The 55,352-nt window shown below is 61.0% G+C and carries 60 protein-coding genes (1 of these 60 running past the window's edge); 19 read left to right on the top strand and 41 right to left on the bottom strand.

The window, feature by feature from the left end; genetic code table 11:
• Positions 1–753, top strand: the end of a protein-coding gene (gene dxs, locus M8Q45_RS00300) for a 1-deoxy-D-xylulose-5-phosphate synthase (protein WP_249873156.1). It extends 1,146 nt beyond the left edge of the window; 753 of the gene's 1,899 nt are visible here — the last part of the coding sequence; its start codon lies off the left edge, out of view; it ends in the stop codon at positions 751–753.
• A gap of 145 nt (positions 754–898) precedes the next feature.
• Positions 899–2,779, top strand: a complete 1,881-nt coding sequence (locus tag M8Q45_RS00295) for a TonB-dependent receptor domain-containing protein (RefSeq protein ID WP_249873155.1) — start codon at positions 899–901, stop codon at positions 2,777–2,779.
• A 136-nt stretch (positions 2,780–2,915) separates the two neighbouring features.
• On the opposite strand, the gene M8Q45_RS00290 is transcribed toward M8Q45_RS00295, so the two are convergent.
• From M8Q45_RS00290 to nrdR, 12 genes are all read right to left on the bottom strand, one after another.
• Positions 2,916–3,701 (bottom strand): cobalamin-binding protein, encoded by a 786-nt coding sequence (locus M8Q45_RS00290; protein ID WP_249873154.1) that lies wholly within the window; start codon positions 3,699–3,701, stop codon positions 2,916–2,918.
• Positions 3,701–4,120 carry a hypothetical protein gene (locus tag M8Q45_RS00285; protein WP_030140453.1) on the bottom strand — a complete coding sequence of 140 codons (420 nt, stop codon included), beginning with the start codon at positions 4,118–4,120 and terminating at the stop codon, positions 3,701–3,703. Before M8Q45_RS00285 ends, M8Q45_RS00290 begins: the two co-directional genes overlap by 1 nt.
• On the bottom strand, positions 4,117–4,734 hold the full coding sequence (ribA, locus tag M8Q45_RS00280; RefSeq protein WP_030140454.1) for a GTP cyclohydrolase II: 618 nt from the start codon (positions 4,732–4,734) through the stop codon (positions 4,117–4,119). The genes M8Q45_RS00285 and ribA overlap by 4 nt, the downstream gene beginning before the upstream one ends.
• 109 nt (positions 4,735–4,843) lie before the next feature.
• The gene (locus tag M8Q45_RS00275) at positions 4,844–5,602 is read right to left on the bottom strand and encodes a substrate-binding periplasmic protein (RefSeq protein ID WP_249873153.1); all 759 of its coding nucleotides are present in this window, start codon (positions 5,600–5,602) and stop codon (positions 4,844–4,846) included.
• Between the two features lie 11 nt (positions 5,603–5,613).
• A complete protein-coding gene (locus M8Q45_RS00270) occupies positions 5,614–6,117 on the bottom strand; it encodes a phosphatidylglycerophosphatase A family protein (protein ID WP_030140455.1) in 504 nt (167 codons plus the stop codon).
• A complete protein-coding gene (thiL, locus tag M8Q45_RS00265; protein ID WP_249873152.1) occupies positions 6,114–7,079 on the bottom strand; it encodes a thiamine-phosphate kinase in 966 nt (321 codons plus the stop codon). The genes M8Q45_RS00270 and thiL overlap by 4 nt, the downstream gene beginning before the upstream one ends.
• 24 nt (positions 7,080–7,103) lie before the next feature.
• The gene (gene nusB / locus M8Q45_RS00260) at positions 7,104–7,604 is read right to left on the bottom strand and encodes a transcription antitermination factor NusB (protein ID WP_057713127.1); all 501 of its coding nucleotides are present in this window, start codon (positions 7,602–7,604) and stop codon (positions 7,104–7,106) included.
• Entirely contained in the window at positions 7,601–8,077 is a 477-nt protein-coding gene (gene ribH / locus M8Q45_RS00255) for a 6,7-dimethyl-8-ribityllumazine synthase (protein WP_030140459.1), read from the bottom strand. Before ribH ends, nusB begins: the two co-directional genes overlap by 4 nt.
• A 1,151-nt stretch (positions 8,078–9,228) precedes the next feature.
• The gene (gene ribBA / locus M8Q45_RS00250) at positions 9,229–10,320 is read right to left on the bottom strand and encodes a bifunctional 3,4-dihydroxy-2-butanone-4-phosphate synthase/GTP cyclohydrolase II (protein ID WP_249873151.1); all 1,092 of its coding nucleotides are present in this window, start codon (positions 10,318–10,320) and stop codon (positions 9,229–9,231) included.
• Positions 10,321–10,336: 16 nt separating this feature from the next.
• Positions 10,337–11,014, bottom strand: a complete 678-nt coding sequence (locus M8Q45_RS00245) for a riboflavin synthase (RefSeq protein ID WP_249873150.1) — start codon at positions 11,012–11,014, stop codon at positions 10,337–10,339.
• A 46-nt stretch (positions 11,015–11,060) separates the two neighbouring features.
• Positions 11,061–12,194, bottom strand: a complete 1,134-nt coding sequence (gene ribD, locus M8Q45_RS00240; protein WP_249873149.1) for a bifunctional diaminohydroxyphosphoribosylaminopyrimidine deaminase/5-amino-6-(5-phosphoribosylamino)uracil reductase RibD — start codon at positions 12,192–12,194, stop codon at positions 11,061–11,063.
• Complete coding sequence (nrdR, locus tag M8Q45_RS00235; RefSeq protein ID WP_013694316.1) at positions 12,191–12,655, bottom strand: transcriptional regulator NrdR; 465 nt, start codon at positions 12,653–12,655, stop codon at positions 12,191–12,193. Before nrdR ends, ribD begins: the two co-directional genes overlap by 4 nt.
• Before the next feature lie 127 nt (positions 12,656–12,782).
• Here nrdR and M8Q45_RS00230 point away from each other — a divergent pair, with 127 nt between their 5' ends.
• The 3 genes from M8Q45_RS00230 to trxA all read left to right on the top strand — a co-directional run bounded on the left by M8Q45_RS00230 (position 12,783) and on the right by trxA (position 14,953).
• A complete protein-coding gene (locus M8Q45_RS00230; RefSeq protein WP_249873148.1) occupies positions 12,783–13,247 on the top strand; it encodes a YbaY family lipoprotein in 465 nt (154 codons plus the stop codon).
• Positions 13,244–13,897 (top strand): class I SAM-dependent methyltransferase, encoded by a 654-nt coding sequence (locus M8Q45_RS00225; protein ID WP_249873147.1) that lies wholly within the window; start codon positions 13,244–13,246, stop codon positions 13,895–13,897. The genes M8Q45_RS00230 and M8Q45_RS00225 overlap by 4 nt, the downstream gene beginning before the upstream one ends.
• A 183-nt stretch (positions 13,898–14,080) precedes the next feature.
• The gene (gene trxA / locus M8Q45_RS00220; RefSeq protein ID WP_249873146.1) at positions 14,081–14,953 is read left to right on the top strand and encodes a thioredoxin; all 873 of its coding nucleotides are present in this window, start codon (positions 14,081–14,083) and stop codon (positions 14,951–14,953) included.
• Positions 14,954–15,128: 175 nt separating this feature from the next.
• Here trxA and M8Q45_RS00215 read toward each other — a convergent pair whose 3' ends face one another.
• Positions 15,129–15,479, bottom strand: a complete 351-nt coding sequence (locus tag M8Q45_RS00215) for a hypothetical protein (RefSeq protein ID WP_249873145.1) — start codon at positions 15,477–15,479, stop codon at positions 15,129–15,131.
• Positions 15,480–15,599: 120 nt separating this feature from the next.
• On the opposite strand from M8Q45_RS00215, the gene M8Q45_RS00210 reads away from it, so the two are divergent.
• From M8Q45_RS00210 to M8Q45_RS00190, 5 genes are all read left to right on the top strand, one after another.
• Positions 15,600–16,190 (top strand): DUF2796 domain-containing protein, encoded by a 591-nt coding sequence (locus tag M8Q45_RS00210; protein WP_249873144.1) that lies wholly within the window; start codon positions 15,600–15,602, stop codon positions 16,188–16,190.
• Between the two features lie 150 nt (positions 16,191–16,340).
• Positions 16,341–17,051 carry an ABC transporter ATP-binding protein gene (locus M8Q45_RS00205; RefSeq protein ID WP_249873143.1) on the top strand — a complete coding sequence of 237 codons (711 nt, stop codon included), beginning with the start codon at positions 16,341–16,343 and terminating at the stop codon, positions 17,049–17,051.
• 1 nt (position 17,052) lies between these two features.
• Positions 17,053–18,318, top strand: coding sequence for an ABC transporter permease (locus M8Q45_RS00200; RefSeq protein WP_249873142.1), 1,266 nt, complete (start codon positions 17,053–17,055; stop codon positions 18,316–18,318).
• 11 nt (positions 18,319–18,329) lie between these two features.
• Complete coding sequence (locus tag M8Q45_RS00195) at positions 18,330–18,848, top strand: DUF3299 domain-containing protein (protein WP_249873141.1); 519 nt, start codon at positions 18,330–18,332, stop codon at positions 18,846–18,848.
• A gap of 269 nt (positions 18,849–19,117) precedes the next feature.
• Positions 19,118–19,816 (top strand): OmpW/AlkL family protein, encoded by a 699-nt coding sequence (locus tag M8Q45_RS00190; protein WP_181288426.1) that lies wholly within the window; start codon positions 19,118–19,120, stop codon positions 19,814–19,816.
• A 222-nt stretch (positions 19,817–20,038) separates the two neighbouring features.
• Here the strand turns inward: M8Q45_RS00190 and pgnE are convergent, their stop codons facing one another.
• Both pgnE and M8Q45_RS00180 read right to left on the bottom strand, forming a co-directional pair.
• Entirely contained in the window at positions 20,039–20,968 is a 930-nt protein-coding gene (gene pgnE / locus M8Q45_RS00185; RefSeq protein ID WP_030140472.1) for a UDP-N-acetylglucosamine epimerase PgnE, read from the bottom strand.
• Complete coding sequence (locus M8Q45_RS00180; RefSeq protein ID WP_249873140.1) at positions 20,961–21,845, bottom strand: sugar nucleotide-binding protein; 885 nt, start codon at positions 21,843–21,845, stop codon at positions 20,961–20,963. Before M8Q45_RS00180 ends, pgnE begins: the two co-directional genes overlap by 8 nt.
• Positions 21,846–22,140: 295 nt before the next feature.
• Here M8Q45_RS00180 and M8Q45_RS00175 point away from each other — a divergent pair, with 295 nt between their 5' ends.
• Positions 22,141–26,454 (top strand): Lhr family helicase, encoded by a 4,314-nt coding sequence (locus M8Q45_RS00175; protein ID WP_249873139.1) that lies wholly within the window; start codon positions 22,141–22,143, stop codon positions 26,452–26,454.
• 126 nt (positions 26,455–26,580) lie between these two features.
• Here M8Q45_RS00175 and M8Q45_RS00170 read toward each other — a convergent pair whose 3' ends face one another.
• The gene (locus M8Q45_RS00170; RefSeq protein ID WP_249873138.1) at positions 26,581–28,668 is read right to left on the bottom strand and encodes a mechanosensitive ion channel family protein; all 2,088 of its coding nucleotides are present in this window, start codon (positions 28,666–28,668) and stop codon (positions 26,581–26,583) included.
• Between the two features lie 349 nt (positions 28,669–29,017).
• Here M8Q45_RS00170 and M8Q45_RS00165 point away from each other — a divergent pair, with 349 nt between their 5' ends.
• The 4 genes from M8Q45_RS00165 to M8Q45_RS00150 are packed head-to-tail and all read left to right on the top strand — an operon-like array spanning position 29,018 to position 33,042.
• Entirely contained in the window at positions 29,018–29,944 is a 927-nt protein-coding gene (locus tag M8Q45_RS00165; protein WP_249873137.1) for a DUF72 domain-containing protein, read from the top strand.
• Complete coding sequence (locus M8Q45_RS00160; protein WP_249873136.1) at positions 29,941–30,759, top strand: endonuclease/exonuclease/phosphatase family protein; 819 nt, start codon at positions 29,941–29,943, stop codon at positions 30,757–30,759. The genes M8Q45_RS00165 and M8Q45_RS00160 overlap by 4 nt, the downstream gene beginning before the upstream one ends.
• Entirely contained in the window at positions 30,756–32,054 is a 1,299-nt protein-coding gene (clsB, locus tag M8Q45_RS00155) for a cardiolipin synthase ClsB (RefSeq protein WP_249873135.1), read from the top strand. Before M8Q45_RS00160 ends, clsB begins: the two co-directional genes overlap by 4 nt.
• Positions 32,041–33,042, top strand: coding sequence for a lysylphosphatidylglycerol synthase domain-containing protein (locus M8Q45_RS00150; RefSeq protein WP_249873134.1), 1,002 nt, complete (start codon positions 32,041–32,043; stop codon positions 33,040–33,042). The genes clsB and M8Q45_RS00150 overlap by 14 nt, the downstream gene beginning before the upstream one ends.
• Positions 33,043–33,176: 134 nt before the next feature.
• Here M8Q45_RS00150 and M8Q45_RS00145 read toward each other — a convergent pair whose 3' ends face one another.
• Together M8Q45_RS00145 and M8Q45_RS00140 are read right to left on the bottom strand one after the other, a co-directional pair.
• The gene (locus tag M8Q45_RS00145; RefSeq protein ID WP_030140481.1) at positions 33,177–33,935 is read right to left on the bottom strand and encodes an alpha/beta hydrolase family protein; all 759 of its coding nucleotides are present in this window, start codon (positions 33,933–33,935) and stop codon (positions 33,177–33,179) included.
• Positions 33,925–35,034: a DUF3182 family protein gene (locus tag M8Q45_RS00140; protein WP_249873133.1), complete on the bottom strand. Its 1,110-nt coding sequence runs from the start codon at positions 35,032–35,034 to the stop codon at positions 33,925–33,927. Before M8Q45_RS00140 ends, M8Q45_RS00145 begins: the two co-directional genes overlap by 11 nt.
• A 609-nt stretch (positions 35,035–35,643) precedes the next feature.
• Between M8Q45_RS00140 and M8Q45_RS00135 the strand changes: the two genes are divergently transcribed.
• Positions 35,644–36,615 (top strand): IS110 family RNA-guided transposase, encoded by a 972-nt coding sequence (locus M8Q45_RS00135; RefSeq protein WP_249873132.1) that lies wholly within the window; start codon positions 35,644–35,646, stop codon positions 36,613–36,615.
• A 90-nt stretch (positions 36,616–36,705) separates the two neighbouring features.
• Here the strand turns inward: M8Q45_RS00135 and M8Q45_RS00130 are convergent, their stop codons facing one another.
• On the bottom strand, positions 36,706–37,701 hold the full coding sequence (locus M8Q45_RS00130; protein WP_249873131.1) for a GlxA family transcriptional regulator: 996 nt from the start codon (positions 37,699–37,701) through the stop codon (positions 36,706–36,708).
• 96 nt (positions 37,702–37,797) lie between these two features.
• On the opposite strand from M8Q45_RS00130, the gene M8Q45_RS00125 reads away from it, so the two are divergent.
• Positions 37,798–38,361, top strand: a complete 564-nt coding sequence (locus tag M8Q45_RS00125; RefSeq protein WP_249873130.1) for a cysteine hydrolase family protein — start codon at positions 37,798–37,800, stop codon at positions 38,359–38,361.
• 211 nt (positions 38,362–38,572) lie between these two features.
• Positions 38,573–39,067 carry a hypothetical protein gene (locus M8Q45_RS00120; protein WP_249873129.1) on the top strand — a complete coding sequence of 165 codons (495 nt, stop codon included), beginning with the start codon at positions 38,573–38,575 and terminating at the stop codon, positions 39,065–39,067.
• Positions 39,068–39,186: 119 nt separating this feature from the next.
• Here M8Q45_RS00120 and M8Q45_RS00115 read toward each other — a convergent pair whose 3' ends face one another.
• Positions 39,187–39,702 (bottom strand): single-stranded DNA-binding protein, encoded by a 516-nt coding sequence (locus M8Q45_RS00115; RefSeq protein ID WP_024778338.1) that lies wholly within the window; start codon positions 39,700–39,702, stop codon positions 39,187–39,189.
• A gap of 9 nt (positions 39,703–39,711) precedes the next feature.
• Positions 39,712–41,109, bottom strand: coding sequence for an MFS transporter (locus M8Q45_RS00110; RefSeq protein ID WP_249873128.1), 1,398 nt, complete (start codon positions 41,107–41,109; stop codon positions 39,712–39,714).
• Between the two features lie 168 nt (positions 41,110–41,277).
• Here M8Q45_RS00110 and uvrA point away from each other — a divergent pair, with 168 nt between their 5' ends.
• Entirely contained in the window at positions 41,278–44,112 is a 2,835-nt protein-coding gene (gene uvrA / locus M8Q45_RS00105; RefSeq protein WP_249873127.1) for an excinuclease ABC subunit UvrA, read from the top strand.
• Between the two features lie 113 nt (positions 44,113–44,225).
• Here uvrA and bfr read toward each other — a convergent pair whose 3' ends face one another.
• The 20 genes from bfr to rpsQ all read right to left on the bottom strand — a co-directional run.
• Complete coding sequence (gene bfr, locus M8Q45_RS00100; RefSeq protein WP_003186005.1) at positions 44,226–44,690, bottom strand: bacterioferritin; 465 nt, start codon at positions 44,688–44,690, stop codon at positions 44,226–44,228.
• Positions 44,691–44,848: 158 nt separating this feature from the next.
• Positions 44,849–46,297 (bottom strand): catalase, encoded by a 1,449-nt coding sequence (locus M8Q45_RS00095; protein ID WP_249873126.1) that lies wholly within the window; start codon positions 46,295–46,297, stop codon positions 44,849–44,851.
• Positions 46,298–46,537: 240 nt separating this feature from the next.
• Positions 46,538–46,924 carry a 50S ribosomal protein L17 gene (gene rplQ / locus M8Q45_RS00090; protein WP_003176402.1) on the bottom strand — a complete coding sequence of 129 codons (387 nt, stop codon included), beginning with the start codon at positions 46,922–46,924 and terminating at the stop codon, positions 46,538–46,540.
• Between the two features lie 42 nt (positions 46,925–46,966).
• Complete coding sequence (locus tag M8Q45_RS00085) at positions 46,967–47,968, bottom strand: DNA-directed RNA polymerase subunit alpha (RefSeq protein WP_003186012.1); 1,002 nt, start codon at positions 47,966–47,968, stop codon at positions 46,967–46,969.
• A gap of 22 nt (positions 47,969–47,990) precedes the next feature.
• The gene (rpsD, locus tag M8Q45_RS00080; RefSeq protein WP_003176404.1) at positions 47,991–48,611 is read right to left on the bottom strand and encodes a 30S ribosomal protein S4; all 621 of its coding nucleotides are present in this window, start codon (positions 48,609–48,611) and stop codon (positions 47,991–47,993) included.
• An 18-nt stretch (positions 48,612–48,629) separates the two neighbouring features.
• Positions 48,630–49,019: a 30S ribosomal protein S11 gene (gene rpsK / locus M8Q45_RS00075; RefSeq protein WP_002555466.1), complete on the bottom strand. Its 390-nt coding sequence runs from the start codon at positions 49,017–49,019 to the stop codon at positions 48,630–48,632.
• A gap of 30 nt (positions 49,020–49,049) precedes the next feature.
• Complete coding sequence (gene rpsM / locus M8Q45_RS00070) at positions 49,050–49,406, bottom strand: 30S ribosomal protein S13 (RefSeq protein WP_003186020.1); 357 nt, start codon at positions 49,404–49,406, stop codon at positions 49,050–49,052.
• A 130-nt stretch (positions 49,407–49,536) separates the two neighbouring features.
• Positions 49,537–49,653, bottom strand: coding sequence for a 50S ribosomal protein L36 (gene rpmJ / locus M8Q45_RS00065; protein ID WP_002555468.1), 117 nt, complete (start codon positions 49,651–49,653; stop codon positions 49,537–49,539).
• A 30-nt stretch (positions 49,654–49,683) separates the two neighbouring features.
• Complete coding sequence (gene secY / locus M8Q45_RS00060; RefSeq protein WP_030140491.1) at positions 49,684–51,012, bottom strand: preprotein translocase subunit SecY; 1,329 nt, start codon at positions 51,010–51,012, stop codon at positions 49,684–49,686.
• Positions 51,013–51,450 (bottom strand): 50S ribosomal protein L15, encoded by a 438-nt coding sequence (gene rplO / locus M8Q45_RS00055; RefSeq protein WP_042729623.1) that lies wholly within the window; start codon positions 51,448–51,450, stop codon positions 51,013–51,015.
• A 3-nt stretch (positions 51,451–51,453) separates the two neighbouring features.
• Positions 51,454–51,630 carry a 50S ribosomal protein L30 gene (rpmD, locus tag M8Q45_RS00050; protein ID WP_003186033.1) on the bottom strand — a complete coding sequence of 59 codons (177 nt, stop codon included), beginning with the start codon at positions 51,628–51,630 and terminating at the stop codon, positions 51,454–51,456.
• Between the two features lie 2 nt (positions 51,631–51,632).
• Positions 51,633–52,133 carry a 30S ribosomal protein S5 gene (rpsE, locus tag M8Q45_RS00045; protein WP_003186035.1) on the bottom strand — a complete coding sequence of 167 codons (501 nt, stop codon included), beginning with the start codon at positions 52,131–52,133 and terminating at the stop codon, positions 51,633–51,635.
• A 3-nt stretch (positions 52,134–52,136) separates the two neighbouring features.
• Positions 52,137–52,487: a 50S ribosomal protein L18 gene (rplR, locus tag M8Q45_RS00040; protein ID WP_003186037.1), complete on the bottom strand. Its 351-nt coding sequence runs from the start codon at positions 52,485–52,487 to the stop codon at positions 52,137–52,139.
• 10 nt (positions 52,488–52,497) lie between these two features.
• Positions 52,498–53,031: a 50S ribosomal protein L6 gene (gene rplF, locus M8Q45_RS00035; RefSeq protein ID WP_003186039.1), complete on the bottom strand. Its 534-nt coding sequence runs from the start codon at positions 53,029–53,031 to the stop codon at positions 52,498–52,500.
• A 12-nt stretch (positions 53,032–53,043) separates the two neighbouring features.
• Complete coding sequence (gene rpsH / locus M8Q45_RS00030) at positions 53,044–53,436, bottom strand: 30S ribosomal protein S8 (protein WP_017848802.1); 393 nt, start codon at positions 53,434–53,436, stop codon at positions 53,044–53,046.
• Between the two features lie 210 nt (positions 53,437–53,646).
• Positions 53,647–53,952: a 30S ribosomal protein S14 gene (gene rpsN / locus M8Q45_RS00025; RefSeq protein ID WP_003186042.1), complete on the bottom strand. Its 306-nt coding sequence runs from the start codon at positions 53,950–53,952 to the stop codon at positions 53,647–53,649.
• 13 nt (positions 53,953–53,965) lie between these two features.
• Positions 53,966–54,505 carry a 50S ribosomal protein L5 gene (rplE, locus tag M8Q45_RS00020; protein WP_030140492.1) on the bottom strand — a complete coding sequence of 180 codons (540 nt, stop codon included), beginning with the start codon at positions 54,503–54,505 and terminating at the stop codon, positions 53,966–53,968.
• Between the two features lie 20 nt (positions 54,506–54,525).
• Positions 54,526–54,840 carry a 50S ribosomal protein L24 gene (rplX, locus tag M8Q45_RS00015; protein ID WP_003186046.1) on the bottom strand — a complete coding sequence of 105 codons (315 nt, stop codon included), beginning with the start codon at positions 54,838–54,840 and terminating at the stop codon, positions 54,526–54,528.
• Between the two features lie 11 nt (positions 54,841–54,851).
• On the bottom strand, positions 54,852–55,220 hold the full coding sequence (gene rplN / locus M8Q45_RS00010) for a 50S ribosomal protein L14 (RefSeq protein WP_002555479.1): 369 nt from the start codon (positions 55,218–55,220) through the stop codon (positions 54,852–54,854).
• 23 nt (positions 55,221–55,243) lie between these two features.
• The coding region (rpsQ, locus tag M8Q45_RS00005; protein ID WP_249877244.1) for a 30S ribosomal protein S17 at positions 55,244–55,352 on the bottom strand (109 nt) is incomplete at its 5' end.

Genomic DNA, 55,352 nt, shown 5'->3' with positions numbered 1-55,352 from the left:
ACCCTCGCCGCCGGCATGGCCTGCGAAGGCGCCAAGCCTGTCGTGGCGATCTACTCGACGTTCCTGCAGCGCGGCTATGACCAACTGGTCCACGACGTAGCCGTGCAGAACCTCGACGTGCTGTTCGCCATCGACCGCGCCGGGCTGGTGGGCGAAGACGGCCCGACCCATGCCGGGAGCTTCGACTTGTCGTACCTGCGTTGCATCCCCGGCATGCTGGTCATGACGCCAAGCGATGAAAACGAACTGCGCAAGATGCTCACCACCGGCCACCTGTTCAACGGCCCGGCGGCGGTGCGCTACCCGCGTGGCACCGGTCCGAACGCCACGATTGAAAGCGAATTGGAGCCGATCGAGATCGGCAAGGGCGTGATCCGTCGCCAGGGCAAGCAAACGGCCCTGCTGGTGTTTGGCGTACAACTGGCCGAGGCGCTGAAAGTCGCCGAGACACTCGATGCCACCGTGGTGGACATGCGTTTCGTCAAACCCCTGGACGAAGCCATGGTCCGCGAGATGGCCGCCAGCCACGAACTGCTGGTAACCGTCGAAGAGAACGCCATCATGGGCGGCGCCGGCTCGGCAGTCAGCGAATGCCTGGCGCGGGAAAACATCCTCAAGCCAGTGCTGCACCTGGGTCTGCCGGATACCTACGTCGAACACGCCAAGCCGGCGCAGATGTTGGCCGAATGCGGGCTGGACGAGGCGGGGATCGAAGCGGCGGTGCGGCTGCGGTTGCAGCTGTTGGGCCTTTAAGACCAACCAACACAAGACCCTGTGGGAGCGAGCTTGCTCGCGATAGCGGACGATCAGCCAACCCATCCATGGCCTGACACACTGCTATCGCGAGCAAGCTCGCTCCCACAAGGATCTGTGTAGATTTGAAATATCCAGAACACCCATGAAACACCGCCTCGCCCTCACCCTCGCCCTGCTACCCATCCCCGACCTGCTGGCCGACACCTTCGAACGCGATCAAGCACTGACGTTGCCCGATATCCTGATCAGCGCCAACCGCCAGGTCGAGGCCCGCAATGACAGCAGCGCCGCCAACACGATCTTCACCCGCGACGACATCGAACGCCTGCAACCGGCCAGCGTCACCGACCTGCTCAGCCGCGTCCCGGGTGTGCAGGTTGCGCCACTGGGCGGGCGCGGCAGCCTGCCGGGGATCTATATTCGCGGCACCAAGTCAGCCCAGAGCCTGGTGCTGGTGGACGGCCAGCGCATCGGCAACGCCACCTCCGGCGACAGCAACCTGCAGCGCCTGAACATCAACCAGATCGAACGGGTGGAAGTCTTGCGCGGCTCGCGATCGGTCATCTATGGCGCCGACGCGGTGGGCGGGGTCATTCAGATTTTTACCCGACGCGGTACCGAACAAGGCCTGCAACCACGCTTGCACCTGGGTGTTGGCAGCCACAGGACATGGGAACGCAGCGTGGGCCTGTCCGGAGGCGACGAGCAGACCCGCTTCAACCTGGGCGCGAGCCTGGACGAAACCGCAGGAAGCAATCGGACCCACGAGTCCTACGCCAGCGACCGCGACGACGACGCGAACCGCAATCGGTCCTTCAGCCTGAGTTTGAGCCATGCGCCCAGCGATGATCTGGAAGTCGGCGTGAACCTGCTGGATAACCGCGGCAAGAGCGAATACGACAACCCATTCGGCCGTTTCGACCCCAACACCTTCGAGTCCCTGCCCCAGCAGCCCTACAGCGAATTTGCCGTGAGCAGTTTCAGCAGTTATGTGGACGGGCGAATCAACGATGCCTGGAAATCCCGCCTCGAATTGGGCCACAGCGAGAACCGCGAGAACACCTACGACAAGCTCAGCGGTGTGCGGGAGATCTTCAATACCTATCGTGATTCGCTGACCTGGCAGAACGACGTGACGCTCGACGAGCGCAACAGCCTGATCGTGGGCGGCGACGGGTATCAGGACCGGGTCAACAGCAGCACACCGTTCGATGAAGACAGTCGCTGGAACCGCGCAGCGTTTATCCAGCACCGCTTCCGGGCCGAAAGGTTTTCCACCGAACTGGGCCTGCGTCGCGACCAGAACCAGCAATTTGGTGGACAGAACAGTTGGAGCGGCACCCTGACCCTGCCGGTCAACCCGGACAACGATGTGCTGCTGACCTACAGCGAAAGCTTCCGCGCGCCGACCTTCAACGACCTGTACTACCCGGACTACAGCAACCCCGACCTGAAACCCGAGACCGCCAAGGGCTACGAACTGCAATGGCGCAGCCAACTGAGCGACCGTGCCAGCCTCGAGGCTTCGCTGTACCGCACCGACCTGGAAGACGCGATCATTTTTGGCCGCGACTCACGTCCGCAGAACGTCGCTTCGGCGCGGATCAACGGCTTCGAGATGGCCTACCGGCAAGAACTGTTCGGCTGGCAGGGCAAGCTGGGCCTGGCCCTTATCGACCCGCGCGACCGCGACAGCGGCCATACCCTCGCCCGCCGCGCCCGACGGACGCTGAACCTGGACCTGGATCGGCAATTCGATCGCCTGGGCCTCGGTGCCACCTGGCAAGCGGTGAGTGGCAGCTACGACGACGAGAACAACCGCAATGCCCTGGGCGGCTATGCCCTGCTCGGGCTGCGCGGCAGCTGGGCGCTGAGCCGGGAAGTGAAGCTGGAGATGAAGGTGGATAACCTGTTGGACAAGGGCTACAGCCGGGCGCTGTATAGCCATGACAGTCAGCAATATGGGTATCGGGAGGAAGGTCGGGCGTGGTTGTTTGGGGTGACTTGGACCCCGGCGCTCTGATCCAGAACCTGTAGCGTCTGGACTGGCCTCATCGCGAGCAAGCTCGCTCCCACAGTTGATCTTCAGTGACCACAAGTTTTGTGTTCACAACAAAACCTGTGGGAGCGAGCTTGCTCGCGATTGCAGGCGCCGTGGTCTACCGATCGGGCGCAATCAACCCGCACAACCGCGCCGTCGCCTCGATCATCTGCCCGCTGGGCCGCTCCAGCCCTTTGTCATTGACCAACAGCAACCTCCCCTGCGCCACCGGCCAGGCCTTCCAGGCATCGAGCTGCGTCGGGTCCGTGGCCAGGATCATCTGCGGTTGACGCTGCAACACCGACTCCACGCTCACCTGCGGCGCCGGTAGATCAAGGTCGGCGAAAACATTGTGGGCGCCACACACGGCCAGCGCGTCACTGATGATCTGCCCACCTCCGACGGTGTACAGCGGCCGGTCCCAGACCTGATAGAACACCGACACTGGCGTGTCCCGTCGGTAGCGTTGACGCAGCGTCTCAAGGCGTGCGCGCAACTGCGCTGCTCGCTGCACGCCCCGTTCCGGACGGCCGAGCTGGGTGGCGATGTCTTCGATTTGCGTGATGAGTTGATCGAGGCGGTGGGGCTCGGCGGTATAGGTCGCAATGCCCAACCGCTTGAGCTGCTCGCGCTGCGCCGGGCCCACACTGCCCGGCCAGAGCAGGAGCAGATCAGGCTTGAGGCTGAGCAAACGCTCCATGTCCAACTGGCCGTAACGCCCAACCGAAGGCAGATCCTTCAGGACCGGCGGACGTTCACCGCCATCCAACACGCCCACCAGCAGGTCGGCAGAATCGAGCTCGACAACGATTTCCGAGAGCGAGGGCGCCAGGCTGACCACACGGGTCGCCGCCACCGTCGAGGCGCTGGCGGCCAGCAGCAGGACCGCCAGCCAGAGACGCATCAACCGAGCTGACGCGGGATGCGATACAGGTAGAACAACACGGCGGTGGACAACGCCAGGAGCATCAGCGGCACTGCTTCGAGGCCGACGAACACCGCCAAGGCGCCAATCCACGCTGGCAGGCCTGCCACCAGGAAGGCTGCGCGCCGCCGCGCCGCCAGGGTGATCCAGGCTTGGGGTTCTTCAGGTGTATCGAGGGACTTTTGCGTGGCGATCAGGGCGTTTTTATAGCCGCCGAAAAACCGCAGGCTGACAAACATCGACGCCACGCCCGCAATGAACAGCGGCATCGCCAGCACCGGCAGGATCGCCTCGCCCTGGCCGAATACCGCGTTGATCACGAACAGCGGCAGCAAGGCCAGCGCCAGGTACTGCCACCAACTGACGGCCAGCCGCCGCCGAACCTGACCGCGCGTCACGCCCGGTCGACCTCGCCCTGGTGCTCGTTGCCCATCATGTGGTCGAGCTTGCTGGCCTTGGTTGCCAGGTAGAGTTTGTTGTGCGGGTTGTGGCCGGTGTGCAGCGGCACGCGCTCGGCCACCACGATACCCATGTCGGTCAGCGCCTTGACCTTGCGCGGATTGTTGGTCATCAACCGCAAGGACTTGATACCCAGGTGCTCGAGCATCGGCAAGCAGATGCTGTAGTCGCGCAAGTCGGCGGCAAAGCCGAGGCGCTCGTTGGCTTCCACCGTGTCCGCACCGCCGTCTTGCAGCTCATAGGCGCGGATCTTGTTCAGCAGGCCAATGCCACGCCCTTCCTGGCGCAGGTACAGCAACACGCCACGACCTTCACGGGCGATGGCCTGCAATGCCGCTTCGAGTTGCGAGCCGCAATCGCAGCGCTGGCTGAACAGGGCATCGCCCGTCAGGCATTCGGAGTGCAGGCGGCCGAGTACCGGAGCGCCGTCGGCGAAATCACCCAGGCTCAGCACAACGTGTTCGCGACCGGTGGCTTCATCGAGAAAACCATGCATGGTGAATTGCGCAAAGGGCGTTGGCAGCTTGGAAGCGGCAACAAAAACGACAGGCACCGGTGTGCTCCTGATCTAGTACTGGAGATTCGCAGAGACGGGCATTGTAACAGCAGGTTCCTACAGACGTTTAGGCTGAATTACTCACCATCATCATCGAAAAGTTTAATCACGGCTTCGGTGGCTGGCCATTCTCGTCAAACGGATAGGGTTGCTTCCAGCGTTCGAAAATCGGTTTCAACTCGCCACTCTTCACCAGCACTTCCATGCGGCGGTCGAACAGCGCCCGCAATGCGCGGCCGTTTTCGTTGTTGGCGAACCCCAGGTACAGCGGCAGGTTGATCAGCGGCGAGAGTTTGAATTGCTTGGGATCGTCGGCCTTGGCGAGCACATCCTGGATTTCCATCAACGCATCGATATAAAAATCGGCACGATCATGGGCCAGCATCGGCAAGATACCCACGGCGCGGTGAATTTCATTGAAACGCCGGATGTTGGGCAGGTAGTTGTTGTATTCGTACCCGCGCATCCACACCAGTCGATAGTTGCCAATCGTCGCCAGCGTCGGTGATGGCTTGGAGGCCAGCCCCAGGGCATAGATATGATCGACGTCGTAGTGCCAATGCGGGTACAGCAGCCCTTCGGTTTCATCGCGATAGGCGCCGACCTGTGCGTCCATCTCCCCACGTTGCACCAACCCGATCGAGCGGGTGTAGGGCACGCTGCGGATCTCCAGCTTGACGCCTTCAGGCTCGAACACTGCCCGCAAGATGTCCCAGCCCATGCCCTGGCCATCGGCCTGGGTGTAGTCGGCCCACTCTTCGCTGGCCGCACGGATCTTGCCGGGCAGCGGCGCCGATTCGGCCGCCGGCACACCGAGCAGCGCCCCTAAACACAGCAACAGCAGTAGTGCGCGGCTTACGCCCATGCCTGGTTCCCTCAGGTAAAACACCACACCAACCCTTGCATTGCGAGCCAGGCAAACACCCCGGCCAGGACATCGTCGAGCATGATGCCGACACCCCCGTGTACATGCCTGTCGATCCAGCGGATGGGCCATGGCTTGAGGATATCGAAGAAGCGGAACACCAGGAAACCCGTCAGCAACCAGTACCAGCCTTCCGGCACCAGCCACAAGGTAATCCACATGCCGACCATCTCGTCCCAGACGATACCTTCATGGTCATGCACCCGCAGGTCGTCCGCCACTTTGCCACATAACCAGAAGCCGAACAGCATGGTGATGCCAAGCATCAGCCAGTAGCCCCAGTCCGGCAACATCTGCCACAACGGTATGAAGGGTAGCGCAACCAGCGAGCCCCAGGTGCCCGGTGCTTTAGGCAAAGTACCCGAACCAAAGCCAAAAGCCATGAAATGCCAGGGATTGCGCCACACCGAAGGCGGGACAAACTCTGCCGGAACCTGATTGGGATGATCTGTCACGGTGTCTCCCGAAAATGTTGATAGCCCCGTATTTGTGGGGTGATGTCACGCCCAAGGCTGTCCACCAGCATGACGCCCTGCCCGGCACTGACCTTGCCGATCACATGGATCGGCCAACCTTCGGCCAGAAGCGCCGATAATCGGACCGGCGGCAGGGTAAACAACAATACGTAGTCGTCGCCACCGCTCAGGGCCGCCTGTTGGGCGCCCGGCTGGCCGAGCAATGCCACCAGAGCGTTGGACAACGGCAGTCGGTCCCGTTCAACAGTCAGTGCCACATCCGAGGCTTGTGCGATATGGCCGCAATCGGCCAGCAAGCCATCGGAGATATCCATCGCCGCGCTGGCCTTGCAGCGCAATACCCGGCCGAGGTCGATTTGCGGCTGCGGTGACCAGTAATGCGCCAGCAGCGGCCCGCCGACCTCAGGTTCGGCGCTGCGCTGGCCGAGGACCAGCGGCAACGCGCCAGCGGCATTGCCCAGCACGCCGCCGACACACAACAGGTCGCCCGGCTGCGCGCCGCTTCGGATCAAGGCCTGCCCGGCCGGCACGCGACCGAACACGGTCATGGTCAGGCTCAACGGTCCGCGGGTGGTGTCACCGCCCACCAGCGCCACGCCGCACGCCTGGGCCATCTGGCTCAAACCGTGGGCGTACGCTTGCAGCCAATCGGCGGTCACGGTTGGCAGGGTCAAGGCGAGGGTGAAGGCAACAGGGCTGGCGCCCATGGCAGCCAGGTCGCTCACCGCCACGGCCAGCGAGCGCTGGCCGAGCAGGAACGGGTCGCAAGGATCAGGAAAATGCACACCGGCCACGAGCGTGTCGGTGGAAACCGCCAGCTGTTCCCCGGGAGGAACGGCCAGCAAGGCGCAGTCGTCGCCGATCCCCAGCGCAACGCCCTCGCCGCCCTGCGCGCATGGCGCAGCGGCGAAGTAGTTACGGATCAGCTCGAATTCACCCATTACGGTGTGCCGTTCAAGCGCCAATCAGCGCTTGAACGCCTTCACTTCAGCTTCACGCAGGCGCGGGGCGAGCTTGTCGAGCACACCGTTGACGAACTTGTGGCCGTCGGTGGAACCGAAGACTTTCGCCAGTTCGATCCCTTCGTTGATCACCACGCGGTACGGCACGTCGACTCGCTTGAGCAGTTCCCAGGTGGACAGGCGCAGGACCGCCAGTTCAACCGGATCCAGTTCTTCGATGGTCAGGTCCAGGCAAGGCGTCAGCGCAGTGTCGATTTCGGTCTTGAACTGCGGAACCCCGTGGAGGATTTCGCGGAAGTACGCGCCGTCGACATCACTGAAATCGTTATCGACGCGGAACTGCGCTTCGATCTCGTTCAGCGATTGCTTGGCCATATGCCATTGGTACAGGGCCTGAGTCGCGAGCTGACGGGCTTCGCGACGCTTGGCGCTCTTCGATGGCTTGCCGGCGTCCGCAGGCTTTGGATCGCGCGGGTTGAAACGATCGCTTTCGTCGCTAATCACTTGGCCTCCAACTGCGCCAGCAGGCTGACCATTTCCAGGGCGGACAGGGCCGCTTCGGCACCTTTGTTGCCGGCCTTGGTGCCGGAACGTTCGATGGCTTGTTCGATGGAATCAACGGTCAGCACGCCGAACGCGACCGGTACGCCGAACTCCATGGACACCTGGGCCAGGCCCTTGGTGCATTCGCCCGCCACGTATTCGAAGTGCGGAGTACCGCCACGAATGACCGCACCGAGGGCGATGATCGCCGCGTATTCGCCCTTTTGAGCGACTTTCTGCGCAACCAGCGGGATTTCGAAGGCGCCAGGCGCACGGATAATGGTGATGTCGCTTTCGCTCACGCCATGGCGAACCAGGGCATCAACCGCGCCGTCGACCAGGCTCTCAACCACGAAACTGTTGAAACGGCCAACTACCAGCGCGTAGCGGCCCTTGGGGGCGATGAAGGTACCTTCGATGGTCTTCAGGGTCATTCGTCAGATCTCTTAAAGAGCCGGAGCACGTTCTATACGTGCTCCTCAGTGATATTAGCCACGAATACAGGGCCGTGGATCCCGCCATCTCGTTCACTTGCATATTTTCTGTGGTAAGGACGCTTACTCCCGCCGAACCACGTCGCAGGAGCTGCCGAGTGCAACGAGGCTGCGATCTTTCCCCAAACACTTGAGTTCCAAGCGAAAGATCAAAATCAAAAGCTCGCAGCCTTCGGCAGCTCCTACACCCGTCGAACCACGTCGCAGGAGCTGCCGAGTGCAACGAGGCTGCGATCTTTCCCCAAACACTTGAGTCCCAAGCGAAAGATCAAAATCAAAAGCTCGCAGCCTTCGGCAGCTCCTACACCCGTCGAACCACGTCGCAGGAGCTGCCAAGTGCAACGAGGCTGCGATCTTTCCCCAAACACTTGAGTCCCAAGCGAAAGATCAAAATCAAAAGCTCGCAGCCTTCGGCAGCTCCTACACCCGCCGAACCACGTCGCAGGAGCTGCCGAGTGCAACGAGGCTGCGATCTTTCCCCAAACACTTGAGTCCCAAGCGAAAGATCAAAATCAAAAGCTCGCAGCCTTCGGCAGCTCCTACACCCGTCGAACCACGTCGTAGGAGCTGTCGAGTGCAACGAGGCTGCGATCTTTCCCCAAACACTTGAGTCCCAAGCGAAAGATCAAAATCAAAAGATCGCAGCCTTCGGCAGCTCCTACACCCGTCGAACCACGTCGTAGGAGCTGTCGAGTGCAACGAGGCTGCGATCTTTCCCCAAACACTTGAGTCCCAAGCGAAAGATCAAAATCAAAAGCTCGCAGCCTTCGGCAGCTCCTACACCCGTCGAACCACGTCGCAGGAGCTGCCGAGTGCAACGAGGCTGCGATCTTGCCCCAGACAATTGAGTCGAGAGCGAAAGATCAAAATCAAAAGATCGCAGCCTACGGCAGCTCCTACACCCGTCGAACCTCGTCGTAGGAGCTGCCGAGTGCAACGAGGCTGCGATCTTTCCCCAAACACTTGAGTCCCAAGCGAAAGATCAAAATCAAAAGATCGCAGCCTACGGCAGCTCCTACACCCGTCGGGAGCAACACCCCTTACCACATAAATCAGCAAGCCTTAACGATAATGCCGCAATCCCCGGGCCATTATTCGGAGGGCACGTATTCTACAACTTCCAGGTCGAAACCGGATATCGCATTAAATTTCATCGGTGCGCTCATCAGGCGCATTTTGCGTACGCCCAGGTCGCGAAGGATCTGCGAACCGGCACCGACGATGCTGTAGGTGGTCGGTTTCTTCACCGGTTGTTGTTCGGTGGTTTCGCGGATATGCGCCAACAGCACATCGCCATCGAGCGGATGTCCGAGCAGCAGCACCACGCCGCTGCCCGCCTCGGCCACGGCGGCCATGGCGGCGCGCAGGCTCCAGCGGCCTGGTTGCTTGACCATCAGCAAGTCGCGCAGCGGGTCCATGTTGTGCACGCGGACCAGGGTCGGTTCTTCAGCACAGACAGTGCCCAGGGTCAGCGCCATGTGCACGTCGCCTTCCACCGAATCGCGGTAGGTCACCAGGTTGAACTGGCCCAGTTCGCTGTCCAACGGCTGCTCGGCAATCCGCTGAACGGTACGTTCGTGGATCATCCGATAGTGGATCAGGTCGGCGATGGTGCCGATCTTGATGTTGTGCTCGACGGCAAAGGCTTCCAGTTCCCCGCGACGGGACATGGTGCCGTCGTCGTTCATCACTTCGCAGATGACGCCGGCAGGCTCGAAACCGGCCATGCGCGCCAGGTCGCACGCCGCTTCGGTGTGGCCGGCGCGGGCCAGGGTGCCGCCGGCCTGGGCCATCAGCGGAAAGATGTGGCCCGGGCTGACGATGTCTTCAGCCTTGGCATCGGCAGCCGCCGCGGCTTGCACGGTGCGCGCGCGGTCAGCGGCGGAGATACCGGTGGTCACGCCCTCGGCGGCCTCGATCGACACGGTGAACTTGGTGCCGAAGCCCGAGCCATTGCGCGGCGCCATCAGCGGCAGCTTCAACAGCTCGCAACGCTCACGGGTCATCGGCATGCAGATCAGGCCGCGGGCGTGCTTGGCCATGAAGTTGATGTGCTCGGCCTTGCAGCATTCGGCGGCCATGATCAGGTCGCCTTCGTTCTCGCGGTCTTCGTCATCCATGAGGATGACCATCTTGCCTTGGCGGATGTCTTCAACCAGTTCTTCGATGCTATTGAGCGCCACGCGGCACCCCCTTGGGTCAGGATTTGAGGTAGCCGTTGGCGGCCAGAAAACTTTCAGTGATGTTGCCGGCTCGCCGTTGTGAAGAGTCTGACTCTGCGGCCTTGTCTCCCATAAGCAGGCGCTCCAGGTAACGGGCCAGCAAGTCGACTTCCAGGTTGACCCGGCGACCTGGCCGGTACGAAGCCATGATGGTTTCGCTCAACGTATGGGGAATGATCGTCAGCATGAACTCGGCGCCATCCACCGCGTTGACCGTCAGGCTGGTGCCGTCGACAGTGATCGAGCCTTTATGGGCGATGTACTTGGCGAGTTCTTTCGGGGCGCGGATACGAAACTCCACGGCACGGGCGTTATCGGTACGCGAGACGACTTCACCGACGCCGTCCACGTGGCCGCTGACCAAGTGACCGCCCAGGCGGGTGGTCGGCGTAAGGGCTTTTTCCAGGTTGACCGGGCTGCCACTCTTGAGGTCGTTCATCGCGGTGCAGTCGAGGGTTTCGCGGCTGACGTCGGCGAGAAAACCATTGCCCGGCAGCTCGACGGCCGTCAGGCAGACACCGTTCACGGCGATGCTGTCGCCCAACTTGACGTCGCTCAGGTCGAGCTTGCCGGTTTCGACATGGACCCGCACATCGCCGCCCTTGGGGGTGAGTGCACGGATGCTGCCGATGGATTCGATGATGCCGGTAAACATGGAGTCCTCCTCGAGAACGGGCCGCCGCTTGAGCGAAAGCCGGGAATTATACGCTTGCCAGCGGAACGGGGATGGCAATGACTCGCCAGTCATCGCCCACGGCGCGAATGTCGATGATTTTCAGCTGCGGCGCGTCTTTCATCTGCGCCAGCGGCCAGTCAAGCAGCGGCCGCGCTGTGGAACCGAGGAACTTGCCGGCGACGAAAATCTGGAATTCGTCCACCAGGCCTTGCCGGGCAAATGCTCCCGCCAGTCGCGGGCCGGCCTCCACCAGCACTTCATTCACGCCTCGGGCCGCCAATTCAACCAACAGCCGTCGCAGATCGACCTGACCGTCTTCACCCGCCACGATCATGCATTCGGGACCGTTGGCGTACTGTTCTTCCACCGCCAAGCAAGTAGCGACCAGCGCCGGGCCAGCCTTGAAAAACGCCGCATTCAGCGGCACCCGCAGGCGTCCATCCACCAGCACCCGCAACGGCGGGCGGCTCATGGCCAACGCGGTCTGCTCGGCGTCCAGCCCCAGCTCATCAGCGCGCACGGTCAGCCGGGCATTGTCCGCCAGCACCGTGTCGGCACCGGTCAGTACGACACTGGCCTGGGCCCGCAGGCGTTGGACCGCCGAGCGTGCGGCGGGGCCGGTGATCCACTGGCTCTCGCCGCTTTCCATGGCCGTGCGACCGTCGAGGCTCATGGCGAGCTTGACCCGCACGAACGGCAGGCCGTGCTCCATGCGCTTGAGGAAACCTTCGTTGAGCTTGCGCGCTTCGCCTTCGAGCACGCCGCTTTCGGTGGCGATACCGGCCTGGGCCAACCGCTGCAGGCCACGGCCGGCGACTTCGGGGTTGGGGTCCTGCATCGCCGCCACCACCCGCGCCACGCCGGCATTGACCAACGCATCGGCACATGGCGGCGTACGGCCGTGATGACTGCACGGTTCGAGGGTCACGTAGGCCGTGGCGCCCCGGGCGTTGTCACCGGCGGCGCGCAGGGCATGGACTTCGGCATGGGGCTCGCCGGCGCGGATGTGCCAGCCTTCGCCGACCACCTGCCCGTCCCGCACGATCACGCAACCCACCCGAGGATTGGGGTGGGTGGTGTAGTGACCACGTCGCGCCAGTTCCAGGGCGCGGGCCATGTAATGGGCGTCGAGGACGGCTTGCTGCGCCGGGCGGGTCATTCTTTCACCGGTTCGCGGGCCAGGCGGTCGATTTCCTCGCGGAACTCGTTGAGATCCTGGAAACGCCGATAGACCGAGGCGAAGCGGATGTAGGCCACTTCATCGAGCTTCTGCAACTCGGCCATCACCAGCTCGCCGACGACGAGGGACTTGACCTCGCGCTCGCCGGTCGCGCGCAGCTTGTGCTTGATGTGCACCAGCGCCGCTTCCAGGCGCTCGACGCTCACCGGGCGTTTTTCCAGGGCGCGCTGCATGCCGGCGCGCAGTTTTTCTTCGTCGAACGGCTGGCGGCTGCCGTCGGTCTTGATCAGGCGCGGCAACACCAGTTCAGCCGTCTCGAACGTCGTGAAACGCTCGCCGCAGGCCAGGCATTCGCGGCGGCGGCGGACTTGTTCGCCTTCGGCGACCAGTCGCGAGTCGATGACTTTGGTGTCGTTGGCACCGCAGAAGGGACAGTGCATGGTGGCAGGCAACAAAAAAAGGGAGGGCCATGGTAGCGCATCCCACTGGCAAGACAAGCCATAGGGTTTACGGTATACAGACGGGCTTACCGCCAGATCCATGGAAATCACCTTGCTGGAGCCACCCATGCCGCTACGATCCATTGTTTTGCTCAGCTTCTTCAGCCTGCTGATGGCGTGCAGCAGCGACGCCCCCAAACCCGCCGCGCCGGCTCCAACGCCCGCGCCAAAACAAGCCCAGGAGAAGGCCCGCCAGGCTGCGGAGCTGGGACCGCTGCCCGCGTATCAGCGCGAATTAAGCGGCACCTTGCAAGGCGTGCCGGCCGGGGCCGAAGTGGAACTGGCCCTGCTGGTGATCGATGACAAGGACCGCCCGCAGCAACTGCTCGCCAGTTCCAGCCTGATCGGCACCAATCAGGCCCTGCCGTTCCACCTGCGCTTCAACCCCGAGGCGTTCCCCGTCGGCGCCCGCGTGGAATTGCGCGGCCGGGCCAGCCAGTCCGGCCAGTTGATCCTGCACCTGCCGGAGCAACGCATCAGCCAACCGACCACCCAGGCGCTGGGCATCCTGCAGTTCGTCAAAGCGCCATGAAGGCACCGCAGGACCTGCAACAAGCACTGGGCGAATTGCTTGGCGATGCGCGCCTGGTGGCTTGTCCGCTACCGGGCACAGACTTGAAGTTGTGGCTGATTGACGGCGACAACATGGACCGCGCCTTCAGCCCGGAGGAAACCCGGCGCATCCTCCACGAACCGCCCTACTGGAGCTTCTGCTGGGCCAGCGGCCTGGCAATGGCGCGCTACCTGGCCGAACGGCCACAGTGGGTCGAAGGCAAGCGAGTGCTGGATTTCGGCGCCGGCTCCGGCGTGGCGGGCATCGCGGCGATCAAGGCCGGGGCGCGGGAAGTGGTGGCCTGCGACCTGGATCCGCTGGCGATTGCCGCGTGCCAGGCGAATGCCGAACTCAACGGCGTTGAGCTGGGTTATTCGACGGACTTTTTCGCCGAGGCTGATCGCTTCGATCTGATCCTGGTCGCCGACGTGCTCTACGACCGGGCCAACCTGCCGCTGCTCGATGAATTCCTCAGCCGTGGGCGCGAGGCGTTGGTGGCGGATTCGCGGGTGCGGGATTTCCAGCATCCGCTGTACCGGCGCATCGAAATGCTCGAGGCCATGACCTTGCCGGACCTGGCCGAGCCGGAAGAGTTTCGGCATGTGAGCCTGTACCACGCGCGGCGTTGACCCTAGAAGCATCGCGAGCAAGCTCGCTCCCACAGGGATCTCAAGTGTTCATGCGATCCTTGTGGGAGCGAGCTTGCTCGCGATGGGGCCCTGCCAATCAATACAGCTCCACTGCCACCCCGCTTTCAGCCACCCCCACCAAGCCGTATAGTTGCCCCATTCAAGCGTTCTACGAGATTTCCCATGACCCAGGACACGCCTTACATCTTCGACGCCACCACGGCCGATTTCGACCAGTCGGTGATCGCCAATTCCTTCCACAAACCGGTGCTGGTGGATTTCTGGGCCGAGTGGTGCGCGCCGTGCAAGGCGCTGATGCCAATGTTGCAAGGCATCGCCGAGAGCTATCGGGGCGAACTGCTGCTGGCCAAGGTCAACTGTGACATCGAGCAGGACATCGTCGCCCGCTTCGGCATTCGCAGCTTGCCGACCGTGGTGTTGTTCAAGGACGGCCAGCCGGTCGACGGCTTTGCCGGTGCCCAGCCGGAATCGGCGGTGCGGGCGATGCTCGAACCCCATGTGCAGATGCCGCCGCCAGCCGCCGCCGACCCGTTCGAACAGGCCCAGGCGCTGTTTGATGAAGGCCGCTTCGCCGACGCCGAAGCCGTGCTCACGGTGCTGCTGGGTGAAGACAACACCAACGCCAAGGCGCTGATCCTCTACGCTCGCTGCCTGACCGAGCGCGGCGAGCTGGGCGAGGCACAAACGGTGCTCGACGCGGTAAAAAGCGACGAGCACAAGGCCGCACTGGCCGGTGCGAAGGCGCAGATCCAATTCCTCGGCCTGGCCAAGGATCTACCGGACGCCGCCGACCTCAAGGCGCGCCTGGCGCAAAATCCGCAGGACGATGAGGCGGTGTATCAACTGGCGATCCAGCAACTGGCGCGCCAACAGTACGAAGCGGCCCTCGATGCCCTGCTCAAGCTGTTCATCCGCAACCGCAGCTACAGCGAAGGCCTGCCCCACAAGACCTTGCTGCAAGTGTTCGAACTGCTGGGCAACGACCATCCGCTGGTGACAACCTACCGTCGCAAGCTGTTCGCCGCGCTGTATTGATTGCACCGTAGGAGCTGCGTAGGAGCTGCCGAGCAAAGCGAGGCTGCGATCTTTTGATCTTTTGATCTTTTGATCTTTTGATCTTTTGATCTTTTGATCTTTTGATCTTTCGATCTTTCGCTTGAGATTCAAGTGTCTGGGGTAAAGATCGCAGCCTCGCTTCGCTCGGCAGCTCCTACGCAGTTTCGTGCCAGCTGTAGAGCGGTGTGTCGCCGCCGCTGATGACTTTTACGTCCGGGCTATGACGCAGGCGCACCAGCAGGCGCTTGCCTGACGAGGCGCTGCCGGTCAAGCCTTCGAGCTGCTCCAGCAGGTCCGGGCCGCTCAGTTGGCCGGCCTTGCGCAGCAGTTCCCTGGCGATCTGCCATTGGGCGTCATCTTGATTCGCCGGTTTGGCCGCAGGCGCCATTGCACTCTCGGACTTGGCGACTTGCAACTGCGCGCCGAGGTGCGCCCAGTCGCCCTCATCCATTTCGATCGTCAAGTCCACCGGCCACTCGCCGACGGTTCCGCGTATCCGCAACATCACCGTGCTCCTGAAGATTTCATGTACGCATGCTCCCATGGGCCTTGCGCGACGCCAAGCAGACGGTCAAACTCTGCGCACTTTCGTTATAAGATTACATAACCTTTTCGGAGACTCGTCATGCGTCGTCTGCTTCTCGCTTTGCCGTTCGCCCTGCTGCCATTGGCCGTCGCTCACGCAGCGGTGGAGCATAACCACGATCATGACCACGAACACGGCAGCCTCGGCGCCCATGAACACGGCGTCGCTCGACTGAACGCCGCCCTGGACGGCCAGGCCCTGGAATTGGAACTCGAAAGTCCGGCGATGAACCTGGTGGGTTTTGAACACGCCGCCACCAGCGATGCCGACAAAGCCAAGGTCGCCGCCGTGCGCGCGCAATTGGAAAAACCACTGGCGTTGTTCACCCTGCCAGCCGCCGCCAAATGCACCGTGGCCCAGCAGGAACTGGAAAGCCCGTTGTTCGGTGATGAACCGGACCATGAAGACCATGACGACGATGCCGATGGCGACGAACACCATGGCGAACACAGCGAGATCCACGCCCATTACCAATTCACTTGCGCCACCCCGGGCGCCTTGAAGAACCTGGACCTGGCGACGTTGTTCAAAACCTTCCCGGCCACCCAGAAAATTCAGGTACAACTGATCAGCCCGAGCGGCCAGCAAGGCGTGGAAGTGACGGCCAAGGCGCCAGCCCTGAAATTCTAAGTACTCCAGAAACCCATTGTGGGAGCGAGCTTGCTCCGGGCGGCGATCCGACGATGAGGCCAGCACATTCAACATGGATGTGGTCTGACACACCGCTATCGCGAGCAAGCTCGCTCCCACAGGGATTCACCTAGATCTGACCGGTTTCATATGACCCAAGCACTCATCGAACTGTCCAACCTGGGCTTCAGCTGGCCCGGGCATCCGCCCTTGCTGGATATCCCGGCGTTTCGCCTGGAAGTCGGCGAAACCGTGTTCCTCAAGGGGCCGAGCGGCAGCGGCAAGACCACCTTGCTGGGGCTGCTGGGCGGGGTGCAGACACCGGATCGCGGCAGCATCCGCCTGCTCGGCCAGGAACTCAGCGAATTGGGCGCCGGCCGCCGCGACCGCTTCCGTGTGGACCACACCGGCTACATCTTCCAGCAGTTCAACCTGCTGCCGTTTCTCTCGGTGCGCGAAAACGTCGAACTGCCCTGCCACTTTTCCAAACTGCGCGCGCAACGGGCCATCCAGCGTCACGGCAGCATCGACCAGGCCGCCGCCACCTTGCTGGCCCACCTGGGGCTGACCGATCCAAGCCTGTTGGAGCGGCGCGCCGATTCATTGTCCATCGGCCAGCAACAACGGGTCGCCGCCGCCCGCGCCTTGATCGGCCAACCGGAACTGGTGATCGCCGACGAACCGACTTCAGCCCTGGACTACGACGCTAGGGAAAATTTCCTGCGCCTGTTGTTTGCGGAATGCCGCGAAGCAGGTTCGAGCCTGTTGTTCGTCAGTCATGACCAGAGCCTGGCGCCGCTGTTCGACCGTAACCTCTCGCTGGCCGATCTCAATCGCGCCGCCACGCCACTCGAGGTCTGAGATGTATTTGTTCCGTCTTGCCATGGCCAGCCTGGCGAACCGCCGCTTCACCGCGATCCTCACCGCGTTTGCCATTGCCCTGTCGGTGTGCCTGCTGCTGGCGGTGGAACGCGTGCGCACCGAAGCGCGGGCCAGTTTCGCCAGCACCATCAGCGGCACCGACCTGATCGTCGGCGCCCGCTCCGGTTCCGTAAACCTGCTGTTGTATTCGGTGTTTCGCATCGGCAACGCCACCAACAACATCCGCTGGGACAGCTTCGAGCAGTTCGCCAAGAACCCGAAGGTGAAATGGGCGATCCCCATGTCCCTCGGCGACTCCCATCGCGGTTATCGCGTGATGGGCACCACCGAAGCCTACTTCGAGCATTACCAGTACGGCCGCCAGCAACATCTGGCGTTGGCCGATGGCCGGGCGTTCGCCACCGATCCATTCGAAGTCGTGCTTGGCGCCGAAGTGGCCGAGGCGCTGAATTACAAACTGGGTGACAAACTGGTGCTGGCCCACGGCGTGGCGGCGATCAGCCTGGTCAAGCATGACGACAAGCCCTTCACCGTGGTCGGGATTCTCAAGCGTACCGGCACGCCGGTGGACCGCACGCTGCACATCAGCCTTGGTGGTATGGAGGCGATCCACATCGATTGGAAAAACGGCGTGCCGGCCCAGGGCAATGGCCGCATCAGCGCCGACCAGGCCCGCAACATGGACCTCACGCCGCAAGCGATTACCGCGTTCATGCTTGGCCTCAACAGCAAGATTTCTACCTTCGCCCTGCAGCGCGAGATCAACGAGTTCCGCGGTGAGCCGCTGCTGGCGATCCTGCCGGGCGTGGCGTTGCAGGAATTGTGGAGCCTGATGGGCACGGCGGAAAAAGCCTTGTTCGTGATTTCGCTGTTCGTGGTGCTGACCGGGTTGATCGGCATGCTCACGGCGATTCTCACCAGCCTCAACGAGCGCCGTCGGGAAATGGCGATCCTGCGTTCGGTGGGCGCGCGACCGTGGCACATCGCGAGCCTGCTGGTGCTGGAAGCCTTCGCCCTGGCGCTGGCCGGCGTCACTGCGGGGCTGGCGTTGCTGTACATCGGCATCGCCGCCGCCCAGGGTTACGTGCAGTCGGCCTACGGTTTGTACTTGCCGCTGGGCTGGCCGAGCGAATATGAATGGACGCTGCTGGCTGGCATCCTGGTCGCCGCCCTGTTGATGGGCAGCGTGCCGGCCTGGCGCGCCTATCGCCAATCGTTGGCCGATGGCCTGTCGATCCGTTTATGAGGAAGCCGAAGATGCCCCGCGCCGTGCTTGCGCTGTTGATGCTGGTCGCCCTGCCCCTTTGGGCCGCCGAGCCGAGGGACCTGGCCTGGTCGGAAATGATTCCGCCGGACGCGCCGCCGGAAGTGCCGAACATGACGCCGTTGCACGACCTGTCGAAGATGAGCGATGCCCTGGCTGCCGAATCCGCGCCAGCGGCCAAACAGGACCTGCCCAACGCACCGGTGGTCAAGGCCCTCGATGGGCAGCAGATTCGCTTGCCGGGCTACATCGTGCCGCTGGAAGTCAGCGAAGAAGGCCGCACCACGGACTTTCTGTTGGTGCCGTACTTCGGCGCCTGTATCCATGTACCGCCTCCGCCGTCGAACCAGATCGTCCATGTGAAAAGCGAAGTCGGGGTCAAGCTCGACGAGCTGTATCAGCCGTACTGGGTCGAAGGGCCGATGCAGGTCAAGCCGTCCACCAGTGAACTGGCCGATGCCGGGTATCAGATGGAGGCCGAGAAGATTTATGTGTATGAGCTGCCGGAGTGAATCCGGTGGTGATGGGTTGTTGATGAGATAGCTATCGTCGGATCGCCGCCCGGAGCAAGCTCGCTCCCACAGGTGATCGTGTTTCTTCAGAGGGCATGCGGTCAAACTGTGGGAGCTTGCTCGCGATGGGGCCCTCAAGGTTTGCTCATCATCACTTCATTGAGCTGAGTCAATTAAACACCCCCTGACTCATTGAGCTGAGTCAAAAGACCGGACCAGACGGCTTCGTACCATGGGACATCAATTTTCGATGCCTTCTGGAGCCCTCAATGAACAAGTCCTTGCTCAGCGCTTCCCTTATCGCGCTCGCCCTCGCCGCCCCACTCGCCCAGGCCCACACTGCCGGCGACATCATCGTTCGCGCCGGTGCGATCACCGTCAACCCGGACGGCGACAGTTCCAGCGTCAAGGTCGACCGTGGCCCACTGGCCGGCGCCGACCTGGGCGGCAAGGCGACCATGAGCAGCGACACGCAACTGGGCTTGAACTTCGCCTACATGCTCACCAACAACTGGGGTATCGAATTGCTGGCGGCCTCGCCGTTCGAGCATGACGTAAAAATCAAAGGCACCGCCCTTGGCGCCGCGAACAACAAGCTCGGCACCCTCAAGCACCTGCCGCCGACCTTGAGCCTGGTCTACTACCCGCTCGACGCCAAATCGGCCTTCCAGCCTTATGTCGGCGCGGGCATCAACTACACCTGGATCTATGACGAGCACGTCGGCAGCGAAGCCAGTGCCAATGGCTTCAGCAACTTCCGCGCGAAAAACAGCTGGGGCATGGCCTGGCAAGTCGGCGCGGACTACATGCTGACCGACAACATCATGATCAACGGCCAGATCCGCTACATCGACATCGACACTACTGCGTACGTGGACAACAACGCCGTGGCCGGTGGCACCCGGGCCAAGGTGGACGTCGATGTGGATCCGTTCGTCTACATGGTGGGGTTGGGCTACAAGTTCTAACCCCCTACACGATAGAGAGATGACTCCTCACCCCGTGGCGAGGGAGCTTGCTCCCGCTGGGACGGTCCGACGCTTCGGGCGAAGCAGACCCAAAGCACGTGCGACCGCTTCGCGCTCGAGCGGGAGCAAGCTCCCTCGCCACAGGTTTCACTTGCCACAAAAGCGATGCATGACTCACAAAAAAGGCGCCCCGAGAGGCGCCTTTTTTTGCGGCAGTGAAACTCAGCGCCCCAACAATCGCGCCAGCCCCACGCTCATCGGTGTCTGTTTCGGAACGCTGAAACGCTCCAACAGGCGACCGTTGTCGGCGCGCGAATGACGGATGTCACCGGAACGCGCCGGGCCGTGGCTGATGGTGGGCAAGTCACCCACCACTACCGCCAGGGCCTGGAGCATCTGCTTGAGCGTCGTCGCCTGGTTCCAGCCGACATTCACCGCGCCCACCTCCACTTCAGGCTTTTCGATGGCCTGGACCAACACGTCTACCAGGTCCTCGACGTAGACGAAATCCCGAGTCTGCTCGCCATCACCGAACACGGTGATCGGCAGGCCTTTCTGCGCGCGCTCGCTGAAAATGCTGATGACGCCTGAATACGGCGAGGATGGATCCTGGCGTGGACCATAAATGTTGAAGAAGCGGAACACCGCTGGCTCCAGATCGTGCTGGCGACGATAGAAGTCGAAATAGTATTCGCTGGCCAGTTTGTCCGCCGCGTAGGGCGTGAGCGGCGCCTTGGGAGTGTCTTCGTCGATGGACTGGCCTTCGCCGTTGTTGCCGTAGACCGCCGCGCTGGAGGCGAACAACACCCGTTTCACGCCGCTCTGGCGCATGGCTTCGCAGACATTCAAAGTGCCGATGAAATTGCTTTGGTGGGTGCGCACGGGGTCGTCCACCGAGGCTTGCACCGAGGCCACCGCCGCCAGGTGCGCCACGGCACGGCAACCGGCCATGGCCTGGGCTACCAGCGCAGCGTCGGCGACGTCGCCTTCGATCAGTTCCACTGCTGGGTTGTCCAGCGGCAGGTTGCTGCGCTTGCCGGTGGACAGGTCATCGAGAATACGCACCGAATGCCCTTTGGCAAGCAAGGCGTCGGTCAGGTGCGAACCAATGAAACCCGCGCCGCCGGTAATGAGAACTGGGCCGTCAGCCATGGCGATAAAACCTATCCAATAAGCTCGGGAGCGCGGCGCGCCAGGCGCGGGGCTTGATCCCGAAGGTGTGCAGAATTTTCTTGCAGGCCAGGACCGCGTGTTGCGGTTCTTCCGCGGCGTCCGGCCTTGCGGCATGGGCCTGGGGCGTGGGCGACTCGATCGCCAGCGGATGCAGGGCGCGGGCTTCGGTGAGAATTGCCTGGCCCAGCGCCAGTGGCGTGGTCGCCTCGTGCCCGGCGTAATGATACGTGCCCCACAGCGGCGCCGCACAATCGAGTTGCTTGAGCACCGAGATGATCACGCGCGCGGCATCGTCAACCGGCGTCGGATTGCCCCGACGGTCGTCGGCCAGCAACAGCTCTTCGGGCTGCTCGGCCCGGGCCAGGAAACGGCCGAGGATGCCGTCGGCGCTGTCATCCAGCAGCCAGCCGAAACGCAGCAATACATGTTGCGGGCAGGTGGCGCGCACGCTTTGCTCGATTCGCCACAAGGCCTGGCCACGCAGGCCCAGCGGCACGGGCTCGTCCTTTTCGCTGTAGGCGGTGGCACGGGATCCGTCGAATACGCGGTAGCTCGACGGTTGCAGCAAGACGATGTTGTGATGCTGGCACAGTTCCGCCAGGCGCTCGACCGCCCGCTCCTGGCTGGCCAGGCGCTGCTCGCTGACAGTCTCGGCCTGGAACCAGTCGAAGTAGTACGCCAGGTTGATCAAGGCGTCCGGCCGGGTGTCGTCGAGCAGTTGCGTCAGGCTCGCGGCATCCCAGCCGTCTTCGGGGGGGCGGGGGGCAAGAAAACCGATGTCTTCTTCTGCACCGAGGCGAATCAGCGCCTGCCCAAGGGCATTTCCGCCGCCCAGTAACATAAGGCGCATTCGCATAAAGTCAGCAGGCCCAGTCTGTTGGCACAAGAATTTGGTCGACAACGCCCGAGGGCGTCGTCGGAATCGTTGCATTTTGCGGGTTTAGTGCGCAACCGTCATCCGTAATGTGCAGATCGCCGGGTTTGTGCAAGTCTTGAGGTCCTCATCGCGAGCAAGCTCGCTCCCGCAGGGGACCTTCAATATGCATGCGATCCCTGTGGGAGCGAGCTTGCTCGCGATGAGGCCGGAACAGCCAACGGAGATTCCGGACGGTACTTGCATCCTCCCCACCCCACCCGCCTAAACTGCCCCCATGAATCTGCCCCTTGCAGCCAACCACGCCATGGCAGGCTTTCACCCCGCCGTTCGCGCCTGGTTCAGCCAGACATTCCCGGCGGTCACGGCCGCCCAGGCCCGGGCGTGGCCGTTGATCGGCCAGCGCCGTTCGGTGCTGGTCGCCGCTCCAACGGGTTCGGGCAAGACATTGACAGCGTTTCTCGCCGTGCTGGATGACCTGGTGCACCGCGGCCTGGAGCAAGGTGGCCTGCCGGACGCGACGCTGGTGGTCTACGTCTCGCCGCTCAAGGCCCTGAGCAACGACATCCAGATCAACCTGCAGAATCCCCTGGCCGGTATCACCGAGCAGTTGCAGCGAATGGGCCTGCCGCCCTTGCCCATCACCACCGCCGTGCGCACCGGTGACACCCCGCAAAAAGAACGCTCGGCGATGCGCAAGACCGCGCCGCACATCCTCGTGACCACCCCCGAATCGCTCTATGTGCTGCTCGGCTCCGATTCCGGCCGGCAGATGCTCGCCAGCACCCGCACGGTAATCGTCGACGAAATCCACGCCATCGCCGCCAGCAAGCGCGGCAGCCACCTGGCCTTGAGCCTGGAACGGCTGCAAGCCCTGTGCACCGAACCGCTGATGCGCATCGGCCTGTCCGCCACGCAAAAGCCCATCGAAGCGGTCTCGCGCTTTCTGGTCGGCGCAGGGCGCGCCTGCGATATTGTCGACATCGGCCACGCCCGCCCCCGCGACCTGGACATCGAGGTGCCGCCGGTGCCGCTGTCGGCAGTGATGGCGAATGACGTCTGGGAATTGGTCTACAACCGCCTCGCCGAGCTGGCCCGGGCGCACCGAACCACGCTGGTGTTCGTCAATACCCGACGCCTGGCCGAACGCCTGAGTCGCCACCTGAGTGAACGCCTGGGCAAGGACGCCGTGGCGGCCCACCACGGCAGCCTGGCCAAGGAGTTCCGCCTCGACGCCGAACAACGCCTCAAGCGTGGCGAACTGCAAGTGCTGATCGCCACGGCGTCGCTGGAGCTGGGCATCGACATCGGTGACGTCGACCTGGTCTGCCAGATCGCCTCGCCCCGTTCGATCTCGGCGTTCTTGCAAAGAGTGGGTCGCTCCGGCCACCAGGTCGGCGGCACGCCCAAGGGGCGCCTGTTCGCCACCACCCGCGACGACTTGATCGAATGCGCCGCCCTGCTCGACTGCGTGCGCCGTGGCGAATTGGACATCCTGCACATCCCCAAGGCGCCGCTGGATGTCCTGGCCCAGCAGATCGTCGCCGAAGTCAGTTGCCAGGAGTGGCATGAACAGGCGTTGCTGGAGATGTTCCGCCGCGCCTCGCCCTACGCGCAGTTGGACGAAAAACACTACCAGGCCCTGCTGCAAATGCTCGCCGAAGGTCTCAACGGCCGACAAGGCGTGCGCAGCGCCTACCTGCACCGCGATGCCGTCACCCGGACCTTGCGCGGGCGGCGGGGCAGCAAGCTCACGGCGGTGACCAGCGGCGGCACCATCCCGGACAACGCCGACTACAGCGTTTTGCTCGAACCGCAAGGCTTGAACATCGGCAGCGTCAACGAAGACTTCGCCGTCGAGAGCATCGCCGGGGACGTGTTCCAGCTAGGCAATACGTCCTATCGCATCATCCGCGTCGAGACCGGCCGCGTGCGGGTCGAGGACGCCCAAGGTCAACCGCCAACCATTCCGTTCTGGCTCGGCGAAGCCCCGGGGCGCAGCGCCGAGCTGTCCCTGGCCGTGGCCCGCCTGCAAGCCCAGCTGGATCAACTGCTCGGCGCCACGCCGGGCAATCTGCAACCGGCACTCGACTGGCTGACGGGCTCCTTGCACCTGAACCTTGCCAGCGCCGAGCAGATCCTTGATTACCTGGCGCCGGCGCGCCTGGCCTTTGGCGCCCTGCCGTCCCAGGACACCTTGGTGATGGAACGGTTTTTCGACGAGTCCGGCGGCACGCAACTGATCATCCACACGCCCTTCGGCAGCCGCATCAACCGCGCCTGGGGCCTGGCCCTGCGCAAGCGTTTCTGCCGCACCTTCAATTTCGAATTGCAGGCCGCCGCCAGCGAGGACGCCATCGTGCTCTCGTTGTCCACCAGCCACAGCTTCGAACTGGACGAGGTCTGGCGCTACCTCAACAGCCAGAGCGCCGAGCAAATCCTGATTCAAGCGGTATTGGATGCGCCGCTGTTTGGCGTGCGCTGGCGCTGGAATGCCGGCGTGGCCCTGGCGTTGCCGCGCTACACCGGTGGACGCAAAGTCGCGCCGCAGATCCAGCGCATGAAAAGTGAAGACTTGATCGCCAGCGTGTTCCCGGACCAGATCGCCTGCCTGGAAAACCTCGCCGGCGAGCGGGAGATTCCTGATCATCCGCTGGTGGAGCAAACCCTGGACGATTGCCTGCACGAGGCGATGGACAGCGAAGGCTGGCTGGCGCTGTTGCGGCGCATGGAAGCGGGCGAGATCCGCCTGGTCAGCCGCGACCTGCCGGCGCCCTCGCCCCTGGCGGCAGAAATCCTCAGTGCCCGGCCCTACACCTTTCTCGACGACGCGCCGCTGGAGGAGCGCCGTACCCAAGCGGTGATCAACCGGCGCTGGAGCGATCCGCAATCCACCGACGACCTCGGCGCCCTGGACGCCGAGGCCATCCAGGCCGTGCGGGAAGAGGCCTGGCCGACGCCGACCCATGTCGATGAAATCCACGAAGCGTTGATGAGCCTCGCCTGCATCGCCGACAGCGAAGCCAGTGCCGAACCGTCATGGCTGGACGGGCTGCAGACCCTGGCCGAGCGCGGTCGCGCCAGCCACATTCGGCTCAGTGACGAGCGCGGCCTGTGGGTGCCGCTGGAGCGGCTGACGTGCCTGCAAGCGATTTATCCACAGGCCAAATGGCAGCCTCCACTGACACCGCTGCCGGGTTTTGACGAGCCGTGGGACAGCGACGGGGCCGTGGTGGAAGTGCTGCGTGCGCGGCTCAGTGCCTTTGGCCCGCAGCCGTTGACCGCGATCGCCTACCCGCTCGGGCTGTCGCCGGCACAAGCGACCCAGGCCCTGGCCCAGCTCGAACAACAAGGGTATGTGCTGCGCGGTCGCTTCACGCCGGGCACCGGCCAGGAGGAATGGTGCGAGCGACACCTGCTGGCACGGATCCACCGCTACACCGTCAAGCGCCTGCGCCGGGAAATCGAGCCGGTGATGTTGCAGGACTTCATGCGATTCCTGTTCGACTGGCAGCATCTGTCGGCGTCCAGCCAAGGCCGCGGCAGCGCCGTGTTGCCGGCGATCATCAGCCAGTTCGAAGGCTACCCGGCCGCCGCATCGGCCTGGGACAGCGACCTGCTGCCAGCGCGGATCAAGGATTATTCGCCGAGTTGGCTCGATGAACTGTGCCGCGGTGGCAAGTTCGTCTGGACGCGCCTGAGCGCCCGCCAGAAATTGTCCGCCAGCGCGCTGCGCAGCACGCCGATCGTGTTGCTGCCGCGTGCCAAAGTCGCGCTGTGGAGCAGCCTCGCCGAGCAGGCTCCGATCAGCGAACTGTCGCTCAAGACGCAAAAAGTCCATCAGGCCCTCAGTGAACACGGCGCGTTGTTTTTCGATGAATTGCTGCACGAGGCCCATTTGCTGCGCAGTGAACTGGAAATCGCCTTGCAGGAACTGGTCGGCGCCGGGCTGGTGAACGCCGACAGCTTCGCCGGGCTGCGGGCCTTGATCACCCCTGCCAGCAAGCGCCAGGCCCGCAGCAGCCGGCGCGGACGCGGGGCGTTTGTCGGCGGCATGGACGATGCCGGGCGCTGGGCCTTATTACGCCGCAGTTCGCCCGCGCCAGAACCCGGCAACCGGCCCGCGCCCACGCCGCCCGAGACCCTGGAACACATCGCCATGACCCTGCTGCGCCGTTATGGCGTGGTGTTCTGGCGCTTGCTGGAGCGCGAAGCCGATTGGCTGCCGAGCTGGCGTGAGTTGCTGCGCACGTTTCATCGGTTGGAGGCGCGGGGCGAGATTCGTGGCGGGCGCTTTGTCAGCGGGCTGGCCGGCGAACAGTTCGCCTTGCCCGAAGCCATCCCGCTGCTGCGCGAAGCACGGCGTCGCCCCACCGACGGTAGCCTGGTGGCGGTGTGCGGGGTTGATCCGTTGAACCTCGCCGGTACCTTGCTGCCGGGGACGAAAGTACCGGCCCTGGCGAGTAATCGGCTGGTTTATCGGGATGGGCTGCCGGTGGCGGCGTTGGTTGCGGGCAAGCAGCAGCTTTGGGTGGAGTTGGATGCTCAAGGGATGGCTGAGGTCAGGAACAAGCTCATTCAGAAAGTTTGAGGGTGTCTGGGCGGGCCTCATCGCGAGCAAGCTCGCTCCCACAGGGGTTTTCCATTCACCACTACCCTACTGTGGGAGCGAGCTTGCTCGCGATGAGGCCATAAGCCCTACCGCAAACCTGAGCCATCATTGAGCTTGGTCAGGCCGCTCATCCCCAACCTCTGGTCCCGCGGCCAACCGCTTCGGCATCACCACCTGCTGTGGATAAGTCTGCGCGAAGTGCACCGACGGCTCGTTATCCACAAGCTTCTTCAATCGCTGGTTGAACGCCCGGCTCACCGCGTATTGCCCGCCCGACACGGTGCGGAACTGGGCGGTAAGGACCACGCCGTTGAGGTCCATCTTGTCCACGCCGAACACATCCAGCGGCCCTTGCAGGTTGAACTTGAGGAACGAGTCCTCGGAAATCGAATCGCCGGCTTCGCGGATCAATTCAATGGCACGGTCCACGTCGGTGTCGTAGGTGAACTGCACCGAGAAAAACGCAAAGGCGAATTGCCGGGATTGGTTGGTCACGGCCTTGATCTGCCCGAACGGCACCGAATGCACGAAGCCCTTGCCGTCGCGCAGGCGCAGGGTGCGGATGGTCAGGCCTTCGACAGTGCCGGCGTGGCCGGAGCTGAGCACCACCCAGTCGCCGATGGACAGCGTGTCTTCAATGATGATGAACAGCCCGGTGATCACGTCCTGCACCAGTTGCTGCGAACCGAAACCGATCGCCAGCCCGACCACGCCGGCACCGGCGAGCAATGGCGCGACGTTGATGCCGAGGTTGGCCATGGTGGTGATTGCGCAGATCACCACCAGGATGATTTTGGCCGCGTTGCGCAACAGCGGCAGGATGGTCTTCACCCGGGTGCTGGGTGCCCGGGCGCCGCGCTTGTTGAGCGGAGGTTTCAACGCCTCCTGGATCGCCGTGTCGAGCACCACCCACGTCAGCCAGGTCACCAGGAAGATCAGGCCGATGCGGCTCAAGGAATCGCTGATCGCCCGTCCCACGGCGTTGCGCGAGGCGAACTCGAACAAAGAGATTCCCCAGATCCGTCCGAGCACCTCGATGAATACCACGGCCATGACGATCCGCAACAAGGCGTGCAGCAAGCTCAATAGCCGCCCCTTGTAGGCGCTGTTGCGCTGGATGGCCTCGGCCTTGGGCGATTTGAAGATGTGCTGGAACACGGTGCTGAGAAACACCGTCGCGATCAGCAGGAGGGTGGTGAACAAGGCGCAACGCAGGGCCTTCTGGTTGTCTTCGCCGACACCGATCAGGCTCACCGCCGAGACCAGTACCATCAGCAGGATCGGCCAATACCAGAGCCCGGAAAAAATCCGCAGGGACTCCTGCAACGCCGGTTGCTTGAGGCGCTGGGCCAGCGGCCGGTTGCGGATCAGGTGGGCCACGGGCCGGCGCATGTGGATCACCAGCCAACCGAAGATCAGCGAAGCCGACAGACCGGTGAACACCGCGACGCTGCTGGTGATATTGCCGCCCAGTTGGCGGGCGATCTGCGGGCTGGTCAGGGCATCGCTGAGGGCCGCCAGGAAACCGATCAGGAACAACGGCCGCGGGCTGAAATGCCGGATGATCGCCACGGCACGGCGTTTGTGGCCGGCGTTGAACATCACGATCACGCAGAGCAGCACCGATGTGGAAACGATGCCGCTGCTGGTGGCGTAGGCGAAACACAACGCGAGGGCGCGACCGACCGAGACTTGCAGGAAATGGCTGACGTAAAGGGTCAAGGGCAGGCAGGCCACGGCCGGCAAGGTGTACGGCAGCAGATAACCGAGCAGGTCCCGCACCCGCTGGCGAGTGCTTAGCCAGCGGCGCCGACCGAGACGTCGCACCAACAAGCGCGCACCGGTCCAGAGCAGCGCGAACGTCCCCAGCCAGACGCCCGACAGCAACAGGAAATCGCCCGCTATCCGCCAGGACGAACGGGACGTCTGGTCCACCAGTCGATCCACCTCGTCAGCCGCCCGATCCGCCCGCAGGCGCCAGGCATCCACCAGGCTCTGGTCGAGGTCGAGCTTGTCCTGGACGTCGTCGATGCTGGAACTGATGGCCCCCAACAAGCCGCCTTGCACCAGCGGTTCGGGCTCGGCCGGGGCTTCGGCGGGTTTGGAGGTACCGGGGACCGCAGCGGTCCCGTAGGCGCCGGTGCCGGTCATGGCCAGCAGCAACACTAGCAATACAGTGCTCAATCGAGACAAAACGCGGGGCTCCTTCGCACGGGATCGGTAAGGAACTGATCAACAATGGGCCGGCAAGTTCGGTTTTGGCGGCATGTGAAGATCGAGAGTGGATCTCTGTAGGAGCTGCCGAAGGCTGCGATCTTTTGATCTTGAGCTTGGTCTTGAGTTTTCGCTTGCGATTCAACTGTCTGGGACAAGATCGCAGCCTCGTTGCACTCGGCAGCTCCTACAAGCGCGGTCCGGCATGAACATACCTTCGCCCCCAATAGTCTTTCTCACCGCCGGGCACTCCATCGAAACTTTCCCGCCCGCCCGGCGGTCATCAAAAGACACAGGCAGTACGAGGTCATTGGCACGGGAGGGATACATGACGGCGATCCACATTGGCATTTCCGGTTGGCGCTACACGCCCTGGCGCGGGGATTTCTATCCCAAGGGGCTGGCCCAGAAACGAGAATTGCAATTCGCCTCTCGAGCGGTCAACAGCATCGAAATCAATGGATCGTTCTACGCCCTGCAACGTCCCGAACGGTATGCCCAGTGGTACGCCGAGACCCCGCCCGGCTTCGTGTTCAGCGTCAAGGCGCCGCGCTTCATCACCCACATCAAGCGCCTGCGGGACGTTCACAAACCCCTGGCGAATTTCTTCGCGTCCGGGGTGCTGGAGCTCAAGGAAAAACTCGGCGCCATCCTCTGGCAATTCCCGCCCAGCTTCAAATTCGACCCGGAACTGTTCGAAGACTTCCTCAAGCAACTGCCCCATGACACCCAGGCTGCCGCCGCCCTGGCCCGGGAGCACGAGTCGCGCCTGGATGGCCACGCCAGCACCGAGACCGATAAAAAACGCCCGCTGCGCCATGCCGTGGAAATCCGCCACGAAAGCTTCATCGACCCGCGCTTCGTCGCCCTGCTCAAACGCTACGACGTCGCCCTGGTGGTCGCCGATACCGCCGGAAAATGGCCCTATCGCGAGGACGTCACCAGCGATTTCGTCTACCTGCGCCTGCATGGCGCCGAAGAGCTGTATGCCAGCGGCTACACCGACGAGGCGCTCAAGCGCTGGGGGGACCGGATCGAGGCCTGGAGCCACGGCACGCAGCCGAGCGACGCACAGTTGATCGATCCGAAAAAGAAACCCCGGCCGCGCAAGAGCCGAGAAGTGTTCTGCTATTTCGACAACGACATCAAAGTCCGCGCGCCCTATGACGCGCGCCACCTGCTGGAGCGCTTCGACCTGGACAAAAATCTCGCCACCGCTCCCGGTGTGCGCCCGGCCGAAGGAGTATTGCCATGAGCACGCCAGAATCCAGCGAAGCCACCCGCGAGCCGCTGCACGATTCGACGCAGCGACTGCTCGACCGAGTCAATCGATTCACGGTGCTGACGGTCAACACGCACAAAGGCTTCACCGCCCTGAACCGGCGCTTCATCCTGCCGGAACTGCGCGAAGCGGTGCGCAGCGTGTCCGCCGACGTGGTGTTCCTGCAGGAAGTACACGGCACCCACGAACACCATCCCCAGCGCTACAGCAACTGGCCGAGCATCCCGCAATACGAATTCCTCGCCGACACCCTCTGGCCGCAGTTCGCCTACGGGCGCAACGCGGTGTATCCGGCGGGCGACCACGGCAATGCGTTGCTGTCGAAATTCCAGATCATCCGCCACGACAACCTCGACGTGTCCATCAGCGGCCACGAAAGCCGCGGCATGCTGCACAGCGTGCTGCGCCTGCCGAACGCTGACGGTGGGCAGGACGTGCATGCCATTTGCGTCCACTTGGGGTTGCGTGAAGGCCATCGCGCCGAGCAACTGAAACTGCTTTGCCAGCGCTTGAGCGAATTGCCGCCCGAAGCACCGGTCATCGTAGCCGGCGACTTCAACGATTGGCGCGGCAAGGCCAATGACCTGCTGGCGCCCTGCGGCCTGCGGGAGGTATTCGCCGAACAATGGGGCAAACCGGCCCGCAGTTTTCCGGCGCGCCTGCCGATCCTGCGCCTGGACCGCATCTACGTGCGCAACCTCAAGGCCCATCACGCCAAGGTACTGAATGTACGACCCTGGTCGCACCTTTCCGACCACGCACCGCTGTCGGTGGAGATCGAATTATGAACGCGACGATGGACAAGGCGACGGTGGAAAAGGTCGAGGTGCCGCCGACCGAACGCAACCCGGCGCTGGCCGACGTCGAATACGGCTGGCACGGCAACAACCGCGTCACGCTGCTGGAAAACGGCGAGGAATATTTCCCACGGGTTTTCGAAGCGATTCGCCGCGCCAAGGAAGAAATTCTCCTGGAGACGTTCATTCTGTTCGAGGACAAGGTCGGCTTTGAACTGCGGGATATATTGGTCGAGGCGGCCAAGCGCGGCGTACGCATCACCGTCAACCTCGACGGTTTCGGTTGCGGTGAGCTGAGCACGGCGTTTCTCGCCTCGTTGAGCGATGCCGGGATACGCCTGCAAATGTTCGACCCGGCCCCCCGGCACCTGGGCATCCGCACCAACTGGTTCCGCCGCCTGCATCGCAAGATCGTGGTAGTGGACGGCGTGATCGCGTTCATCGGCGGGATCAACTTCTCCGCTGACCACCTGGGCGACTTCGGTCCCGAGGCCAAGCAGGATTATTCGGTGGAAATCAAAGGCCCGGCGGTGGTGGATATCCATCACTTCGCGCTGCTGCAAAGCGGTCGGCCGGCCCGGGCCAAGTATTGGTGGCAACGTCGCCGCAGCCGCCGCACCGAGTTGGCCTTCAACGACCATGACGGCCAGGTACGCCTGGTCTACCGCGATAACCACGAGCATCAGACCGACATCGAAGAGGTCTACCTGCAAGTGCTGCGCAGCGCACAGCGTCGGGTGGTGATCGCCAACGCGTATTTCTTCCCCGGTTATCGGTTGCTGCGCGAAATCCGCAACGCCGCGCGACGTGGCGTGGAGGTGCGGCTGATCCTGCAAGGGCAACCGGACATGATGATCGCCAAGCTCGCGGCGCGGATGCTCTATGACTATCTGATCAAGGCCGGCGTGACGATCTATGAGTATTGCGAGCGGCCGCTGCACGGCAAGGTCGCCTTGGTGGATGAGGACTGGAGCACGGTCGGTTCGAGCAACCTCGATCCGCTGAGCCTGTCCCTGAACCTGGAGGCCAATGTGTTGATCCGCGACCGCGCCTTCAACCGCGAACTGTTCGAGCGCCTCGATCACCTGAGCCGCAATCACTGCACCGTCATGCCCGAAAATCACGCCCGTCGCGGGCGGCTGTGGCGCATGACCATCGGTTTCATGGTGTTCCACTTCCTGCGTCACTTTCCGGCCTGGGCCGGATGGTTGCCGGCCCATAAACCGCGTCTGAAACCTTTTTCACCGCCGACGGCGGTCCGGAGCGAACCCCATGAACCACTCTGAAGCGCACACCGCGCCGAGAGATGCCCATGCGCCGGAACAGGCCAAGCCGAAGTCGCGCTGGAGTCGCTGGAAACGCCCGCTGACCCTGGCTTTTTTCCTGCTGCTGATCGTGCTGTTCACCGCCCTGGCACGGCGCATCGATTGGTCCGAGGTGTTCACGACGCTGGCGGATTTCAAGCTTCGCACTTTGCTGATCGCCGCCGCGCTGACCATCGCCAGCTTCATCACCTATGCCGGCTTCGACCTGATCGGGCGCACTTACATCCGGCAAAAACTCGGCTGGCGGCAAATATTGCCAGTGGGGGTCATCAGTTACGCGTTCAACCTCAACCTCAGCGCTTGGGTCGGCGGCATCGCCATGCGCTATCGGCTGTATTCGCGGCTGGGGGTGAGCACTGGCAATATCGCCAAGATTCTCGGCTTGAGCCTGGCCACCAACTGGTTCGGCTATATGACCTTGGCCGGCGTGGTGTTCAGCAGTGGCCTGGTGACGATGCCTCCGGGCTGGAAACTGAGCAGCGATGCGCTGCAAGGCGTCGGGGCGCTTCTGCTGCTGATCAGCGCCGGCTACCTGCTGGCCTGCCGTTTCTCCAAGCGCCGGGCCTGGACGATTCGCGGCATGGAAATCAACCTGCCTTCGCTGCGCATGGCCGTGTTGCAATTGGCATTGGGGGCGTTGAACTGGTCGCTGATGGCGGCGGTTATCTTCACGCTGTTGCCGGGCAAACTCGAATACCCAGTGGTGCTCGGGGTGCTGTTGATCAGCAGTATCGCCGGGGTGATTACCCACATTCCGGCCGGTCTCGGAGTGCTGGAAGCGGTGTTCGTCGCGCTGTTGCAGCACGAGGTGTCACGGGGCAGCTTGATCGCAGGGCTGATTGCCTACCGGGCGATCTATTTCATCCTGCCGCTGTTGATCACGGTGGTGATGTACCTGGTGATCGAGGCGAAGGCCAAGGCTTTGCGGGTCAAGCCTGGGGTCAAGTGATGCGGTGCCCAGTCTGGCCCATCGCGAGCAAGCTCGCTCCCACAGGGATCTGCAGAACAAATGAGCCCGGGGCCACACAGGCCATTGTGGGAGCGAGCTTGCTCGCGATGAGGCCCACACAGGCGCCACATGTCTTACCGCTCCTGAATGATGCTCAACCGCTCGCCCACCACCATCTCCGTGATCCAGCTCACCAGGATCGAGGTGTAGGCCTGTTGTGACACGGGGTCGCTCAGGGAATGGTCGGCGCCGTCGATGATCCGATGGGTCAACGAGTGGGTCTGCTGGCACGCCGCTCGATAACTCATGATGGTGGCGTGGGGCACATGGTCATCGGTCTCGGACTCCACCAGCAGCACATCGCCCGTGAACTGCGAGCACGCCTGCAAGGCCCGGTTGGTGTCGGCGTGGACCAGGGTGCTGCGATAATCGAGCAGGTCGGTCTTGTCCAGGTCGCGCTTGGGCGTGTGCCACTGCTCGTCCCGGTAGAGCGCCGGCACCCGCAAGGCCAGCCAGCGCACCGGTCGCAACGACGTCAGGATCGAGGCCAGGTAACCGCCGTAGCTGGTGCCGACCACCGCGATCGCCGACGTGTCCAGCCCGGGGTGGGCCAGCAACCGGTCGTAGGCCGCCAACAGGTCCCGCAAGTTGTCCTCCCGCGTAACCCGTGACAACGGAATTCCCGCGCCCCCCGTGTGCCCGCGCAAGTCGAAGGTCAGGCATACGCAGCCCAGGCCGGCGATGCCCTTAGCCCGTTCAAGATCACGTTCCTGGCTGCCGCCCCAACCGTGTACGAACAACACACCGGGGACCTTTGATTTGGGGCTCAGGAAGGTCCCGTTCATATGCTCATCATCGATGGCAATCTGGATGGTTTCGCTTCTAGCCGTCATAGGATTGAACCGTTACGTATTTGAGTAGGAAGTCACCGTTTTCTGCCTCGCCGCGATAAACCTCCGTCGCGCCGGGGGGCAGCGGCTGATCGGTGTAGGTCTCGACCGAAGACACCCGAACCGCGCGGATCGAAGGATCCTCGACAAACACCTGCAATGCCGCCAGCTCTGCGCTGCTGGCCCCGCCCATCCGCCAGGATTGTTCGAGCACGCCGCCGCGAGGCTGGCCACCGGTGTCCGTCCCTTGGGCGATGTCGTAATTGCGCCGCGACGCAAAGAACGTCGGGAATGCCTGGTTGGCGGCGTCATCGAATACCTGGGCCAGGCGCACCGCTTCGCGCACATCGTCTTGCAGTTCCAGACCGAGCAACTCGATATAGCCACCTTGGGCCACCAGCAGGTCAGAACCGCCATAGACCTCCTGCCCTTCGTTGTCATGGGTCAGGTGTTGCACGCCGCAATAGCTCAAGACCCTGCCGCTGATGAAGCTTTGGCCAACGCTCTGGGTCCTGATCTCATTGAGATTCTGTTCCAGCACGATGCCCTCGCTGAACACCGCCTGGGCGTCTGGCGCCGCGACGATTTCATCGAATTGCGCGATGCTTCGGATGACCCGCTGGCCACGTCCGGCGCAAGCATGGATTGGCTTGAAGCGAATCGGTCCGGCGTACAGCAGATGCTCGGCGGCCTGGCGCGCATCCTTGAGGGAGAACACGCTGATGCCGTCGAGTACAACGCCCCGGGTCAGCTTGGCGAACAGCGGCGACCAGCCCTTCGGCGCAACCGCGTCCTTATTCAACAGACCATGGGCGATTGCCTTGGTGCAGATAAAGTCGTGATCGACATAACCGCCCCAGAGATCCTCCGGTCCCTTGACGCCCAGGCGCAACGCAGCCTCGGGGCCGATCAGGGTTTGCGTGGGCAACAGGTACAGGTCTCGCCCGGCGTGTTGCTCGCTGTCGTAGCTGCCGCCGTATTCCAGGCCCAGAATATTCGCCAGCCAGCGCGCCAGTGCCCGATTGGTTTCGACTTCATGCAGCGGTGCCTGGGGATTGACCGAGTGGGCCACTACACATTTATCACGATGGATCGACGTCATGCGTTGTCCTTTCAACTGCGCTCAATAGCCGTAGCTATAAGGATTGCAGAGATCAGGCCAACGGCGCGGCAGGGGACGAACGGTCAAGGAAACGGGGGGATGGGCCGAGGAATATGGCACCGAGCCTGTTTCATTCTGCACGACAGAGGGTTGGAATCCGGCAAATTGCACGATGCCAGCCGGCAGACACAGCCCCACCAGTGGCGAGGGAGCTTGCTCCCGCTGGTGTAGGAGCTGGCGAAGCCTGTGATCTTTTGATCTTTTGATCTTTTGATCTTTTGATCTTTTGATCTTTTGATCTTTTGATCTTTCACTTGAGACTCAAGTGTCTGGGGTAAAGATCGCAGCCTCGCTTCGCTCGGCAGCTCCTTGTATCTCGACTATCGCTCCGTCAGGAGCGATAGTTCTCGACTGATCATCGAGGGAGGGACTTGGAAGCCGCGCAGCTCCTTAGGCTTTTTGCCTGTGATGTAGATCGTGCTCCAGCCCTCCACACTCACTCGTACAGTTCGCACGGTATCTTGGGCCCGCCTCCGGCTAGAGCCCGCATTCGCAAGGTTGGACCGAGTGACGTGATGATCGCAAAAGGGAACAAGTGGAGAAACGATCATGTCTGGTTTCGTTGGCGTCGACGTTGCAAAGAACACTTTTGATATCGCTACACACCTGCCCAACGGCAAGCACAAAACCAAGGCCAAGCTGGCCAACAATCCAAAAGGTTTTAAAGAGTTTGAGGCTTGGCTAGACACAAACGTCGAGCGTTCGGCCCTGATCGTGATGGAAGCCACCAGCGTCTACCACTTGGAGCTCGCCGAGTTCGTTTACAACAAAGGCTTCCGAATCTGCGTCGTGAACCCGGCTACGACCAAAGCGTACGCTGACAGCGAGCTGCGCCGCATCAAGACCGATAAAAGCGATGCCAAACTCATCGCCGACTTCGCCCGGGAAAAGGATCAGAAGCTTCAGCCATGGGCACCTGAGCCACTGAAGTATCGCCAGTTGAAAGCTATGGTGCGCCGCCTGGATGACCTTCAGGAAATGGAACAAATGGAGCTTAATCGTCTGGACGTGTCTGACGAAAAGGTCAAAGACTCGATCAACTCCGTTCTGCGCCATATCGAAAAAGAGATCGTTGAAACACATAAGGCGATCAAAAAGCACATCGATGACGACCCGGATATGCGTCAGATGCGGGATCTGATCGTAACCATCGACGGTATCGGACAAAAAACGCTTGAGCGATTGCTAGCCGAACTGGGCGACTTGCGCAAATACAGCGATCCTCGCCAATTGGTCGCCGCTGCGGGGCTGAATCCCAAGCTGCAAGAATCAGGAAAGCTCAAAGGTCATACCCTAATTTCGAGAATCGGGTCAGCACGGCTGCGTGCAGGCCTTTACATGCCTGGCATGGTGGCGCTGAAACACAATAAGGCGATCATGGCGATGAAAGAACGCCTGGAGGCCAACGGCAAGGCCCCCAAACAAATCATCTGCGCGGCAATGCGCAAACTGCTGCACTTCGTTTACGGAGTGCTCAAGTCAGGACTGCCATATGACCCGAAACTTGCGCTTGCCCGGTGAGACTTAAGACGGTATCTACACAGCTCCTACACAGCTCCTACAGGCGCACCCCAGCGGGAGCAAGCTCCCTCGCCACAAAGGGGACCAGTGTCAACCTTTGGAAGCGTTTTGCGGGCTTACCCCGAACCTCGCCCGGTAGTCACTCGGCGCCAGCCCGGTGATCTTCTTAAAGGTCGAGCGAAAGGCCCCGGGATCCTGATAACCCACGGTCCAGGCAATGTGATCGATGGTGCCGTTGGTGAACTCCAACATTTCCCGGGCCTTGCCCACTCGCAGGTGCTGGCAGTATTCGGTGGGCTTGAGCCCGGTGGCGGCACGGAACCGGCGCAGGAAGGTGCGTTCTTCCAGGCCGGCCTGCTCCGCCATTGCGCCGAGGGAGACGTCCACCGCGCCGCTGCGCTGCAGCCAGTGCTGCACCTTGAGGATCGCGCCGTCACCGTGTCCCAGGATCGGCGCAAAATTGCTGCCACACTGACTCGCGCTGTCGCTGTGCTCGATCACCAGGAATTTCGCCGTGTGCGTGGCGATGCTGGGGCCGAGCAGACGATCCACCAACCGCAGCCCAAGCTCCGACCAGGCCATCAGCCCCGCCGTGGTGATCAGGTCACCGTCATCGACGATGGGTTTGTCAGCGTTGAGCTTGATCTTCGGATAACGCGCCGCGAAGGACTTCGCCGACGTCCAGTGGGTGGTGGCGCTGCGACCGTCGAGCAGGCCGCTTTCGGCCAGCAGGATCGAACCCACGCAAACCCCGCCCAATACGGTGCCGTCGGCATGCTGAGCCCGAAGCCAATCCATCAGGACCGGCGTGGCAAGCTTTTCATTGAAGCCGGCAATGGAGGGCGGGATCAGCAAGGCAATCAGTTTGCCCGGCGCTGCGTCCTCGCTGTCGAACACCCGCAGCGGCGCCTCACCGTTTTCCGTGCGCCAATGACTCACCCGCAGCCTCGGCAACTGCACACTGGCCTGCTCGGTTGCGATCCTGGCCGCGACCGTAAACAGATCGGTCAAGCCGTGCACCGCCGCCAATTGCGCACCGGGATACATCAGCACGCCAAGTTCAGCGAATGCCCTTTCCTGCGCCATTGTCAGTTTTCCCTCGCCTATTGTCGTTACGGCCAATCCTCCCATCGCCGGGCTTGGCCAATACTGGCTTCACCGCAATCAACCGAGGAAGTCCCCATGTCCAAGCAAGCGCTCATCGTAGTCGATATCCAGAACGACTACTTCCCCCAGGGAAAATGGCCATTGGTCGGCGTCGAGGCGGCAGCCGACAATGCCGCCAAAATGATCGAGGCGTTTCGCCAGGCCGCAAACCCGGTGGTGCACGTTCGCCACGAATTCACTTCCGACGAAGCGCCCTTTTTCACGCCAGGCTCCGAAGGCGCGCAGTTGCACTCCAAGGTGCTCAACCGTGCCGATGAGCCGGTGGTGCTCAAGCATTTCGTCAATTCGTTTCGCGAGACCGAACTGCAGTCGATCCTCGATCAGCAAGGCATTGAGCAGTTGGTGGTCGTCGGTAGCATGAGCCATATGTGTATCGATGGCGTCGTGCGGGCGGCAGCGGACCTGGGCTACGGCGTCACGGTGATTCACGATGCGTGCGCGACTCGCGATCTTGAATTCAACGGCGTGGTCGTCCCGGCCGCTCAAGTCCATGCCGCGTTCATGTCGGCGCTGGGGTTTGCCTATGCGAACGTGGTGAGTGCCGAGCAATTCCTGAGCGACAGCCAGGCGCAGGCGTAGCGATAAACAGCAAGCGAAATGACTAGGCGTGGGTGGGTGGTTACTACGAGAATGGCCAGGTTTTTATGCCAGAGCCCGCCGTATGAAACGCAAACGCCCGCCGCGCCTGGTCGCTTCCCCTGCTCCACGCCACGCCCCCGGGTGGACGCCAGAACATCCCTCGACTTGGGATTGTTCAAGCGACGTATCCAGGCCGGGATTCCTGGGGACAATGATCTACGCTACGGGCTTGTTGCTGGCCCTGCCCGTCTACTGGCTGGCAGTGTTCACGATGGTGCTGTTCAAGGTCGAAGGCCTGTCGGCCACTCACAAGATGATTATCATGGACCCGCTGGTCATGGCGCTCATGTTCATCAGCGCATTCGCGGCCATCTGCGTCATCAACTGGCTGGCATCCGAACCTGACGTGCTGGGTTTCTGCTTTGACGAACGCCAGCAACGGCTCACCTTCACCCAGCGCCGCCCTGCCCGGCAAACCACCAAAGAATGCGTGCCCTACAGTGCCATCGATTACATCAAGCCCTATACCTTGACCACCTTCGGCAACGTGAATCACTTTGATGTGGGCTACGCCGGGGCCGATGGCAAGCCGATTTCGCGTCGGTTTCGGGTGGATATTACGGTGGAGGAAATGGCATTCCATGCCACGTGGTTGACACAGTCGATTGGCGAGAGGATGCAGGAGCTGTTGGATCTGGATTTGTGACTTCAATGGCTTTGTTTCCTTAAGCGACGAACCTGACCTGCGCCAAACAAATAAAAAGCCCCAAGGGCGAAATGGCACTTGGGGCTCTTATGGAAGTTGCTCTGTAGGCTCAGCCAGAATCAGAACGGAATATCGTCATCAAAGCTGTCGAAATCCGGAGCCGGCTGCGGCGCGGCTTGCTGCGGAGCCGGACGCTCGCGTTGTGGCTGTGGCGCCGACTGCGGGCGAGGCGCTTGCTGGCGCGGAGCCGACTGCTGGTAGTTGTTGCCACCTTGCTGCTGGTCGCCTTGCGGACGGCCACCGAGCAATTGCATGGTGCCTTGCATGTCGACGACGATTTCGGTGGTGTAGCGCTTGATGCCGTCTTTTTCCCACTCGCGGGTCTGCAGCTTGCCTTCGATGTAGACCTGCGAACCCTTGCGCAGGTATTCGCCGGCAATCTCAGCCACTTTGCCGAACATCGACACGCGGTGCCATTCGGTCTTCTCGACCTTCTGGCCGGTTTGCTTGTCGGTCCATTGTTCGCTGGTGGCCAGGCTCAGGTTGGTCACGGCGTTGCCGTTAGGCAGGTAGCGAACTTCTGGATCCTGGCCGCAAGTACCGACCAATATGACTTTGTTAACCCCACGGGCCATAACGTTCTCCTAGGCTTCGCACGCTGCCGGGGCCGGGTTGTTCACCAGGCGCTCGAGCGTCGCACGATCCAATAATTCGGTGTCCAGTTTGATATACACGGCCGCCTCGTCGGCGACCACCACTGCATCGGTTACTCCAACGACGGCCCTGAGGCGCTCGGCCAGGCCTGCTTCGCGGATGGCTTCGGGCGACAACGGCAAGCGCAGGCTCGTCACATACGGAGGTTCGCGCATGGTAACAGCAAAGGCTAACCAAAGTGCAGCCAGCGCGGCACATCCCAGGAACACAACCGACAAACCGCCATGCTGGAACAACCAGCCGCCGAGGATGCCCCCCAGTGCCGACCCCAGGAACTGGCTGGTGGAATAAACGCCCATCGCCGTGCCCTTGCCACCCGCCGGAGAAACCTTGCTGATCAACGACGGCAGCGACGCCTCGAGCAGGTTGAACGCGGTGAAGAACACCACCGTGCCAATCACCAAGGCCCGCAGGCTATCGCCGAACTGCCAGAAGAATAGCTCAGTGAGCATGAGCGTCACGACGGCGCCGAGTAAAACTCGTTTCATTTTGCGTCGCTTCTCGCCATAGATGATGAACGGGATCATGGCGAAGAACGAAATCAGCAATGCCGTCAGGTAGACCCACCAGTGTTGCTCTTTGGGCAGGCCGGCCTTTTGCACCAGCGCCAGCGGCAGGGCCACGAAACTGGACATCAGCATGGCATGGAGCACGAAGATGCCCAGGTCCAGGCGCAGCAGGTCAGGATGCTTGAGCGTCGGCACCAGCGCCTGGCGGGCGACCCCGGATTCGCGATGCTGCAACGGCCCGGTGGAACGTGGCACGATGAACGCGACGATCAGCACACCCACCAGCGCCATGGCCCCGGTCGCGAGGAACAGGCCCGACAAACCGAAAGCCCGCGTCAACAACGGTCCTACAACCATGGCGACAGCGAACGACAGACCAATCGTCATGCCGATCATCGCCATCGCTTTTGTCCGATGCTGTTCGCGGGTCAGGTCTGACAGTAATGCCATGACGGCAGCAGAAATAGCACCCGCACCCTGTAGGATCCGTCCGGCGATCACGCCCCAGATCGAATCTGCGTTGGCCGCCAGCAGACTGCCGAGGGCGAACACGATAAGCCCCAGGTAAATGACGGGCCGTCGACCGATCCGGTCGGAAATGATCCCGAATGGGATCTGGAAAATCGCCTGGGTCAGGCCGTAGGCGCCGATCGCCAGCCCGATGAGGGCCGGGGTCGCGCCCGCCAGGTCCATGCCATAGGTCGCCAGTACCGGCAACACCATGAACATGCCCAGCATGCGAAAGGCGAACACCAGGGCCAGGCCGCTTGCCGCGCGGGCCTCGCCGCTACTCATGCGTTCGCTGTGGGGATCGTGCATGGAAAAACCTCGTGTGAACCGGCGGGGATTCTACCAGTCCCATCGATTGAGGGGGTATATGGCGACCGTTTGCCGCGCAGTCTTCATGTATGACACTTGATAGTGTGTATCCATCCAGTATTTACCCGTATACTCCTACGTTTTCGACGCCCGCCGAGCGAGGCCACTTTGGACAAGATCCTGATTCGTGGGGCCCGTACCCACAACCTGAAGAACATCGACCTGACCCTGCCACGGGACAAGCTGATCGTCATCACCGGCCTGTCCGGATCCGGCAAATCATCGCTGGCTTTCGACACCCTGTACGCCGAAGGCCAGCGACGCTATGTCGAATCGCTGTCGGCCTACGCCCGGCAGTTCCTGTCGATGATGGAAAAACCCGACGTCGACACCATCGAAGGCCTGTCGCCGGCGATCTCCATCGAACAGAAGTCGACCTCCCACAACCCACGGTCGACAGTCGGCACGATCACCGAAATCTACGACTACCTTCGCCTGCTCTATGCGCGCGTCGGTGTTCCCCGCTGCCCCGATCATGACATTCCACTTGAAGCCCAGACCGTCAGCCAGATGGTCGACCTGGTGCTGGCCCAGCCCGAAGGCAGCAAGCTGATGCTCCTGGCGCCGGTCATCCGCGAGCGCAAGGGCGAGCACTTGATGGTCTTCGAAGAACTGCGCGCCCAGGGCTTCGTTCGCGCGCGGGTCAACGGCAAGCTGTGCGAGCTCGACGAGCTGCCGAAGCTGGATAAACAGAAGAAGCATTCCATCGATGTGGTGGTGGACCGCTTCAAGGTCCGCGCCGATCTCCAGCAACGCCTGGCCGAATCCTTCGAGACCGCGTTGAAGCTGGCCGACGGCATCGCCCTGGTGGCGCCGATGGACGACGAGCCTGGCGAGGAGATAATCTTTTCCGCACGCTTCGCCTGCCCGATCTGCGGCCATGCGATCAGCGAGCTGGAGCCCAAGCTGTTCTCCTTCAACAACCCGGCCGGCGCCTGCCCGACCTGCGACGGCCTGGGGGTCAAGCAGTTCTTCGACACCAAGCGACTGGTCAATGGCGAACTGACCCTGGCCGAAGGCGCGATTCGAGGCTGGGACAGGCGCAACGTCTACTACTTCCAGATGCTTGGGTCGCTGGCAGCCCACTACAAGTTCAGCCTGGACAAGCCATTCAGCGAGCTGCCCGCCGACCAGCAGAAATTCATCCTGCACGGCAGCGGCTCGCAGAATGTCGACTTCAAATACCTGAACGACCGTGGCGATATCGTCAAGCGCTCGCACCCGTTCGAAGGCATCGTGCCGAACCTGGAGCGACGCTACCGCGAGACCGAGTCGGCCAGCGTGCGCGAAGAACTGGCCAAGTTCCTCAGCACTCAGCCCTGCCCTGATTGCCGCGGCACCCGCTTGCGCCGCGAAGCGCGGCATGTGTGGGTCGGTGAGAAGACGCTGCCAGCTGTCACCAACTTGCCGATTGGCGATGCCACCGATTATTTCGGCGGTTTGAAGCTCACCGGTCGTCGTGGCGAAATCGCCGACAAGATCCTCAAGGAAATCCGCGAACGCCTGCAGTTCCTGGTGAACGTCGGCCTTAATTACCTGACCCTCGATCGCAGTGCCGACACCTTGTCCGGCGGCGAAGCCCAGCGTATCCGCCTTGCCAGCCAGATCGGCGCCGGCCTGGTGGGCGTCATGTACATCCTCGACGAACCGTCCATTGGCCTGCACCAGCGGGATAACGACCGCCTGCTCGGGACCTTGAAGCACCTGCGGGATATCGGCAACACCGTCATCGTCGTAGAGCATGACGAAGACGCGATTCGCCTGGCGGATTACGTGGTGGACATCGGCCCAGGCGCGGGCGTCCACGGTGGGCATATTGTCGCCCAGGGCACTGCCGCCGAGGTCATGGCGCATCCCGACTCGCTGACCGGCAAATACCTGTCGGGCCGGGTGAAGATCAAGGTTCCGGCCAAGCGCACGCCACGCAACAAGAAACTGTCGCTGACCCTCAAGGGTGCCCGCGGCAACAACCTGCGCAACGTCGACCTGGAAATCCCGATTGGCCTGCTCACGTGTGTCACCGGCGTGTCAGGTTCCGGCAAGTCGACGCTGATCAACAACACGCTGTTCCCCCTCAGCGCCACTGCCCTGAACGGCGCCACCACTTTGGAAGCCGCCGCTCACGACAGCATCAAGGGCCTGGAGCATCTGGACAAGGTCGTCGACATCGACCAAAGCCCGATCGGTCGTACGCCGCGCTCCAACCCGGCGACCTACACCGGGCTGTTCACCCCGATCCGCGAACTGTTCGCCGGCGTACCGGAGTCCCGCTCACGGGGTTACGGCCCAGGGCGTTTCTCGTTCAACGTCAAGGGTGGGCGCTGCGAGGCCTGCCAGGGCGATGGCCTGATCAAGGTGGAAATGCACTTCCTGCCTGACATCTACGTGCCATGCGATGTGTGCAAGAGCAAGCGTTACAACCGCGAGACCCTGGAGATCAAGTACAAGGGCAAGAACATCCACGAGACCCTGGAGATGACCATCGAAGAGGCCCGGGTGTTCTTCGACGCGGTACCGGCTTTGGCGCGCAAACTCCAGACGTTGATGGATGTAGGGCTGTCGTACATCAAGCTCGGTCAGTCGGCGACCACCTTGTCCGGCGGCGAGGCGCAGCGGGTCAAGCTATCCCGCGAGCTGTCCAAGCGCGATACCGGCAAGACCCTTTATATCCTCGATGAGCCGACCACTGGTCTGCATTTCGCAGATATCCAGCAATTGCTCGACGTACTGCATCGTCTCCGCGATCACGGCAACACCGTGGTGGTCATTGAACACAACCTGGACGTGATCAAGACCGCTGACTGGCTGGTGGACCTGGGCCCGGAAGGCGGTTCCAAGGGCGGCCAGATCATTGCCGTAGGGACGCCGGAGCAGGTGGCGGAGATGAAGCAGTCCCATACTGGGTATTACCTCAAGCCACTGCTGGAGCGTGATCGGGACTGATTCTTCCTGGCACAAAAAAGCCCCTGTCATCTCATCGATGGCAGGGGCTTGATCGTTCCCACGCTTTGCGGGGGAATGCATCTCGGAACGCTCTGCGTTCCCCTCTTCAGCAATCAGAACTGCGATTGCAGGTAATTTTCCAACCCGATCAGCTTGATCAGGCCCAACTGCTTCTCCAGCCAGTAGGTATGATCCTCTTCGGTATCGTTGAGCTGGATACGCAGGATCTCGCGGGTCACGTAGTCGTTGTGCTGCTCGCACAACTCAATGCCTTTGCACAGCGCGGCGCGAACCTTGTATTCCAGGCGAAGGTCGGCGGCGAGCATGTCGGGGACGGTGGTACCGACGTCCAGGTCGTCCGGGCGCATGCGCGGCGTGCCTTCGAGCATCAGGATCCGGCGCATCAACGCATCAGCGTGCTGTGCCTCTTCTTCCATCTCATGGTTGATACGTTCGTAGAGCTCGGTAAACCCCCAATCCTCGTACATCCGCGAATGGATGAAATATTGATCACGGGCTGCCAGCTCGCCGGTCAGCAACGTGTTGAGGTAATCGATTACGTCTGGGTGACCTTGCATCGCCCTACATCTCCACAAGCTTTGAAAGGCTCTAGTTTGAACCAACCTGACTGCAAGGTCACTCGTCTAGCGCAACAAAAGTGAAGAAAATCCAAGAAAAGCAGGCTAAATAACGCAAAAACCGCCCTAATGAGGGCGGTTCTGCTTCTCGTTTAGACTTAGTTAAGCTGTACGCCCAGCGCCTTTGCGATACCTTCTCCGTAAGCAGCGTCTGCCTTGAAGAAATGCTGCAGTTGGCGATCAACCACATCCGCCGAAACGCCGCCCATCGCGCCGGCAATGTTGCTGATCAGCAGCGCTTTCTGCTCGTCGCTCATCAAGCGGAACAGCGCGCCAGCGTGGCTGTAGTAGTCAGTGTCTTCGCGATGATCATAACGATCCGCCGCACCGCTGAGGGCCAATGCCGGCTCCGCATAATGCGGTGCCTGCTTCGGCGCTTCGACATAGCTGTTAGGCTCGTAGTTGGGAGCCGCGCCACCATTGCTGCCGAACGCCATCGCGCCGTCACGTTGGTAGGTATTGACCGGGCTACGCGGCGCATTCACTGGCAATTGCTGGTGATTGGTACCCACGCGGTAGCGGTGTGCATCGGCGTAGGCAAATACGCGGCCCTGCAGCATGCGATCAGGCGAAAGACCCACACCCGGCACCATGTTGCTCGGCCCGAATGCCACTTGTTCCACCTCGGCAAAGTAGTTCAGCGGATTGCGATTGAGTTCAAGTTCACCGACCTCGATCAGCGGGAATTCCTTCTGCGACCAAGTCTTGGTCACATCGAACGGGTTCTCGTAATGAGCCGCAGCCTGAGCTTCGGTCATGATCTGGATGCAGACGCTCCATTTCGGGAATTCACCGCGCTCGATCGCATTGAACAAGTCGCGCTGGGCATAATCCGGGTCGGTACCCGCCAGGCGAGCGGCCTCGGCCGGTGCCAGGTTCTTGATCCCTTGCTTGGTCTTGTAGTGCCATTTCACCCAGTGACGCTCGCCTTGGGCATTGATCAGGCTATAGGTATGGCTGCCGAAGCCATGCATGTGGCGGTAGCCGTCAGGAATGCCGCGGTCAGAGAACAGGATGGTGATCTGGTGCAGCGCCTCGGGAGAATGCGACCAGAAATCCCACATCATCTGCGCGCTTTTGAGATTGCTTTGCGGCAAGCGTTTTTGCGTGTGGATGAAATCTGGAAATTTCAGCGGATCACGAATGAAGAATACAGGCGTGTTGTTGCCAACGATGTCCCAGTTACCTTCTTCCGTGTAGAACTTCAGGGCGAAACCGCGGGGGTCACGCTCAGTGTCAGCGGAGCCGCGCTCACCGCCAACGGTGGAGAAGCGGAGGAAAGTCGGCGTCTGCTTGCCCACGGAATCGAACAGCTTCGCGCTGGTGTATTGGGTGATATCACGAGTTACGGTAAAGGTACCGTATGCACCTGACCCTTTCGCGTGCACGCGGCGCTCGGGAATGTTTTCGCGGTTGAAATGAGCAAGCTTCTCGATCAGGTGGAAATCATCGAGCAGCAGCGGGCCACGTGGGCCGGCGGAGCGAGAGTTCTGGTTATCGGCAACAGGAGCGCCACTGGCGGTCGTAAGCGTTTTGATCTGGCTCATGCTCAATTCTTCCTAGGTCGGTCTTCGGACTGCCGGCTAATCGGCTGGAGAGGAGTATTGATCAACAATGTGACGGCTACAAATTTATTAAATTGTGCGCATCAATAGAAAATCTCTAACAACAACCCCAACGCCAATAGTGACGCCTTGGCCTTATGGAAGCTTGTACGAATAAGCTGTTTTTCTTACGCGCACAAAAAACCGGGCACTAGGCCCGGTTCTTCGTTGCAGACTGTCGTCTTACTCGGCGCTTACAGCTTCGCCGGCAGTAGCACGATCAACCAACTCGACGTACGCCATAGGCGCGTTGTCGCCAGCGCGGAAACCGCACTTGAGGATGCGCAGGTAGCCACCCTCACGGGTAGCGTAACGCTTGCCCAGGTCGTTGAAGAGCTTACCAACGATAGCTTTCGAACGAGTACGGTCGAAAGCCAGGCGGCGGTTAGCCAGGCTGTCTGTCTTGGCCAGAGTGATCAGCGGCTCGGCAACGCGGCGCAGTTCTTTGGCTTTCGGCAGTGTAGTTTTGATCAGCTCGTGCTCGAACAGCGACACCGCCATGTTTTGAAACATGGCCTTGCGGTGCGAGCTGGTGCGGCTCAGGTGACGACCACTTTTACGATGACGCATGGTTCATTCCTTACCAAACACAACGTTCGGTGATTACGACGATCAGGCAGTCGCCTTGTCGTCCTTCTTAAGACTTGCAGGCGGCCAGTTGTCGAGGCGCATGCCGAGGGACAGACCGCGGGAGGCCAGAACGTCCTTGATTTCAGTCAAGGATTTCTTGCCAAGGTTCGGAGTCTTCAACAGCTCTACTTCGGTACGCTGAATCAGGTCGCCGATGTAGTAGATGTTTTCCGCCTTAAGGCAGTTAGCCGAACGTACAGTCAGTTCCAGATCGTCAACCGGGCGAAGCAGGATCGGATCGATCTCGTCTTCCTGCTCGACAACCACTGGCTCACTGTCACCCTTGAGGTCGACGAACGCAGCCAACTGCTGTTGCAGGATGGTTGCTGCACGACGGATAGCCTCTTCAGGATCCAGGGTACCGTTGGTTTCCAGATCAATAACCAGCTTGTCCAGGTTGGTACGCTGTTCGACACGGGCGTTTTCCACCACGTATGCGATACGGCGAACCGGGCTGAACGAAGAGTCAAGCTGCAAGCGACCGATGCTGCGGCTTTCGTCTTCATCGCTCTGACGCGAGTCTGCCGGTTCATAACCACGACCACGAGCTACGGTGAGCTTCATGTTCAGGGCGCCGTTAGACGCCAGGTTAGCGATTACGTGATCGGGGTTAACGATCTCGACATCATGATCCAGCTGAATATCGGCAGCGGTAACCACCCCCGAACCCTTCTTCGACAAGGTCAGCGTAACTTCGTCACGACCGTGCAGCTTGATAGCCAGACCTTTAAGGTTCAACAGGATTTCAATTACGTCTTCCTGTACACCTTCGATGGCGCTGTACTCGTGGAGCACACCGTCAATCTCGGCCTCGACTACTGCACAGCCGGGCATTGAGGACAACAGGATGCGGCGCAGCGCGTTGCCCAGGGTGTGGCCGAAACCACGCTCGAGAGGCTCGAGTGTGATCTTGGCGCGGGTTGGACTGACAACCTGCACATCAATATGGCGGGGTGTCAGGAACTCATTTACCGAAATCTGCATGGATGCACCTATTTTCTAGCCCTTACTTGGAGTAGAGCTCGACAATCAGGCTTTCGTTGATGTCGGCGGACAGATCACTGCGAGCAGGAACGTTCTTGAAAACGCCCGACTTCTTCTCAGTGTCTACTTCTACCCATTCTACGCGGCCACGTTGGGCACACAGATCGAGAGCTTGGACAATGCGAAGTTGGTTCTTTGCTTTCTCGCGAACAGCAACCACGTCACCAGCACGAACCTGGTAGGACGGAACGTTTACGGTCTGGCCGTTAACGCTGATCGACTTGTGCGATACCAGCTGACGGGATTCGGCACGAGTAGAACCGAAACCCATACGGTATACAACGTTGTCCAGGCGGCATTCGAGCAGCTGCAACAGGTTTTCGCCGGTTGCGCCTTTCTTGCCAGCAGCTTCTTTGTAGTAGCCGCTGAATTGACGCTCGAGAACGCCATAGATACGACGGACCTTCTGCTTTTCACGCAGTTGGGTGCCGTAGTCGGACTGGCGACCGCGGCGTTGGCCGTGGATACCAGGTGCTGCTTCAATGTTGCACTTCGATTCGATCGCGCGCACGCCGCTCTTCAGGAAGAGATCGGTGCCTTCGCGACGAGCGAGTTTGCATTTTGGACCAATGTAACGAGCCATTCTTTACAATCTCCTGGATTACACGCGGCGCTTCTTCGGCGGACGGCACCCGTTGTGCGGGATTGGCGTCACGTCGGTGATGCTGGCGATCTTGTAGCCACAGCCGTTCAAAGCGCGGACTGCGGATTCACGACCTGGACCTGGACCTTTGACGTTGACGTCGAGGTTTTTCAGGCCGTATTCCAGCGCAGCTTGACCAGCACGCTCGGCAGCTACTTGAGCAGCGAACGGGGTGGACTTGCGGGAACCGCGGAAACCCGAACCACCGGAGGTAGCCCAGGAAAGAGCGTTACCTTGACGGTCGGTAATGGTCACGATGGTGTTGTTAAAAGAAGCATGGATGTGGGCGATGCCATCAACCACTGTCTTTTTAACTTTTTTACGAGGACGAGCAGCAGGTTTTGCCATGATTAAATTCCTGTCGATTCGCTGGGGCGATTACTTGCGGATCGGCTTACGCGGACCTTTACGGGTACGCGCGTTGGTCTTGGTACGCTGACCGCGTACTGGCAGACCACGACGATGACGCAGACCGCGATAGCAACCGAGGTCCATCAAGCGCTTGATTTTCATGTTGATTTCGCGACGCAGGTCACCTTCAGTGGTGAACTTCGCCACTTCGCCACGCAGCTGTTCAATTTGCTCGTCGCTCAGATCCTTGATCTTTGCCGCTGGGTTAACCCCAGTCACTGCACAAATTTTCTGTGCAGTAGTGCGACCAACACCATAGATGTAGGTCAGCGAGATAACAGTATGCTTGTTATCTGGAATGTTGACGCCTGCAATACGGGCCATTCAGTGGGACTCCAATTGACAGCTACCTACGCCCCGGAAGCCAAGAAATAGGGCGCGAGATAATATCGCTGTAATAACAAATAATCAACCCGGCAGCGCACTAGCTGCCGGGCTTAAAGCACAATCACACTCAGCCTTGGCGCTGTTTGTGACGCGGTTCCGCGCTGCAAATTACCCGAACAACACCTTCGCGGCGAATAATCTTGCAGTTACGGCACAGCTTTTTCACCGATGCACGAACTTTCATCACCAACTCCTCGAACCTTATGGACGCTACTCAGCGCAACATGCCGCTGCCGTAGCCCTTCAGGTTGGCTTTCTTCATCAGGGATTCGTACTGGTGCGAAACGAGGTGCGATTGTACTTGGGACATGAAGTCCATCACAACCACGACCACGATCAGCAACGAGGTCCCGCCAAGGTAGAACGGTACGTTTGCCGCAACCACCAGAAACTGGGGAAGCAGGCAGACGGCCGTCATGTAAAGAGCACCGAACATGGTCAAGCGAGTCAGAACGCCATCAATGTAGCGCGCAGACTGCTCACCAGGACGGATGCCCGGAATAAAGGCACCGGACTTCTTCAGGTTTTCCGCTACGTCTTTCGGATTGAACATCAACGCCGTATAGAAGAAGCAGAAGAAAATAATCCCTGCACTAAACAGCAGAATATTCAACGGCTGACCAGGAGCGATCGACTGCGAGATGTCCTGCAACCAGCCCATACCTTCAGACTGGCCGAACCAGGCACCCAACGAAGCCGGGAACAGCAGGATGCTGCTCGCGAAAATGGCCGGGATAACGCCGGCCATGTTCACCTTCAACGGCAAGTGGCTGGTCTGCGCAGCAAACACCTTGCGGCCCTGCTGACGCTTGGCGTAGTGAACAGCAATACGACGCTGGCCACGCTCAATGAACACCACGAAACCGATAATCGCTACTGCCAGCAAACCGATGGCAACCAAGGCAAAAATGTTGATATCGCCCTGACGCGCAGACTCGAAAGACTGCCCGATTGCTCTCGGAAGACCGGCGACGATACCTGCGAAAATCAACATCGAGATACCGTTGCCAACACCACGCTCAGTAATCTGCTCACCCAGCCACATCATGAACATTGCGCCTGCCACAAAGGTGGTTACCGCAACGAAATGGAAGCTAAAGTCACCAGTGAACGATACGCCCTGCCCTGCCAGGCCAATGGACATGCCAATGGCTTGAACGAGAGCGAGGACGACAGTGCCGTAGCGGGTGTACTGGCTAATCTTGCGACGGCCAGCTTCACCTTCCTTCTTCAACTGCTCCAGCTGCGGGCTGACGGCGGTCATCAACTGCATGATGATCGATGCCGAGATGTACGGCATGATCCCCAGTGCAAAAATGCTCATCCGTTCCAGCGCGCCGCCGGAAAACATGTTGAACAAGCTAAGAATGGTCCCCTCATTCTGTCGAAACAGGTCCGCGAGTCGGTCCGGGTTGATACCTGGAACCGGGATGTGTGCGCCTATTCGGTAGACGATAATCGCCAGGAACAGAAAACGCAGACGAGCCCAGAGTTCAGACATACCGCCTTTGCCGAGCGCAGAGAGAGCACCTTGCTTAGCCATTTATTCCTCGAACTTGCCGCCAGCTGCTTCGATAGCCGCACGCGCACCTTTGGTGGCGCCGATTCCCTTTCCGATGGTGACAGCACGAGCAACTTCGCCCGACAGCATGATTTTCACACGCTGAACGTTCTGGTTGATCACGTTGGCATCCTTCAGGGACTGCACGGTGACGACGTCGCCGTCCACTTTGGCCAGCTCGGACAGACGCACTTCTGCGCGGTCCATGGCTTTCAGGGAAACGAAGCCGAACTTCGGCAGGCGACGATGCAGCGGCTGTTGACCGCCTTCAAAGCCTGGAGCAATAGTGCCACCGGAGCGGGAGGTTTGACCTTTGTGGCCACGGCCACCGGTCTTGCCCAAACCACTACCGATACCACGGCCCGGACGATGCTTTTCGCGACGGGAACCCGGCGCTGGACTCAGATCATTGAGTTTCATCGATTAACCCTCGACACGCAGCATGTAGTAAGCCTTGTTGATCATCCCGCGATTCTCGGGAGTATCCAGGACTTCTACAGTGTGACCGATGCGACGCAGACCCAGACCCTTAACGCACAGTTTGTGGTTAGGGATGCGGCCGGTCATGCTTTTGATCAGCGTAACTTTTACGGTAGCCATGATCAGAAGATCTCCTTGACGCTTTTGCCACGCTTGGCGGCAATGGATTCAGGAGACTGCATTGCTTTCAAACCCTTGAAAGTGGCGTGAACCACGTTTACTGGGTTAGTCGAGCCGTAGCACTTGGCCAGAACGTTCTGAACGCCAGCAACTTCGAGGACAGCACGCATAGCGCCGCCAGCGATGATACCGGTACCTTCAGAAGCAGGCTGCATGTACACCTTGGAAGCGCCATGGGCAGACTTCATTGCGTACTGCAGAGTGGTGCCGTTCAGATCAACCTGGATCATGTTGCGGCGAGCAGCTTCCATTGCCTTCTGGATCGCAGCAGGCACTTCACGCGACTTGCCACGGCCGAAGCCAACACGGCCCTTACCATCACCAACCACGGTCAACGCGGTGAAAGTGAAGATACGGCCGCCTTTAACGGTTTTGGCTACGCGGTTAACTTGAACCAGCTTCTCGATGTAGCCTTCGTCGCGCTTTTGGTCGTTATTTGACATAACTTAGAACTCCAGCCCAGCTTCACGAGCAGCATCAGCCAGCGCCTTGACGCGGCCGTGGTACTTGAAGCCAGAGCGGTCGAAAGCCACCTGCGAGACGCCAGCGGCTTTAGCACGCGTAGCGACCAGCTGGCCAACCTTAGTGGCCGCGTCGATGTTGCCAGTGGCACCATCACGCAGTTCTTTATCCAAAGTCGAGGCACTTGCCAGGACTTTGTTGCCGTCGGCCGAAATGACCTGGGCGTAGATGTGCTGCGACGAGCGGAACACGCAGAGACGCACGACTTCGAGTTCGTGCATTTTCAGGCGTGCTTTGCGAGCGCGACGCAGTCGAGTAACTTTTTTGTCGGTCATTTGCTATGCCCTACTTCTTCTTGGCTTCTTTACGACGGACGACTTCGTCCGCGTAGCGCACACCTTTGCCTTTGTACGGCTCTGGTGGACGGAAGTCGCGGATCTCGGCGGCCACTTGACCTACCAGCTGCTTGTCGATGCCCTTGATCAGGATATCGGTCTGGCTAGGAGTCTCAGCGGTGATGCCTTCCGGCAGTTCATAATCCACTGGGTGCGAGAAGCCAAGAGCCAGGTTCAGCACTGTGCCTTTTGCTTGCGCTTTGTAACCAACACCGACCAGTTGGAGCTTGCGCTCGAAGCCTTGGCTTACGCCTTGGACCATGTTGTTTACCAACGCACGAGTGGTACCAGCCATTGCGCGAGTCTGTTGATCGCCATTGCGAGCAGCGAAACGCAGCTCACCAGCTTCTTCAACGATCTCAACGGACGAATGGATGTTCAGTTGCAGAGTGCCCTTGGCACCCTTCACCGAAAGCTGTTGGCCTGCGAATTTGACTTCGACACCGGCTGGCAGCTTAACGGGGTTCTTAGCGACGCGTGACATGCTTATCCCCCCTTAGAACACAGTGCAAAGAACTTCGCCGCCGACACCGGCAGCGCGCGCAGCACGATCCGTCATCACACCTTTGTTGGTGGAGACGATAGACACGCCCAGGCCGCCACGAACTTTCGGCAGATCCTCAACGGACTTGTACTGACGCAGGCCAGGACGGCTAACGCGCTTCACTTCCTCGATGACCGGACGGCCTTCGAAGTACTTCAGCTCGATGGACAGCAGAGGCTTGATTTCGCTGCTGATCTGATAACCCGCAATGTAACCTTCGTCCTTCAGGACTTTGGCAACAGCTACCTTCAAAGTAGAAGATGGCATGCTTACGACGGACTTTTCAGCCATCTGGGCATTACGGATACGAGTTAGCATGTCCGCTAACGGGTCCTGCATACTCATGGGCTAGACGCTCCTAATACACAAAAAATTAGCCTTTCGGCTAGTACGTGTCGCCGAGCGCATCCGCGCAATAAAAACACGGGCTCAGGCGAGCCGGGTATTCTAGACACACCCCAGAAATGAATCAAGCCCCAAAAGGGGCTTGATTCAAGTTCAAGGCCACCGACGGTCAGGATCTTGCGACCCCGAGCATCATGGCTTTGACAGTGCTTACCAGCTGGCTTTAACCAGACCTGGAACGTCACCACGCATAGCAGCTTGACGCAGCATGTTACGGCCGAGGCCGAACTTGCGGTACACGCCGTGCGGACGACCAGTCAGGCGGCAGCGGTTACGCATGCGCGAAGCGCTCGCGTCACGTGGCTGCTTCTGCAGTGCTACGGTAGCTTCCCAACGCGCTTCTGGACTTGCGTTCAGATCGACGATGATAGCTTTCAGCGCTGCACGCTTGGTGGCGTACTTGGCAACGGTGAGCTGACGCTTCAGCTCACGGTTCTTCATGCTCTTCTTGGCCATTGTCCTACTCCAATCAGTTGCGGAACGGGAATTTGAAAGCACGCAGCAATGCGCGACCTTCTTCATCCGTCCGAGCAGTGGTGGTCAGGGTAATGTCCAGACCGCGGAGAGCATCGATCTTGTCGTAATCGATTTCCGGGAAAATGATCTGCTCTTTTACGCCCATGCTGTAGTTGCCACGACCATCGAAGGACTTGGCATTCAGGCCGCGGAAGTCGCGAACCCGAGGCAGGGAGATCGACAGCAGACGATCCAGGAACTCGTACATACGCTCACGGCGCAGGGTCACTTTGACGCCGATCGGCCAACCTTCACGGACTTTAAAGCCAGCGATGGATTTCCGAGCGTAGGTCACGACGACTTTCTGGCCGGTGATCTTTTCCAGGTCGGCAACTGCGTGCTCGATGACTTTTTTGTCGCCGATCGCTTCGCCCAGACCCATGTTCAGGGTGATTTTGGTAACGCGCGGAACTTCCATCACGTTCGAAAGCTTAAGTTCTTCCTTAAGTTTCGGTGCGATTTCCTTCCGGTAAATCTCTTTTAGTCGTGCCATGGTCTTCTACCTAGCAGTGTTCAAGCATCAACCGCTTTTTGGGTCGACTTGAAGACACGAATTTTCTTACCGTCTTCTACTTTGAAACCAACGCGGTCAGCCTTGTTGGTTTCGCCGTTGAAAATGGCGACGTTGGAAGCGTGCAGTGGCGCTTCTTTCTCGACGATACCGCCCTGTACGCCCGACATCGGGTTAGGCTTGGTATGACGCTTGACCAGGTTCAGACCACCAACAACCAGACGGTTGTCAGCAAGAACCTTCAGCACCTTACCGCGCTTACCCTTGTCTTTGCCGGCGATCACGATGATCTCGTCGTCACGACGAATCTTTTGCATGTCGGATCTCCTTACAGCACTTCTGGGGCGAGCGAGACGATCTTCATGAACTTCTCAGTACGAAGTTCACGGGTCACTGGCCCAAAGATACGGGTGCCGATTGGCTCTTGCTTGTTGTTCAACAGAACAGCAGCGTTGCCATCAAAGCGGATGATGGAGCCGTCAGCACGACGAACACCGTGGCGAGTGCGGACTACAACAGCAGTCATCACTTGACCTTTCTTCACCTTACCGCGAGGAATTGCTTCCTTGACGGTAACTTTGATGATGTCACCGATACCAGCGTAACGACGATGGGAGCCACCCAGCACCTTGATGCACATAACGCGGCGAGCGCCGCTGTTATCGGCCACATCGAGCATGGATTGAGTCTGAATCATATAATTTCTCCGACCCCTAGCCCTTAGACTTCCACAGCGCGTTCGAGAACATCAACCAGCGCCCAAGACTTGGTCTTGGCCAGCGGACGAGTTTCACGAATAGTGACCTTGTCGCCGATGTGGCACTGATTG

It is taken from the genome of Pseudomonas sp. T1.Ur, from assembly GCF_023516725.1.
GTDB classification, from domain to species: domain Bacteria; phylum Pseudomonadota; class Gammaproteobacteria; order Pseudomonadales; family Pseudomonadaceae; genus Aquipseudomonas; species Aquipseudomonas alvandae.
This window is presented reverse-complemented; position numbering and strand designations above follow the sequence as displayed.

Coding starts and splice junctions, on each gene's coding strand:
- M8Q45_RS00210 (WP_249873144.1), top strand. CDS start 15,600: ATGCGTCGTCTGCTTCTCGCTTTGCCGTTCGCCCTGCTGCCATTGGCC.
- M8Q45_RS00205 (WP_249873143.1), top strand. CDS start 16,341: ATGACCCAAGCACTCATCGAACTGTCCAACCTGGGCTTCAGCTGGCCC.
- rplR (WP_003186037.1), bottom strand. CDS start 52,487: ATGACCGACAAAAAAGTTACTCGACTGCGTCGCGCTCGCAAAGCACGC.
- M8Q45_RS00115 (WP_024778338.1), bottom strand. CDS start 39,702: ATGGCCCGTGGGGTTAACAAAGTCATATTGGTCGGTACTTGCGGCCAG.
- nrdR (WP_013694316.1), bottom strand. CDS start 12,655: ATGCACTGTCCCTTCTGCGGTGCCAACGACACCAAAGTCATCGACTCG.
- M8Q45_RS00160 (WP_249873136.1), top strand. CDS start 29,941: ATGAGCACGCCAGAATCCAGCGAAGCCACCCGCGAGCCGCTGCACGAT.
- M8Q45_RS00295 (WP_249873155.1), top strand. CDS start 899: ATGAAACACCGCCTCGCCCTCACCCTCGCCCTGCTACCCATCCCCGAC.
- rpmJ (WP_002555468.1), bottom strand. CDS start 49,653: ATGAAAGTTCGTGCATCGGTGAAAAAGCTGTGCCGTAACTGCAAGATT.
- ribH (WP_030140459.1), bottom strand. CDS start 8,077: ATGACCCTGAAGACCATCGAAGGTACCTTCATCGCCCCCAAGGGCCGC.
- rplF (WP_003186039.1), bottom strand. CDS start 53,031: ATGTCACGCGTCGCTAAGAACCCCGTTAAGCTGCCAGCCGGTGTCGAA.
- rplX (WP_003186046.1), bottom strand. CDS start 54,840: ATGCAAAAGATTCGTCGTGACGACGAGATCATCGTGATCGCCGGCAAA.
- M8Q45_RS00225 (WP_249873147.1), top strand. CDS start 13,244: ATGAAGGCACCGCAGGACCTGCAACAAGCACTGGGCGAATTGCTTGGC.
- M8Q45_RS00145 (WP_030140481.1), bottom strand. CDS start 33,935: ATGACGGCTAGAAGCGAAACCATCCAGATTGCCATCGATGATGAGCAT.
- rpsM (WP_003186020.1), bottom strand. CDS start 49,406: ATGGCCCGTATTGCAGGCGTCAACATTCCAGATAACAAGCATACTGTT.
- rplQ (WP_003176402.1), bottom strand. CDS start 46,924: ATGCGTCATCGTAAAAGTGGTCGTCACCTGAGCCGCACCAGCTCGCAC.
- trxA (WP_249873146.1), top strand. CDS start 14,081: ATGACCCAGGACACGCCTTACATCTTCGACGCCACCACGGCCGATTTC.
- M8Q45_RS00275 (WP_249873153.1), bottom strand. CDS start 5,602: ATGGGCGTAAGCCGCGCACTACTGCTGTTGCTGTGTTTAGGGGCGCTG.
- M8Q45_RS00165 (WP_249873137.1), top strand. CDS start 29,018: ATGACGGCGATCCACATTGGCATTTCCGGTTGGCGCTACACGCCCTGG.
- rpsH (WP_017848802.1), bottom strand. CDS start 53,436: ATGAGTATGCAGGACCCGTTAGCGGACATGCTAACTCGTATCCGTAAT.
- M8Q45_RS00135 (WP_249873132.1), top strand. CDS start 35,644: ATGTCTGGTTTCGTTGGCGTCGACGTTGCAAAGAACACTTTTGATATC.
- M8Q45_RS00195 (WP_249873141.1), top strand. CDS start 18,330: ATGCCCCGCGCCGTGCTTGCGCTGTTGATGCTGGTCGCCCTGCCCCTT.
- rpmD (WP_003186033.1), bottom strand. CDS start 51,630: ATGGCTACCGTAAAAGTTACGCTGATCAAAAGCATGACCGGCCGCATC.
- rpsE (WP_003186035.1), bottom strand. CDS start 52,133: ATGTCAAATAACGACCAAAAGCGCGACGAAGGCTACATCGAGAAGCTG.
- M8Q45_RS00095 (WP_249873126.1), bottom strand. CDS start 46,297: ATGAGCCAGATCAAAACGCTTACGACCGCCAGTGGCGCTCCTGTTGCC.
- thiL (WP_249873152.1), bottom strand. CDS start 7,079: ATGGGTGAATTCGAGCTGATCCGTAACTACTTCGCCGCTGCGCCATGC.
- M8Q45_RS00190 (WP_181288426.1), top strand. CDS start 19,118: ATGAACAAGTCCTTGCTCAGCGCTTCCCTTATCGCGCTCGCCCTCGCC.
- rpsN (WP_003186042.1), bottom strand. CDS start 53,952: ATGGCCAAGAAGAGCATGAAGAACCGTGAGCTGAAGCGTCAGCTCACC.
- M8Q45_RS00085 (WP_003186012.1), bottom strand. CDS start 47,968: ATGCAGATTTCGGTAAATGAGTTCCTGACACCCCGCCATATTGATGTG.
- M8Q45_RS00120 (WP_249873129.1), top strand. CDS start 38,573: ATGATCTACGCTACGGGCTTGTTGCTGGCCCTGCCCGTCTACTGGCTG.
- secY (WP_030140491.1), bottom strand. CDS start 51,012: ATGGCTAAGCAAGGTGCTCTCTCTGCGCTCGGCAAAGGCGGTATGTCT.
- rpsD (WP_003176404.1), bottom strand. CDS start 48,611: ATGGCTCGTTACATTGGTCCAAAATGCAAACTCGCTCGTCGCGAAGGC.
- M8Q45_RS00290 (WP_249873154.1), bottom strand. CDS start 3,701: ATGCGTCTCTGGCTGGCGGTCCTGCTGCTGGCCGCCAGCGCCTCGACG.
- clsB (WP_249873135.1), top strand. CDS start 30,756: ATGAACGCGACGATGGACAAGGCGACGGTGGAAAAGGTCGAGGTGCCG.
- rplE (WP_030140492.1), bottom strand. CDS start 54,505: ATGGCACGACTAAAAGAGATTTACCGGAAGGAAATCGCACCGAAACTT.
- rplN (WP_002555479.1), bottom strand. CDS start 55,220: ATGATTCAGACTCAATCCATGCTCGATGTGGCCGATAACAGCGGCGCT.
- rpsK (WP_002555466.1), bottom strand. CDS start 49,019: ATGGCAAAACCTGCTGCTCGTCCTCGTAAAAAAGTTAAAAAGACAGTG.
- M8Q45_RS00245 (WP_249873150.1), bottom strand. CDS start 11,014: ATGTTTACCGGCATCATCGAATCCATCGGCAGCATCCGTGCACTCACC.
- M8Q45_RS00180 (WP_249873140.1), bottom strand. CDS start 21,845: ATGCGAATGCGCCTTATGTTACTGGGCGGCGGAAATGCCCTTGGGCAG.
- M8Q45_RS00130 (WP_249873131.1), bottom strand. CDS start 37,701: ATGGCGCAGGAAAGGGCATTCGCTGAACTTGGCGTGCTGATGTATCCC.
- M8Q45_RS00125 (WP_249873130.1), top strand. CDS start 37,798: ATGTCCAAGCAAGCGCTCATCGTAGTCGATATCCAGAACGACTACTTC.
- pgnE (WP_030140472.1), bottom strand. CDS start 20,968: ATGGCTGACGGCCCAGTTCTCATTACCGGCGGCGCGGGTTTCATTGGT.
- M8Q45_RS00215 (WP_249873145.1), bottom strand. CDS start 15,479: ATGTTGCGGATACGCGGAACCGTCGGCGAGTGGCCGGTGGACTTGACG.
- M8Q45_RS00175 (WP_249873139.1), top strand. CDS start 22,141: ATGAATCTGCCCCTTGCAGCCAACCACGCCATGGCAGGCTTTCACCCC.
- bfr (WP_003186005.1), bottom strand. CDS start 44,690: ATGCAAGGTCACCCAGACGTAATCGATTACCTCAACACGTTGCTGACC.
- M8Q45_RS00150 (WP_249873134.1), top strand. CDS start 32,041: ATGAACCACTCTGAAGCGCACACCGCGCCGAGAGATGCCCATGCGCCG.
- M8Q45_RS00200 (WP_249873142.1), top strand. CDS start 17,053: ATGTATTTGTTCCGTCTTGCCATGGCCAGCCTGGCGAACCGCCGCTTC.
- ribD (WP_249873149.1), bottom strand. CDS start 12,194: ATGACCCGCCCGGCGCAGCAAGCCGTCCTCGACGCCCATTACATGGCC.
- M8Q45_RS00230 (WP_249873148.1), top strand. CDS start 12,783: ATGCCGCTACGATCCATTGTTTTGCTCAGCTTCTTCAGCCTGCTGATG.
- M8Q45_RS00110 (WP_249873128.1), bottom strand. CDS start 41,109: ATGCACGATCCCCACAGCGAACGCATGAGTAGCGGCGAGGCCCGCGCG.
- M8Q45_RS00140 (WP_249873133.1), bottom strand. CDS start 35,034: ATGACGTCGATCCATCGTGATAAATGTGTAGTGGCCCACTCGGTCAAT.
- rplO (WP_042729623.1), bottom strand. CDS start 51,450: ATGAAACTCAATGATCTGAGTCCAGCGCCGGGTTCCCGTCGCGAAAAG.